46 protein-coding genes and 6 tRNA genes (1 of these 52 running past the window's edge) are annotated in these 57,671 nt (G+C 59.0%); 15 read left to right on the top strand and 37 right to left on the bottom strand.

Annotation, left to right across the window (positions count from 1 at the left end; genetic code table 11):
* Positions 1-141: 141 nt before the first annotated feature.
* Both murA and ramA read right to left on the bottom strand, forming a co-directional pair.
* Positions 142-1,410, bottom strand: a complete 1,269-nt coding sequence (gene murA, locus QP965_RS06125; RefSeq protein WP_239278180.1) for a UDP-N-acetylglucosamine 1-carboxyvinyltransferase — start codon at positions 1,408-1,410, stop codon at positions 142-144.
* Positions 1,411-1,431: 21 nt separating this feature from the next.
* The gene (gene ramA / locus QP965_RS06130) at positions 1,432-2,271 is read right to left on the bottom strand and encodes an acetate metabolism transcriptional regulator RamA (RefSeq protein WP_005325834.1); all 840 of its coding nucleotides are present in this window, start codon (positions 2,269-2,271) and stop codon (positions 1,432-1,434) included.
* A gap of 264 nt (positions 2,272-2,535) precedes the next feature.
* Here ramA and cysK point away from each other — a divergent pair, with 264 nt between their 5' ends.
* Both cysK and epsC read left to right on the top strand, forming a co-directional pair.
* Positions 2,536-3,471: a cysteine synthase A gene (gene cysK, locus QP965_RS06135; RefSeq protein ID WP_239193344.1), complete on the top strand. Its 936-nt coding sequence runs from the start codon at positions 2,536-2,538 to the stop codon at positions 3,469-3,471.
* A gap of 70 nt (positions 3,472-3,541) precedes the next feature.
* Positions 3,542-4,105: a serine O-acetyltransferase EpsC gene (epsC, locus tag QP965_RS06140; RefSeq protein ID WP_034668818.1), complete on the top strand. Its 564-nt coding sequence runs from the start codon at positions 3,542-3,544 to the stop codon at positions 4,103-4,105.
* A gap of 40 nt (positions 4,106-4,145) precedes the next feature.
* On the opposite strand, the gene QP965_RS06145 is transcribed toward epsC, so the two are convergent.
* From QP965_RS06145 to QP965_RS06170, 6 genes are all read right to left on the bottom strand, one after another.
* Positions 4,146-4,436, bottom strand: a complete 291-nt coding sequence (locus tag QP965_RS06145) for a GNAT family N-acetyltransferase (protein ID WP_284814354.1) — start codon at positions 4,434-4,436, stop codon at positions 4,146-4,148.
* Positions 4,437-4,485: 49 nt separating this feature from the next.
* Positions 4,486-4,558, bottom strand: a tRNA-Phe gene (locus tag QP965_RS06150).
* 19 nt (positions 4,559-4,577) lie between these two features.
* Positions 4,578-4,651 (bottom strand) — tRNA-Asp (locus QP965_RS06155).
* 85 nt (positions 4,652-4,736) lie between these two features.
* Positions 4,737-5,051, bottom strand: coding sequence for a DUF4288 domain-containing protein (locus QP965_RS06160; protein WP_284814356.1), 315 nt, complete (start codon positions 5,049-5,051; stop codon positions 4,737-4,739).
* Positions 5,052-5,109: 58 nt separating this feature from the next.
* Positions 5,110-5,183, bottom strand: a tRNA-Asp gene (locus QP965_RS06165).
* 35 nt (positions 5,184-5,218) lie between these two features.
* Positions 5,219-5,294 (bottom strand) — tRNA-Glu (locus QP965_RS06170).
* An 82-nt stretch (positions 5,295-5,376) separates the two neighbouring features.
* Between QP965_RS06170 and QP965_RS06175 the strand changes: the two genes are divergently transcribed.
* Positions 5,377-5,709, top strand: coding sequence for a metal-sensitive transcriptional regulator (locus tag QP965_RS06175; protein ID WP_005325826.1), 333 nt, complete (start codon positions 5,377-5,379; stop codon positions 5,707-5,709).
* Positions 5,710-5,740: 31 nt separating this feature from the next.
* On the opposite strand, the gene QP965_RS06180 is transcribed toward QP965_RS06175, so the two are convergent.
* Positions 5,741-5,813, bottom strand: a tRNA-Lys gene (locus tag QP965_RS06180).
* A 111-nt stretch (positions 5,814-5,924) separates the two neighbouring features.
* Positions 5,925-7,427 (bottom strand): succinyl-CoA:acetate CoA-transferase ScpC, encoded by a 1,503-nt coding sequence (gene scpC, locus QP965_RS06185; RefSeq protein WP_284844402.1) that lies wholly within the window; start codon positions 7,425-7,427, stop codon positions 5,925-5,927.
* A 191-nt stretch (positions 7,428-7,618) separates the two neighbouring features.
* Here scpC and dusB point away from each other — a divergent pair, with 191 nt between their 5' ends.
* Positions 7,619-8,764 carry a tRNA dihydrouridine synthase DusB gene (gene dusB, locus QP965_RS06190; RefSeq protein ID WP_040425422.1) on the top strand — a complete coding sequence of 382 codons (1,146 nt, stop codon included), beginning with the start codon at positions 7,619-7,621 and terminating at the stop codon, positions 8,762-8,764.
* A gap of 101 nt (positions 8,765-8,865) precedes the next feature.
* Positions 8,866-9,594 carry a phosphate signaling complex protein PhoU gene (gene phoU, locus QP965_RS06195; protein ID WP_284844403.1) on the top strand — a complete coding sequence of 243 codons (729 nt, stop codon included), beginning with the start codon at positions 8,866-8,868 and terminating at the stop codon, positions 9,592-9,594.
* A gap of 72 nt (positions 9,595-9,666) precedes the next feature.
* On the opposite strand, the gene pstB is transcribed toward phoU, so the two are convergent.
* From pstB to mshD, 5 genes are all read right to left on the bottom strand, one after another.
* Positions 9,667-10,440 (bottom strand): phosphate ABC transporter ATP-binding protein PstB, encoded by a 774-nt coding sequence (gene pstB / locus QP965_RS06200; protein WP_023019857.1) that lies wholly within the window; start codon positions 10,438-10,440, stop codon positions 9,667-9,669.
* A gap of 51 nt (positions 10,441-10,491) precedes the next feature.
* A complete protein-coding gene (gene pstA / locus QP965_RS06205) occupies positions 10,492-11,406 on the bottom strand; it encodes a phosphate ABC transporter permease PstA (RefSeq protein WP_239273290.1) in 915 nt (304 codons plus the stop codon).
* 14 nt (positions 11,407-11,420) lie between these two features.
* Positions 11,421-12,467, bottom strand: a complete 1,047-nt coding sequence (gene pstC / locus QP965_RS06210) for a phosphate ABC transporter permease subunit PstC (protein WP_049378494.1) — start codon at positions 12,465-12,467, stop codon at positions 11,421-11,423.
* 121 nt (positions 12,468-12,588) lie between these two features.
* Positions 12,589-13,692, bottom strand: coding sequence for a phosphate ABC transporter substrate-binding protein PstS (gene pstS, locus QP965_RS06215; RefSeq protein WP_284769289.1), 1,104 nt, complete (start codon positions 13,690-13,692; stop codon positions 12,589-12,591).
* 214 nt (positions 13,693-13,906) lie between these two features.
* A complete protein-coding gene (gene mshD / locus QP965_RS06220) occupies positions 13,907-14,824 on the bottom strand; it encodes a mycothiol synthase (RefSeq protein WP_284844404.1) in 918 nt (305 codons plus the stop codon).
* Positions 14,825-14,857: 33 nt separating this feature from the next.
* On the opposite strand from mshD, the gene QP965_RS06225 reads away from it, so the two are divergent.
* Entirely contained in the window at positions 14,858-15,685 is an 828-nt protein-coding gene (locus QP965_RS06225) for an LmeA family phospholipid-binding protein (protein WP_284844405.1), read from the top strand.
* Here QP965_RS06225 and QP965_RS06230 read toward each other — a convergent pair.
* Complete coding sequence (locus QP965_RS06230) at positions 15,669-16,706, bottom strand: diacylglycerol/lipid kinase family protein (RefSeq protein WP_284844406.1); 1,038 nt, start codon at positions 16,704-16,706, stop codon at positions 15,669-15,671. The genes QP965_RS06225 and QP965_RS06230 overlap by 17 nt on opposite strands.
* A gap of 53 nt (positions 16,707-16,759) precedes the next feature.
* On the opposite strand from QP965_RS06230, the gene QP965_RS06235 reads away from it, so the two are divergent.
* Positions 16,760-17,455, top strand: coding sequence for a heme-binding beta-barrel domain-containing protein (locus QP965_RS06235; RefSeq protein WP_005325810.1), 696 nt, complete (start codon positions 16,760-16,762; stop codon positions 17,453-17,455).
* Here the strand turns inward: QP965_RS06235 and QP965_RS06240 are convergent.
* Positions 17,452-18,315 carry an aminodeoxychorismate lyase gene (locus QP965_RS06240; protein WP_284844407.1) on the bottom strand — a complete coding sequence of 288 codons (864 nt, stop codon included), beginning with the start codon at positions 18,313-18,315 and terminating at the stop codon, positions 17,452-17,454. The two genes, QP965_RS06235 and QP965_RS06240, sit on opposite strands and share 4 nt — an antisense overlap.
* Positions 18,316-18,345: 30 nt before the next feature.
* On the opposite strand from QP965_RS06240, the gene ygfZ reads away from it, so the two are divergent.
* Together ygfZ and QP965_RS06250 are read left to right on the top strand one after the other, a co-directional pair.
* Positions 18,346-19,410 carry a CAF17-like 4Fe-4S cluster assembly/insertion protein YgfZ gene (gene ygfZ / locus QP965_RS06245; protein WP_284844408.1) on the top strand — a complete coding sequence of 355 codons (1,065 nt, stop codon included), beginning with the start codon at positions 18,346-18,348 and terminating at the stop codon, positions 19,408-19,410.
* Between the two features lie 140 nt (positions 19,411-19,550).
* Positions 19,551-19,748: a DUF3073 domain-containing protein gene (locus QP965_RS06250; RefSeq protein ID WP_193387586.1), complete on the top strand. Its 198-nt coding sequence runs from the start codon at positions 19,551-19,553 to the stop codon at positions 19,746-19,748.
* Between the two features lie 90 nt (positions 19,749-19,838).
* Here QP965_RS06250 and purM read toward each other — a convergent pair whose 3' ends face one another.
* Genes purM through QP965_RS06265 form a run of 3 tightly spaced genes read right to left on the bottom strand, consistent with a single transcriptional unit; the run spans position 19,839 to position 22,821 of the window.
* Entirely contained in the window at positions 19,839-20,891 is a 1,053-nt protein-coding gene (purM, locus tag QP965_RS06255) for a phosphoribosylformylglycinamidine cyclo-ligase (protein WP_239230571.1), read from the bottom strand.
* A gap of 18 nt (positions 20,892-20,909) precedes the next feature.
* Positions 20,910-22,406, bottom strand: a complete 1,497-nt coding sequence (purF, locus tag QP965_RS06260) for an amidophosphoribosyltransferase (RefSeq protein WP_239278196.1) — start codon at positions 22,404-22,406, stop codon at positions 20,910-20,912.
* A 10-nt stretch (positions 22,407-22,416) separates the two neighbouring features.
* On the bottom strand, positions 22,417-22,821 hold the full coding sequence (locus QP965_RS06265) for a sterol carrier family protein (RefSeq protein ID WP_284844409.1): 405 nt from the start codon (positions 22,819-22,821) through the stop codon (positions 22,417-22,419).
* Between the two features lie 33 nt (positions 22,822-22,854).
* Between QP965_RS06265 and QP965_RS06270 the strand changes: the two genes are divergently transcribed.
* A complete protein-coding gene (locus QP965_RS06270) occupies positions 22,855-23,865 on the top strand; it encodes an acyl-CoA thioesterase (protein WP_284844410.1) in 1,011 nt (336 codons plus the stop codon).
* Here QP965_RS06270 and trhA read toward each other — a convergent pair.
* The 8 genes from trhA to purS all read right to left on the bottom strand — a co-directional run bounded on the left by trhA (position 23,862) and on the right by purS (position 40,289).
* Positions 23,862-24,524, bottom strand: a complete 663-nt coding sequence (gene trhA / locus QP965_RS06275; RefSeq protein ID WP_284844493.1) for a PAQR family membrane homeostasis protein TrhA — start codon at positions 24,522-24,524, stop codon at positions 23,862-23,864. The genes QP965_RS06270 and trhA overlap by 4 nt on opposite strands.
* Positions 24,525-24,736: 212 nt before the next feature.
* The gene (locus QP965_RS06280; protein ID WP_284844411.1) at positions 24,737-27,925 is read right to left on the bottom strand and encodes a Z1 domain-containing protein; all 3,189 of its coding nucleotides are present in this window, start codon (positions 27,923-27,925) and stop codon (positions 24,737-24,739) included.
* A gap of 149 nt (positions 27,926-28,074) precedes the next feature.
* Entirely contained in the window at positions 28,075-29,589 is a 1,515-nt protein-coding gene (locus QP965_RS06285; protein ID WP_284844412.1) for an ATP-binding protein, read from the bottom strand.
* Between the two features lie 13 nt (positions 29,590-29,602).
* Positions 29,603-34,564: a DEAD/DEAH box helicase gene (locus QP965_RS06290; RefSeq protein ID WP_284844413.1), complete on the bottom strand. Its 4,962-nt coding sequence runs from the start codon at positions 34,562-34,564 to the stop codon at positions 29,603-29,605.
* A gap of 610 nt (positions 34,565-35,174) precedes the next feature.
* The gene (locus tag QP965_RS06295; RefSeq protein WP_284844414.1) at positions 35,175-36,809 is read right to left on the bottom strand and encodes a histidine-type phosphatase; all 1,635 of its coding nucleotides are present in this window, start codon (positions 36,807-36,809) and stop codon (positions 35,175-35,177) included.
* Between the two features lie 230 nt (positions 36,810-37,039).
* Positions 37,040-39,349: a phosphoribosylformylglycinamidine synthase subunit PurL gene (gene purL, locus QP965_RS06300; protein ID WP_284844415.1), complete on the bottom strand. Its 2,310-nt coding sequence runs from the start codon at positions 39,347-39,349 to the stop codon at positions 37,040-37,042.
* 13 nt (positions 39,350-39,362) lie between these two features.
* The gene (purQ, locus tag QP965_RS06305; protein WP_284844416.1) at positions 39,363-40,046 is read right to left on the bottom strand and encodes a phosphoribosylformylglycinamidine synthase subunit PurQ; all 684 of its coding nucleotides are present in this window, start codon (positions 40,044-40,046) and stop codon (positions 39,363-39,365) included.
* Positions 40,047-40,289: a phosphoribosylformylglycinamidine synthase subunit PurS gene (gene purS, locus QP965_RS06310; RefSeq protein ID WP_150850979.1), complete on the bottom strand. Its 243-nt coding sequence runs from the start codon at positions 40,287-40,289 to the stop codon at positions 40,047-40,049. It lies immediately after the preceding gene.
* Between the two features lie 232 nt (positions 40,290-40,521).
* On the opposite strand from purS, the gene QP965_RS06315 reads away from it, so the two are divergent.
* Positions 40,522-43,305 carry an ExeM/NucH family extracellular endonuclease gene (locus QP965_RS06315; RefSeq protein WP_284844417.1) on the top strand — a complete coding sequence of 928 codons (2,784 nt, stop codon included), beginning with the start codon at positions 40,522-40,524 and terminating at the stop codon, positions 43,303-43,305.
* A 187-nt stretch (positions 43,306-43,492) separates the two neighbouring features.
* On the opposite strand, the gene QP965_RS06320 is transcribed toward QP965_RS06315, so the two are convergent.
* The 5 genes from QP965_RS06320 to purD form a co-directional block, all read right to left on the bottom strand.
* Entirely contained in the window at positions 43,493-44,176 is a 684-nt protein-coding gene (locus tag QP965_RS06320) for a DUF2334 domain-containing protein (protein ID WP_284844418.1), read from the bottom strand.
* A gap of 56 nt (positions 44,177-44,232) precedes the next feature.
* Positions 44,233-46,356 (bottom strand): S9 family peptidase, encoded by a 2,124-nt coding sequence (locus tag QP965_RS06325; RefSeq protein WP_284844419.1) that lies wholly within the window; start codon positions 46,354-46,356, stop codon positions 44,233-44,235.
* 39 nt (positions 46,357-46,395) lie between these two features.
* Positions 46,396-47,289 carry a phosphoribosylaminoimidazolesuccinocarboxamide synthase gene (locus QP965_RS06330; protein WP_005325786.1) on the bottom strand — a complete coding sequence of 298 codons (894 nt, stop codon included), beginning with the start codon at positions 47,287-47,289 and terminating at the stop codon, positions 46,396-46,398.
* 144 nt (positions 47,290-47,433) lie between these two features.
* Positions 47,434-48,864, bottom strand: a complete 1,431-nt coding sequence (gene purB / locus QP965_RS06335) for an adenylosuccinate lyase (RefSeq protein WP_284766981.1) — start codon at positions 48,862-48,864, stop codon at positions 47,434-47,436.
* Between the two features lie 41 nt (positions 48,865-48,905).
* Entirely contained in the window at positions 48,906-50,180 is a 1,275-nt protein-coding gene (purD, locus tag QP965_RS06340) for a phosphoribosylamine--glycine ligase (protein WP_284844420.1), read from the bottom strand.
* 35 nt (positions 50,181-50,215) lie between these two features.
* On the opposite strand from purD, the gene QP965_RS06345 reads away from it, so the two are divergent.
* Positions 50,216-50,644 carry an HIT family protein gene (locus QP965_RS06345; RefSeq protein WP_150850896.1) on the top strand — a complete coding sequence of 143 codons (429 nt, stop codon included), beginning with the start codon at positions 50,216-50,218 and terminating at the stop codon, positions 50,642-50,644.
* Here the strand turns inward: QP965_RS06345 and QP965_RS06350 are convergent.
* The 3 genes from QP965_RS06350 to QP965_RS06360 form a co-directional block, all read right to left on the bottom strand.
* The gene (locus QP965_RS06350; RefSeq protein WP_284844494.1) at positions 50,641-52,146 is read right to left on the bottom strand and encodes a sensor histidine kinase; all 1,506 of its coding nucleotides are present in this window, start codon (positions 52,144-52,146) and stop codon (positions 50,641-50,643) included. The two genes, QP965_RS06345 and QP965_RS06350, sit on opposite strands and share 4 nt — an antisense overlap.
* A gap of 12 nt (positions 52,147-52,158) precedes the next feature.
* Positions 52,159-52,863 (bottom strand): response regulator transcription factor, encoded by a 705-nt coding sequence (locus QP965_RS06355; RefSeq protein WP_005325775.1) that lies wholly within the window; start codon positions 52,861-52,863, stop codon positions 52,159-52,161.
* Between the two features lie 186 nt (positions 52,864-53,049).
* A complete protein-coding gene (locus QP965_RS06360) occupies positions 53,050-54,795 on the bottom strand; it encodes a pyruvate dehydrogenase (protein WP_239278208.1) in 1,746 nt (581 codons plus the stop codon).
* A 172-nt stretch (positions 54,796-54,967) separates the two neighbouring features.
* Between QP965_RS06360 and QP965_RS06365 the strand changes: the two genes are divergently transcribed.
* Entirely contained in the window at positions 54,968-56,479 is a 1,512-nt protein-coding gene (locus QP965_RS06365; protein ID WP_284844421.1) for an MFS transporter, read from the top strand.
* Positions 56,445-56,999, top strand: a complete 555-nt coding sequence (locus QP965_RS06370) for a TetR/AcrR family transcriptional regulator (protein ID WP_284844422.1) — start codon at positions 56,445-56,447, stop codon at positions 56,997-56,999. The genes QP965_RS06365 and QP965_RS06370 overlap by 35 nt, the downstream gene beginning before the upstream one ends.
* A gap of 28 nt (positions 57,000-57,027) precedes the next feature.
* Here the strand turns inward: QP965_RS06370 and QP965_RS06375 are convergent.
* Positions 57,028-57,100: transfer RNA gene (locus tag QP965_RS06375), tRNA-Thr, on the bottom strand.
* A gap of 151 nt (positions 57,101-57,251) precedes the next feature.
* On the opposite strand from QP965_RS06375, the gene thrE reads away from it, so the two are divergent.
* Positions 57,252-57,671: the start of a threonine/serine exporter ThrE gene (gene thrE, locus QP965_RS06380; RefSeq protein WP_284844423.1), read on the top strand. It continues 1,317 nt past the right edge of the window; the window shows 420 of its 1,737 coding nt (coding positions 1-420); it begins with the start codon at positions 57,252-57,254; its stop codon lies off the right edge, out of view.

Below are 57,671 nucleotides of genomic sequence, written 5' to 3' on the forward strand. Positions count from 1 at the left end.
ATCATCGAACCAAGCCCGTACAAAATTCGCAAAGAAGTAACCTCCCGGCTACCTCGCGGCGACTTGGATTAATGTAGTCCACCCGCTTCAACAATGCCAAATCCCCAGCACACAACGGATAAAGGTGTGCTGGGGATGTCGTTAAAAGAGCTCTTCTTCTTGAGTTCTTTCAATTGTGGCACCGAGGCGCTGCAGATTTTCTACAAAGTTGGGATATCCGCGGTCGATGTGGAAAACATCGTGGACCGTAGTGGTCTCATCCGCACATAGTGCAGAAAGTACAAGACCGGCACCCGCACGGATATCGGAACTCCACACGTGAGTAGAAGAGAGTCGTTCTTTACCGCGGACTACTACATGGTGGCCGTCAACCTGGGCGTCGGCACCCAAGCGCAGCATTTCATCCACAAACCGGAAACGGGATTCAAAGACATTCTCCGTAATGACGGTCGTTCCGTCCGCAATAGCAGAGATGCCAATAGCCATCGGCTGCAGGTCGGTGGGAAATCCCGGAAATGGGAGGGTCTGGTAGTCCACAGCCTGTGGTCGCTGGTCCATGCGCACGCGGAAACCATTCTCATAGGTCTCTAGTTCCGCGCCGGCGGACTTCAGCTTTTCTAGCGGCAGGTGCAGGTGGCGCGGGGAAATTCCACCCACGGTGATATCACCCTGGGTCATGGCTGCAGCATACGCCCACGTGCCTGCCACAATTCGGTCACCAATAACCTCATGCTGGGCGGGCTGCAGCTTATCGACGCCGCGGATGGTCACCACTGAGCTTCCCTCACCCTCGATGTCGGCACCCATGGACTTGAGCATGGTGCACAGATCGACGATTTCCGGCTCGCGAGCTGCATTATGGAGGACGGTTTCGCCTTCGGCGAGAACCGCAGCGGTAAGGATATTTTCGGTTGCGCCTACGGACGGGAAGTCTAGGCGGATATTCGCACCACGCAGGTGCGTAGCCTCTGCCACGACGGCACCATGCTCAATACGGGTGGTGGCGCCGAGCTTCTCTAAGCCGGTCTGGTGCATATCGAGCGGACGGGAGCCAATCGCGTCACCACCGGGCAACGCTACTTTTGCGTGGCCACAGCGTGACGTCAAAGGCCCGAGCACGCAGACGGATGCGCGGAATTGGCGGACCGCGTCGAAATCCGCGTTGGATTGCGGCTGTGCAGGGGTAGTAATCCGGACCTCAGAGCCCTCGATGACTACCTCGCAGCCGAGCCCCTCAAGAACCTTCTTCATGAGGGGGACGTCCAGAATTTCTGGGCAGTTGGTCAGCGTCGTAGTGCCCTCCGCCAGCAAGGATGCGGCCATGAGCTTCAAGACGCTATTTTTTGCGCCATCTACTTTAACGGTGCCCTCAAGGCGGGCACCGCCGGAAACAATAAACTGATCTTTCACAACTGCCTACGCTACCGGTTCTTAAGGCAACGCGCCGATGCGACGGGCGGCATTAACCGCCTCGTAGCGGGTATGCGCACCGAGTTTGCGCATTACCGAGCGCAAATAAGACTTCACGGTTTCTGCGCCGATCCCCATTTCCTCAGCTGCTTCTACGTTGGTGTGGCCTAGGGCCACACAAGAGAGCACGTCGAGCTCGCGGGCGGAGAGCTTGGTGGATTGCTTCACGCGCACCGGCGAGACCATCTGGTCACACAGCGTCTCTAGCTCCTTGCGCAGTTCTTCGTCTTCTACGCGGTTGGCCAACATGCGCAGCTTGGAGTGGGTGGAGCGGACCTGTTCCCACTCGGCACCGTTCATGACGTGGCCCCGAGCCGCTCCACCCTTGGACCCATCGGCACGTCGCATGGCGGAATTAACGGCCAGGTCTTGCTCGAGGGTGCGCGCGGTCATCGTCACTTCTTCAATGACCTTATCGCCCAAACGAACTGGGGAGTGCACGCCTACGTAGAGGACGCCGCGAATTTCGCGCTGCACCGTAACGGGCACGGCCACGATAGAGTGCAGGCCTTCGTCTTGGATCACGCGGTCGTTCTCGTGCGAAATGGTGGTGGCACGAGTGTAATCGGATACACCTACCGCGCGGCGAGTGCTGACCACTCGCCCACCTACACCGACGCCAGAGTCAATGATCAGATTCTGCAGCGCTGGGGTGCGTAGCCCCACCCACTGTGTAATCTGCAGGCGATTATCAGGCAGCAGCGTGGCGTACATCGTCACCGGAATACCTGTAGCGGTCTTCAGGGACGACAGGGCCGCGCGTACGGATTCTTCATCATCTTTGAGGCGATGCGACTCCATGAGACTCTTTCCTCGTCGGGGGTAACCAAGCAGGTGTACCCGTCCTCCCCCGGGAATTTGGGGACCAGCGGGCAACTGAGTGGAAGTATAGACAGCATGTGGGGGTAATTCGAAATCGCCCTCGCCTTATCCGGCGCTGCAATCCCACATGAAATGCCCGAATGCCCGGTCTAGAATTTATATACTGACTGGTCTACTTGTGTAGTGTACGCTTGCGTTGTACGCGATTTGAACCCAAATCTGATTCCCAAAGGAGTCCACAAAATGGCTGTCTACAACAACATCATGGAAACCATCGGCGGCACCCCACTGGTCCGCCTGAACCGTCTTACCGAGGGCAAGGGCGCTACCGTGCTTGCCAAGGTGGAGTCTTTTAACCCGGCAAATTCCGTCAAGGACCGTATCGGCAAGGCCATCGTTGAGGCCGCTGAAAAGTCCGGCCAGCTCAAGCCGGGCGGCACCATCGTGGAGGCCACCTCCGGCAATACCGGCATCGCCCTGGCGCTGGCTGGCGCCACCTTGGGCTACAAGGTCATTCTGACCATGCCGGAGACCATGTCCAATGAGCGCAAGGTGCTGCTGCGCGCTTACGGCGCAGAAATCGTACTGACCCCTGGTGCGGCTGGCATGCAGGGAGCCGTCGACAAGGCGAATGAAATCGTCGCCGAGACCGATAACGCCATCCTTGCTGCACAGTTCGCCAACGAGGCAAACCCGAAGATTCACGAGGAAACCACCGGCCCAGAGATTTGGGAAGACGCCGAGGGTAAGGTTGACGCCTTCGTTGCTGGCGTAGGCACCGGCGGCACCGTTACCGGTGTGGGCCGCTTCCTGAAGTCCAAGAACCCAGACCTGCACTTGGCTGCGGTTGAGCCGTCCGATTCCCCTGTCCTGTCTGAAGGCCACGCTGGCCCGCACAAGATTCAGGGCATCGGCGCTAACTTCGTTCCTGAGGTACTTGACCGCGAGCTTCTCGACGAAGTCTTTACCGCCACCACCGAGGAGTCCATCAAGGCATCCCGCGACCTGGCTACCCAGGAAGGCCTGCTGGTTGGCATCTCCGCCGGCGCCAACGTTTCCGCAGCTCTGAAGCTGGCGGAGCGCCCAGAGTTCGAGGGCAAGACCATCGTGGTTGTCCTGCCGGACTTCGGTGAGCGCTACGTCTCCACCATCCTCTTCGAGGACATCCGCGAAGCTTAAATTACTTCGCTTGAATAAAAGCACCCGCCAACCTTGGCGGGTGCCTTTTTTATGCCAGTACTATGTGGGCATGAACATTATGAGCTACATCCGTGAAGACTTAGCAAATGCAAGAGATCACGATCCGGCCGCACGTGGCGACGTCGAAAATGCAGTAGTTTACTCCGGTCTCCACGCGGTGTGGTCTCACCGCATTTCGCACTGGATGTGGAAGCGCGGGCTGCGCGGGCCCGCGCGCATCTTGGCGCAGATTAACCGCTTCTTTACCGGCGTGGAGATCCACCCTGGCGCCACTATCGGCCGCCGGTTCTTTATTGACCATGGCATGGGCATCGTCATTGGTGAAACCGCAGAGATTGGCGATGGCGTCATGCTCTACCATGGCGTCACCCTCGGCGGCCAGGTCCTTACCCAGACCAAGCGCCACCCCACTATCGAAGACAATGTCACTATCGGTGCGGGCGCCAAGGTGCTCGGCCCCATTACGATCGGTGAAGGTTCGGCCATTGGCGCCAATGCCGTGGTGACGAAGGATGTTCCCGCCGAAAATATCGCGGTGGGCATTCCGGCCAAGAACCGTCCACGCAACCCGAATGAGCGCATCAAACTGGTTGACCCCGACTACTACATCTAAATTCTCTCCCAGCGGCTCACAGGCAACTGTGGGCCGCTTTTTATATGCCTTCTGGGCGCAGTAGGTCGCGGTATTCGGGATTCTTTTCTATAAAGTGCGCCACTGCGGAGCAGGAAGCAATGACTTGCTTGCCGACGCCCCGGGCGTCGTCAAGCGCGGCCTTAATCAGCGGCGCGGACAATCCTTGGCCACGGAAAGCATCCTTGATGACCGTGTGGTTGAACTCGCGGGTCGTGTCTGCGTCTACATAGTGGCACGAGCCTGCCTCGACACCGTCCACGGTAAGGACGTAACGGGAATTATCGGTCTGGTGTGCAATAGCGTGTTCCATGTGCCCATACTAAAGCAAAAATGGCCCCTCTTACGAGGAGCCATTATTGTGGCCAGAGCCAGGATCGAACTGGCGACCCCACACTTTTCAGGCGTGTGCTCTACCGACTGAGCTATCTGGCCAGAAACCCGAAGGTTTCCGCGACCCTGACGGGACTTGAACCCGCGACCTCCGCCGTGACAGGGCGGCGCGCTAACCAACTGCGCCACAGGGCCATTTTTAATTATGTGTGTGCTCTTGGGCACGGATAGATACTTTACAGAAGACTCCCAAGACTCACCAAATCTGCACGTCAGAACGCTATTTAGGCGGTGAAAGTGGATCCTTTCCGCCCAAGTTCATCTCGAAGCGCTCGTAGTCTTCCAGCGCGGAAAAATGCCGCGAATAGAGGTCACAATCTCGATCCACATGGCCGTAGAGGGTGGGCGCGACGTCGACAATGTGGCGCAGCCACAGGCCCTCATATTCTTGCTCATGGGCCCGTGCCTCGACCTTCCGGTACGCCTCCTCATCCGAGTCCGCATAGACGAGAAAGAAATCCTCTCGGAAGAAGCTAGAATGCTCCGAGCTTTCGGAGGCAAGTTCAAAGACAGCAATTCCCACGTATGGCTCCATGGCGCCAGCCTAACAAAACCAAAAGCAGCAACCGCCGAAGCGATTGCTGCTCATTCTGCGACCTTGACGGGACTTGAACCCGCGACCTCCGCCGTGACAGGGCGGCGCGCTAACCAACTGCGCCACAAGGCCAATCGAATATTTAATTCGGACCAACACTTTCGTGTTGGTACCCCCAACGGGATTCGAACCCGTGCCGCTGCCGTGAAAGGGCAGTGTCCTAGGCCGCTAGACGATGGGGGCCCGTCGCGCTAAGGCGACTTCTAGAAATATACTGGAGACCTCACCTAGTTACAAAATCGCTCCCCCAGAAAGATTAGGAACCATGTCTGACCAGCATCAAACGTGCTCCTGCCACGAGCCGCACGTACACGGATATAACGCGGATTCTAAGAGCAAGGATCGCTACCTCGCCAGGCTCAAGCGCATTGAGGGGCAGGCGCGCGGCATCCACCGCATGGTCGAAGAAGACCAATACTGCATCGACATCATTACCCAGATTTCGGCGGTGAAGTCGGCGCTGGAGAATGTCTCACTGGCGCTCCTAGAAGACCATATTGAGCACTGTGTGGCCGGTGCCGCCGCCGAGGACGGTGAAGTAGCCACCGAGAAGCTAGAAGAGGCCATGCGCGCCATCAAGAAGATGGTGAAAAACTAAAAGGAGCCACCCGAGAAGGTGGCTCCAGTTGTGGGCCCTGTGGGGATCGAACCCACGACCTGCGGATTAAAAGTCCGTAGCTCTACCAACTGAGCTAAAGGCCCAACGTCGCTCCAGTTTAGCTTGCGGTATTTGCAAAGTCCTAATTAGGGGGGGGCGTCGGCAAGCGAAAGGCGCTCAGCTCGCCACTGAGCGCCTGCCGAAGCGTGGCTACATTAGCCGCGCATATCGCCCTTCTCCATGAAGCGGACCTGGAAGTCAAAGGCAGTCTTCAAATCGTGTGGGGTGTGCTGGAACTTGTTTTCCTTCGCACGGTTGAAGTAGTCCTCGAGCAACGGACGGTAATCCGGGTGTGCCACGGAGATGACCTTCTCCACGCGCTCCTTTGGAGCCAGCCCGCGCAGGTCAGCTACACCGTACTCAGTAATGATGACCATGGTGTCGTGCTCGGTGTGATCCGTGTGGGACACGAACGGAACCAGCGCGGAAATTGCGCCGTCCTTGGCCACGGACGGGGAAACGAAGGTGGAGATATAAGCGTTACGGGTGAAGTCACCCGAGCCGCCGGTGCCGTTCATGATGCGGGAGCCGGATACGTTGGTGGAGTTGATGTTGCCGTAGATATCGGCCTCAATCATGCCATTGGAAGAAACCAGGCCTACGCGACGGATGACCTCTGGATGGTTAGAGACCTGCTGTGGGCGCAGAATAATGTGCTCGCGGTAGCGCTCTGCTTCCGCATTCATCTTCTCCGCGTAGTCTGGGGACAACGCGAAGGAGGTAGCGGAAGCCATGGTCATCTTGCCCGCATCGATGAGATCGAGCATGCCATCCTGAATGACCTCGGTATAGGCCTGAATATTCTCAAACTTGGAATCCAGCAGGCCGGCCATCACGGCGTTGGGGACGTTGCCCACGCCGGATTGCATGATGAACTTGTCATACTCAAGGCGACCCGCAGCGACCTCGCCCTCGAGGAACTCGATGAAGTTGGCGGCAATCTTCTCGGAGATCTCGTCCGGTTCCTTGAATGGGGCGTTGCGGTCCGGGGCATCGGTCTTAACCACTGCAACAACCTTGTCCTCCGGCACCTCCATGTAGGTGGTACCGATGCGGTCGCCCGGCTTAGTGATAGGGATGGGCTGGCGATTAGGCAGCTTTTCAATGCGGTAGATATCGTGCATGCCCTCGAGGTTGATGGACTGCCACTCATTGATCTCGATGATGATCTTATCGGCAGCCTCGATGAACTCGAGGTTATTGCCCACCGCGGAGGACGGCACCACGTGGCCTTCTTCGGTAATGCGCACGGCCTCAATAATGGCCACCTGGAAGTCACCGTAGAAGCCCTCTTCTACCTGCTGGCCCGAGTGAGACAGGTGGATATCCTGGTAAAGCGCGGTGCCATCATTGAACTGCTTACGCAGCGTGGGATCGGAGTTATAAGGAGAGCGGAAGCGAATCGCCTCAGCTTCCGCCAGAACGCCATCGCAGTCCGGGGCGGTGGAAGCGCCGGAGAAGACGTCGATCTTAAATTCCTCGCCCTTTTCATGTAGAGCCTTGGCCTTCTCTGCAATGGCGGTGGGCAGGCCCTTGGGGTAGCCAGCACCGGTGAAGCCGGAAATGCCCACGCGGTCACCGTGGTTAACGTGCTGAGCAGCCTCTTCTGCAGAAACCACGAGCTTCTCAAATGGGGCGTACGCGATTCTCTCGGACAAGGGTAATCCTCCTTCATTAAGGGGCCAGCCAAAATAACGGCCGTTCTAATTAGTTACACAGCCCACATTAGCGAATCTTTGCAAGATTTCCACCACTTTTGTGTGACCCCTACCCCATAAAACAGAAATAGGGAACGGCGCCACTGTGGACCCAGTTGCTATTTTCCCCCGTTAACTAGCACAATTGGGGCGTGAATTTGCGCATTGGACACTACGATCTCTCCTCCCCCGTCATCCTCGCCCCGATGGCGGGGGTAACCAACGTTGCCTTCCGCACGTTGTGCCGAGAGCAGGAGCTGCAGCGCACCGGCACGGTGTCGGGCCTTTACGTCTGCGAGATGGTCACCGCCCGTGCACTGGTAGAGCGCAATGAAAAGACGCTGCACATGACCACCTTTGCGCCGCAGGAAGATCCTCGTTCCTTACAGATCTATACGGTGGATCCGGAATATACCTATAAAGCCGCGAAGATGATCGTCGACGAAAACCTAGCGGACCACATCGATATGAACTTTGGTTGCCCGGTTCCGAAGGTGACCCGCCGCGGTGGCGGTTCCGCGCTGCCTTATAAACGACGCCTCTTTGGCAATATCGTCTCCGCCGCGGTCAAGGCCACAGAGGGCACCAATATCCCGGTCACGGTAAAAATGCGCGTGGGCATTGACGACGAGCACCATACGCATCTCGACGCCGGGCGCATCGCCGTCGAGTCCGGCGCCGCTGCCGTTACCCTGCACGGCCGCACCGCCGCTCAGCGCTACTCTGGCGAAGCACGATGGGACGAAATCGCGCGCCTCAAGGAGCACTTGGCGGATACTGGGGTGCCAGTGCTGGGCAATGGCGATATCTTCCGTGCCGAGGATGCCCGCCGCATGATGGAACAAACCGGCTGCGACGGCGTGCAGGTAGGCCGCGGCTGCCTTGGCCGCCCGTGGCTTTTTGCCGAGCTCGGCGCCGCACTGCGCGGCGAGTCCATTCCGGCAGAGCCCACCCTGGGCGAGGTCACCCAGGTAATCCTCCGCCACGCGGAGCTATTGGCGGAGCACGATGGCGAGGACAATGCTTCCCGCGATATCCGCAAACACATCGGTTGGTACCTGCGTGGTTTCCCAGTTGGCGGCCAGGTCCGCGCGGGCTTAGCCAAGGTCAATTCCCTCGATGCCTTGCGTGAGCTCCTTGCACCTTGGGCAGAGTCCGATGCCCTAGCTGCCGACGCCGACGGAGCCCGCGGCCGCCAGGGCTCGCCATCCAAGGTGGCATTGCCCGATGGTTGGCTCGACGATCCCGAGGATGATTGCGTTCCCGTTGCTGCGGACATTATGAATTCCGGCGGATAGCCTGACAGCAATATAAGAGCAGCTAAATACATACAGGAATCGTGCATTTAACCCCTTCTTAAGTTGCGCAAAGACGAAAAGTTTTCGCTATTATCTTTGGCATGCGTGCCGCCTACAGGGAACACTTAGATAACTTCTCCCATGACCTCATCGTGATGTGCGATACCGTGCGCACCATCTTGGATAAGGCTTCGCAGGCACTACTGCAAGGCGCCTTGGACTCCGCGGAAGATGCCCTCACCATGACTGAGGAGCTAGATGAGATCCGCGTTAGGTGCTCTGAGCGTGCTGTAACACTTTTGGCGCTGGAAAACCCCATGGCGCAGGACCTCCGTCAGGTGGTCTCCTCGATTTATATCGTGGAGGATCTCTACCGCATGGGTCGGCTTTCCCAGCACATCGCGGACTCCGCGCGCCGCCGCCACCCTGACGCCGTGATACCGGCGAATTACATCGGCTACTTCGAGGAGATGTACCGCCTCACTGAAGAAATGGGGTCGGTGCTGCACGATATCCTCGTCACCCCTGATGCGGATTTGTCCGTCAACCTCCGTGCCGACGATGATGCAGTGGATGATATCAACTCCCATATTCTGCGCATCCTGACTCAGCGCGAATGGGAAGGCAGCGTGCGCGAAGCCGTTGAGACCTCACAAATTACGCGCTACTACGAGCGCTATGCGGACCACTGCGTCTCCGTGGCCGGCCACATCATCTATCTGACCACGGGTCTTTTGCCCAATGACTATGCCAAAAAGCTAGAGGAGGACAAAAAGGACGCCGAATTTGAAGCACGGATGGCAGAACTCGAGCGTCAGTTTCGCCGTTAGAAGGATTTAAGCGCCAAAGAAGGGGGCCGGTTCAAACCGGCCCCCTTTCTCTCGGACAATCTCTCTTACTCTTTAGCCAAAGCGGCCAGAGATGTAATCCTCGGTCTCCTTCTGAGAAGGATTCTCGAAGATCTTGGTGGTGTCGTCAAACTCCACCAGGTGGCCCGGCTTACCGGTTGCTTCTAGGGAGAAGAAGCCGGTCTTATCGGACACGCGGGCTGCCTGCTGCATGTTGTGGGTCACGATAACGATGGTGAAGTTTTCCTTCAGCTCATGGATGAGGTCCTCCACGGCGAGGGTGGAAATCGGGTCCAGTGCGGAACAAGGCTCGTCCATGAGCAATACCTCTGGCTCCACGGCGATAGCGCGGGCGATGCACAGGCGCTGCTGCTGACCACCGGAGAGGCCACCGCCTGGCTTGTCCAAGCGATCCTTAACCTCATCCCACAGGTTGGCGCCGCGCAGGGACTTCTCCGCAACTTCCTTGAGCTTCTTCTTGTTCTTTTCACCGGACAGCTTCAGGCCTGCCACCACATTGTCCTCGATGGACATCGTGGGAAATGGGTTTGCCTTCTGGAAGACCATGCCGATGGTGTTGCGTACGGATACCGGGTCAACCTTCGGTCCGTAGATATTGGTGCCATCCAGCAGGATTTCACCCTTCACGGAGGCGCCAGGGATGACCTCGTGCATACGGTTGATGGTGCGCAGCACGGTGGACTTACCACAGCCGGAAGGGCCGATGAATGCGGTCACGGCCTGGGCCGGGATCTGCATATTCACGTTCTGCACGGCGTGGAAGTCGCCGTAAAAAATGTTCACGTCATTGAGCGCGAGCTTAGACATTTGGGAGTTTCTCCTCTAGCAAGTGTATGGCGGAATCGAGTGGTACGGCGTTTACTTCTTAACCGAGAACTTCGCGGAAACGATGCGGGCCGCAATGTTGAGGACGGCGATGAGGATAACCAGCGTCAACGCTGCTCCCCAGAGCTTGTCCAGCACGGCGGGTTGTGCGCCGGCCTTATACATATCCAGCATCATCAGCGGGAGCGAGGACTGAGAGCCCTTGAAGGCATCCCAGTTGATGACGGAGGAGGAACCAACCAAGACCAGCACCGGCGAGGACTCACCCATCACGCGAGCAATCGCCAGCATGATGCCGGTGACGATGCCGGACAGTGCGGTAGGCAGAACGATGCGGGCGATGGTCTTCCACTTCGGAACGCCGAGTGCGTAGGACGCCTCACGCAGATCCATGGGGACCACGCGTAGCATCTCTTCGGTATTGCGCACCACAATTGGAATCATCAGCAGCACCAGGGACAGCGCCACGGCGAAGCCGGAGCGACCAAAGCCGAACAGGGTGATCCACATGGCAAAGATGAACAGGGCCGCAACGATGGAAGGCACACCGGACAGGATGTCCACCATGAAGGTGGTGATGCGGCCGAGCCAGCCGCCCTTGGAGTACTCCACCAAGTAGATGGCGGTAAAGATGCCGATCGGGATAGAGATAATGGAGGCCAGAATGGTCTGGACAAAGGTACCCACGATGGCGTGAGCGGCACCGCCACCAGAAGAGCTATTCATGATGCCGCGCTGGGAAGCGGTCCACCACTCAGGGTTGAGGATGACGCCACTGCCGCGGGCGATGAGTTCCCACAGAACCCATACCAGCGGAACCATGGCCAGAATCATTGCGCCCCAGACCACCGCGGTGGCGATGTTATTGGTCATCTTGCGGGAGCCGGAGATGTCCAGGAAGGTCGCGCCGCCTTGGGAGGCAGGCTTGGCATTAGTAGTCGTAGTCATTGATCCTCCCCTCCTTACTTATTCTTCACGATGGCGCGGGCAATGGCGTTGACCACGAAGGTCAGCAAGAACAGCATGAGGCCGGCGGCGATGTAGGCACCAGCGCGCATCTCGTTACCGAACTCGGCAGATGCCAGGGCGATGGCCGTGGCGAAGGTCGTGCCGCCGTCGAAAAGCGAGAAGCGGAAGTCAATCAGCGGGGAGACAACCATGTACAGCGCCATGGTCTCACCCAGTGCACGGCCCAGGCCGAGCATAGAGCCGGCGATGTAGCCGGACATGCCGAATGGAAGAACGGTCATGCGGATAACTTCCCAGCGGGTAGCGCCCAGAGCCAGGGCGGATTCCACCTGGCCTGGAGGGGTCTGCACGAAGACCTCGCGCGCGGTAGCAGCGATGATCGGCAGAATCATCACGGCAAGCACGATGCCACCGGTAAACAGGTTGCGGCCAGTTGCAAATGACGGCGAGTTATCGAAGACGTGGAACAGGAAGAATCCACCCGCCCAGGATTCCATCCAGGAGTAGAAGCCGGACAGTGCCGGGCCAAGAACCTGCCAACCCCACAGGCCGTAGACGATGGACGGAACTGCAGCGAGCATGTCCACGAGGAAGCCGAGCGGCTTAACCAAGCGGGCAGGCGCGTAGTTGGACAGGAAGATGGCGATGGCTAGGGCCACCGGCATAGCCAGCAGGAGGGCGAAGACGGAGATGAGAACGGTGGTACCGAACATGGTCGGGATACCGAACTTCATCGCAGAGGTATCGGTGGTCTCCCATCGTCCACCATAGGTGAAGAAGCCCATGATGCCGCCGTCGTTAACGCCTAGGGCGGGAACCGCACGCCACAGCAGGAAGGCGGCAATGGCGGCAATCATAACGGTGATGAGGGTTGCCGAAGCAGTGGACAGGAATTCAAAGACACGGTCGCCTGGGCGCTTAACGCCGCTATTGGAGCTGGTGGTAGCTACCTCGTCGTGTCCGCTGTTGGAGACTCGCTCGGCAGAGGTGGCGTTTGCATCCGTCTGCTCTGGAGCCGTGGTGAGATTATTGTCTGCCATGAGACTGTTAATCCTTTTCAGCGTTAAAAATGGAAAATATCGTTACATACCTGCGCCCCCAAAGCGCGAATCGTGTGCGGCAGTGGGGGCGGGAGGTATTAAGCTTTTACAGCTTTAGCGCTTACTGCAGAGCGTCAACAGCAGCCTTCAGCTTGTCCAGGTGAGCACCCTCAACTGGGATGAAGCCCTGCTCAGCCAGCTGGTCATCCTGGTGATCCAGGACGGTGGTGAAGAAGGACTTGACCAGCTTGGAGGTCTCCTCGTCGTAGCCCTTGGAGCACACGATGTTGTAGGTGGTCAGGATGAGCGGGTATGCACCCTCGTTGTCGGAGGAGAACAGTGCCTCGGAGTCAACAACCATGTTGTGCTCGGAGTCGGTCTTCTTGAACTCCAGGTTCTCCAGAGCCTTGTTGACGGACTCGGTGGACAGCTCAACCGGGCCGTGGCCGAAGTCGATCTTGGCCTTCTTGACGCCCTCGCCTTCCTTCTGGTCTGCGAAGCCGGCCTCGACGTAGGTGATAGCACCATCGATGCTTGCAACCTGGTCAGCAACGCCGGAGGAGCCGTTAGCACCCTCACCAACAGCGTCTGGGAACTGCTTGCCCTCGGAGTCCCAGTCACCGGTAGCGGCCTTCAGGAACTTCTGGAAGTTTGCGGAGGTACCGGACTCGTCAGAACGGAAGATGACGGTGATGTCCTTGTCCGGCAGGTCGGTGCCCTCGTTGTCAGCAGCGATGGCCTTGTCGTTCCACTTCTTGATTTCGCCCTTGAAGATCTTGCCCAGGGTTTCGGTGGAGAGGTTGATCTCGGTGTCACCCAGGTTGTAGGCGATGGCAACCGGACCGATGGTGGTTGGCAGGTGCCATGCCTCGTTGCCATCGCAACGCTTAGCGGCAGCCTCGACCTCACCCTCGTCTTCCTTCAGAGCGGAGTCAGAACCAGCGAAGTCAGCCTGGCCGTTGGTGAAGGCCTCAACGCCGGCGCCGGAACCGGAAGCGTTGTAGGACAGGGAAGCGTCTGGGTGATCCTCGGAGAACGCGGTCTGGAAGTAGGACATTGCGTTCTGCTGGGAGGATGCGCCGTCGCCGACGAGCTCGCCGGAGACGTCCTCGCCGCCAGCGGAGTCGGAGGAGGAGCCAGACTCCTCAGAGCAAGCTACGAGAGCGGTGGAGGTTGCGGCTACGATGCCGAAGATTGCGGCAGTGCGCTTGAAGTTGCGAATCACGGGAAAACCCTTTCCGGTGCAGATCAGAGATTGATTGTCCGAGGAAACCGCATCTCCTAGAGAGATATTTCCTGCATCCCGCTCCGCCTTCTGGGGCGAGATGCAGGCGCACAGGTGCGGTTAACTCACAGGGTGTAAAGCTATCCGCAGGATCTGACCAAAAGGGTGCCAAGAGGTAAACACTGGGTGAACAAACACAGCTCAACCCATGACGTTAGTCACACACGCCCCATACGACGTGTTCTTCATCAACCTCAAAGCTTAGGCGCTCGTACGCCTTCAGTGCCGGATCATTATCCGCTTCTACATAAAGAATTACCCGCTGAGCTCCCTTTTCCACCATGCGGCGCAGGCCAATCTGCAGCAGCGGACCGCCCAACTTCTTACCGCGGTAACCTTCCGCCAAGCCCACCACGTAGACCTCACCGAAGCCCGGAGTTTCCTCCGCATGCCACTTAGTCCAGTGGAAGCCGGCCAGAGCCGGCTCATCTGCCGTATCCCACAGGAAAAGCAGGTCTGCGGGGTCGAACCAGTCTGCCTCCATGCCGCGATGCAGGCGATCGAGATCCCAGCCGCCCTGCTCGGGATGCCAGGAAAAGGCCTCGTTATTGACCTTGAGCCACTGCTCTTCCACAAAGTCCTTGCCCCACTTATCCACCGCCTCGGTGTAATTCAAGGCGGTCAGTGGCAAACCTTCGGGGTGGGCGGCCGCTGCGAGCTCTTCTCCCCCGATACCCATGACCACCAGCTTGCGGGTGACCTGTAGGTCGCGGGAGTGCGCGAGCGCCTGTGCCGCGGGCAGGTTCCCGTGGGCCCAAGCGTGGAGGTTGGGGGTCTTAGCGGCGGCGTCGTAAAGCGCGGCACCATAGCCCTGCCCGCGGCGATCGGGGGCGATGAATAGCTCGGCGGTAGAGCCCTCCAGACCGGCTACGCCGCACGGCTCCTCCCCTACCCAGGCCACCAGGTGGCGGTGCTCCAGGCGGGAATCGCTAAGACCGTTGAGGAATTGCTCCGACAGAGGCGCCATCCCATCCTGGCGTTCAGCCTGCTCAGCCAGTGCTTCTACGCGGCGAGCCAGCTCCGGGTCGTCCGGCAGGGTTTCTTCCGTAATCTTAAAGGCATTGCTAGTCATAGGGCCCAGAATACGTAGGGTAAGAATGAAAGGGTGAGTGTTCTAAAGATTGACCGGCGCATCGTGCACGTCCTCCTCGTGGTGTGTGTACTCCTTGCGGCCTGGGTGGCGGACGCCTGCGTGGCAATGCACACGGAACACAAGGTGGCACAAGCCGTGAAAGCCAATTCGCGGCTGGATAATACGCCGGATGTTTTCATCGGCGGTACCCCCTACGTGTGGGCGGCGGCCTCGAAGGAAATCCCTTATCTCGAGGTCAAGGCGCTGGACGTGGAGGTGCCCAAGCTGGGCATGGTCAATGCTTCCACCGTGCTGCGCGATATCACCGTCACCCCAGAACAGGTAATGAATGGAGATATTGAGGGCGCGCCCGTTTCCACCTACTCGCGCGGCATTTCTTTGGATGGTGTGGCGCTGGGCCGCCTGTTGGGGATTACCGATCTCTCGATTGCTAACCCAGACGATATTTCCCCCTCCGGTGGCACGTCTGCTGAAGCAGAGCTAACGGGCACCCTGCCTGGCGACGCCCACAAGTCCACCGCCAAGGTCACCCTCCGCCTGGTTGGTCCGGAGTTTCGAATGCAGGTCTATGGCACGGACGATGAGCGCCTGCAAAAGGCCTTTTCCCTCAACTTCGATACCCGGCAGCTACCGCTTCCGGCCCAAGCGACCGCGGTAAAGATGCAGGGCGGCACCATTTCCTTCGAGGTACAGCGCCGCAATATTAAGGTGCAGCTGGCCCAGCTCTCCCCGCTAGAGATTGAAGGCTCGGAGCAAAAGGCCGTGGAAGAGGCGGAAAAGAAGGCCGCCGATACCAAGCACCGGGTCGGCCCCGCGCCGCAGACTAGCGCAGGCGAATAAAGTCCCGGAGAACTTCCTTCATCGTGCGCTGATGGGCCTCCCGCCTATCCTGCGGGGCGAATACCTCGATGGCGTCCTTCACGGAGGCCAAGGTAACCGCGTCAAAGCGCCCCTCCGATTCTCCATCGGCTTGGAAGCGCTGCGGTTCGCGGCAGACTAGCTCTACCCGCATGGCGTCGTCGAAGGCCACCGTCTTTTCTTTGGTGAGCTTATTGAGCCATCCGCGCTTATCGGCACCGAAGAGGTGCAGCAGGCCGACGACGCCGCCGAGCCCGCTAAACTCCTCCAGCCCAAAGAGGGCAAGGCCCTCATCAAAGGAGTTGCGCGGATTTGTCACCACCGGCAGCGGGCCCAAGAATGTCCACGGGTTGGTATTTGAGGTAAACATCAGCGGCACATCATCCTTCTGCAGCCGCTCACCATCACTGGACTCGGCTGTCACCGCAATATGCGGTGGGTTCTTCCGCGCACGACTCCAGGCCCGAATGGCGACGTTGAGGTAGCGCAGCGGGGTGGCGGCAAAACCTTGCTCGCGGGCACGATCCACTCGCGCCAGCACGTCTGCGTCCAAACCGAAGCCAGCATTGACGGCAAACCACCGCTCGTTCCACGTTCCTAGGTAGATGGTGCGGCGCAGATCCCGGTCGAGCATGCGCGCCAGCACATGGGTAGCCTCCACCGGGGTATTGGGAAAGCCTAAGGCGCGCACAAAGACATTGGCGGAGCCGGTAGGAATTACGGCCAGCGCCGGAATGGAGTGAGGATCGGGGCGCTGCCCATCAGCCGGGCCGAGTAGCCCGTTGACCACCTCGTTGACGGTTCCATCTCCGCCCACAGCAATGATGACGTCGTAGTCGTCCCTGGTCATTCCCTTGACCATCTCTTCTGCATGGCCAGGGTAATGCGTAAATTTCACTTTGAGGTGCAGGCCCTCTACCGCTTGTAGGGAAGGAACGATTTGGCGGAAGAGGGCGTTGGTTTGTGAGGTCGAGTTTGGATTCGAGATCATCAATGCGTGCACGAGGTCCAAGTCTAGTAGTTAAATAGGCGGGTGCACGACTAGGCTGGACGCCCATGAGCGAAAATAATAATGAAACCACCCCTGAAAACATCGAAACCACCGCGGCTTCCCACCCGGAAAACGATCCAGGAAAACTGAATGGCAACGATGCCGTGAACCAGGCTGCCGAGCAGTGGAAGGACGCCGCTAGCCGCAATATCCCCGCCCTCGAGCTGGGCGATACCCCGGTACCGGACGATACCGCGAACCTGCGCCAGGGCCCGTCGCTGCACGACGGCCTGCTGGGTCTACTCCCCCTTGTTGGCGTCTGGCAGGGCGAGGGCCAGGCCCACGATACGAAGGGTCAGGAGTACACCTTTGGCCAGCAGCTGGTCATCGCCCACGATGGCGAAAATTACCTGACCTTTAGCTCCCGTACCTGGAAGATCGATACCGAAGGCAAGCCGGAAGGCCCGTCTGTGCGCGAGACTGGCTTCTGGCGTATCTCGGAAAAGGATGAAATCGAGGTCACCTACACCTCTTCTACCGGCATCGTGGAAATCTTCTACGGCGAACCATTCAATGACCGCGCATGGCAGCTGGAATCCGCCTCCACCATGGTCACGGAAACCGGTCCGAAGAACTTGGGCCCAGGCAAGCGCATGTACGGCCTCATGCCCAATAACAACCTGGGCTGGGTAGACGAGCGCATGGTTGATGGCGAGATGCGCCCTTACATGTCGGCGGAGCTCACCCGCATCGCCGGCTAAGCCCCAAGCGCTGCATCAATGAGGTCTCGGATGACGTCCGCGTTGTCCGGGGCCTTTAATTTTTTGTCATTAAGCCTAGTTACGCGCGCGGCAACGCGCACCGAGGACACCAACCACACCGAGTCCGCTTTTTCCAGATACTCCACGGTCAGCGGCTTGGCCTTGCAGCGATAGCCTTTCTCTTTGGCGTGCGCGAAGAGCGCCGCTTGCGTGGTGCCGGGCAGGATGCCGCGGCCGGCGGCGGTGCGCAGTTTCTCGCCCTTGACGGCCACCACGGTAGAGGTGGCGCCTTCAAGAATTTCTCCGGTGTCCGGATCGGTGAGGATGAGATCCTCAAAGCCCTTCTCCCGCGCCATGCGCAGCATCGCCATGGTGGCCGCGTAATTGAGCGTCTTGGCGGGCAATTCCTCCGCCACGTGCCACAGGCGGGGGCTCGTCATAACGGCGACGCCGTGGGCGCGCTGCTCTAGCACCTTGTCCTCAATCGGCTGCACAACAACCCATGCGCTCGGCCGCCCCGTAGAGGCGCGCCCGCGGGTATAGGTCCACGTGCATTTAGCATCGCCTTGCTCGTCCCCACAGAAGTCCGCGATGGCGAGCCGGGTGGCTTCTTCCCACTTGTCCATGGGCGGCTCCGGCAGGTTCATCGTCCGGGCTGAATCGCAGAAGCGCTGCGCGTGGCGCTGCAGGTTAGCGGCTTTGCCTCCGCGCACGAGCAGGGATTCAAAGATGCCATCGCCGCGGGTGACCGCGGCATCATCGGCGTAGACAAGAGGCAGCGCGGGCATGTGCCTGCGTACCGACCCTCCAAAGGGCTCCACAACGTAGATGACCGGCTCTTTTCGCGGCGAAAACTTCATACTTTTGATTATGCCCTACCATCGGTAGTTGTGAGTTATTCTTCGCCTCTTCTGCAGCGCGCCGGTGCCGCGGAGCACCAGGACGCGACCGTACTCGATGCCCAGGGCGTGGCCTGGCACTATGGCAATCCGCTGGGCGAGCAACGGGCCGCCGATGGCGGCACCGTCGTCATTGACCGCTCCCAGCGCCGCGTCATTCGCGTGAGCGGCAAGGACGCCGCCGAGTTTCTGAATAATCTGCTTTCACAGAAGCTTGACGACGCCCCCGTGGCTTTCACCGCCGGCGCCCTCGACCTGGACATCCAAGGCCACATCCTCCACCACATGGATATCGTGCGGACCGACGATGCCTTTCTTATCGACGTCCCTGCGGCGCAATTCGACTCCCTCTTTAAGTTCCTCACCATGATGGTCTTTTGGTCCGAGGTCACCGTAGAGGAAGCCGATATCGCCATCCTCACTCTTCTGGGTGAGGCCGATGTTTCACTGCCACCCATGGTGGAGTTTTCCCGTCAGGTCCAGTGGCCGGGAATCAAGCGCGTTGACCTGGGCATTCCGCGCGAATCCTTGGTCGAGGCAACGAAACACTTGGAGGAATCCGGTGCCCGGCTAGCGGGGCTCATGGCGTTTACCGCCGAGCGCGTGCGCGCCCGCGAGCCGGAGCTGGCAGCGGATCTGGATAATAAGTCCATCCCCCACGAGGTACCGCAGTGGATCAGCCGCAGCGCCGCCAATCCGGCCCACGTTCACCTCAATAAGGGCTGCTACCGCGGCCAGGAAACGGTGGCGCGCGTAGAAAATCTGGGCCGCTCCCCTCGCCTATTGGTGCAGCTGCACCTCGACGGCTCCGCACCACAACGGCCAAATGTGGGCGATGACATTACTTTCAATGGACGTAAGGTAGGCCGCATCGGCACGATAGTGGATGACTGCGATTTCGGCCCCATCGCCCTAGGCCTAGTGAAGCGCTCTGCGCTGGACGTCGGCGCCCTAGAAGTGGGCGATACCGCGGCGTCTATCGATCCTTCCTCCATCCCCGAGGATGAGGGCCCCAAGGCTGGGCGCGAGGCAGTAAACCGGCTGCGCGGGCGCTAAATCTCCCACTAGCTAGGGGGCGGTGCGGAATTTTTTCGTCACACAGGCTATTGTGTCTTACAGGAAGATACTCAATAGACAAGTCGATGGGGCGCCCAAGAATCCCTGGCGCGCCCTACTAACCCAAGGGGGTCATGCACATGGGACGCGGACGCGCAAAGGCAAAGCAGACCAAAGTTGCACGCCAGCTCAAGTACAACTCACCCGAGATGGATATCGAGTCCCTGCAACGGGAACTCGCCGCACAGCAAGAGGGTGACTCCCGCGATTATGAAGAGGATGACCCATACGCCGACTACGTCGACGAATGGGATGATGCCGACCGCGACGAACGCTAATCTTCCGCTCGCCGCCGGATAGCTCAAGGGCCCTAGGAAATCTCCTAGGGCCCTTCCTCATACCCTCCCCTGACAGGGCGGCAGGCCCTGCTAGAAGTTGGGGTGTTCGCCGTGCATGACCACGCGCGGCTCCTCGCCGGAGGCGGAGCGGACGGTGCCCAGCTCCCACGCATCGATGTGGCGTGCGGTAAGCATTGCCAGGGCACGGTCGCGGTCTTCGGGATTGACTACGGCAATCATGCCGACACCCATGTTGAAGGTCTTCTCCATTTCCGCCAGCTCCACCTTGCCCACAGACGAGATGAGCTTGAAGATCTGGCCCGGGGTCCAGGTGGCGCGGTTAATATCGGCCGCCAGGCCTTCTGGGATGACGCGCTCGAGGTTGCCAGCCAGTCCACCACCGGTGACATGGCAGAAGGTGGATACGGAGCACTCGCTAGCCAGCGCCAGGCAGTCCTTGGCGTAAATGCGGGTGGGCTCCAGCAGCTCCTCGCCGAGGGGGCGGCCAAGCTCTTCCACGTGGCCGTCGAGAGGCATGCCAGCCTGCTCCAGCAGGACGTGGCGGGCCAGGGAGTAGCCATTGGAGTGTAGGCCGGAAGAGCCCATGGCGATGAGTACGTCGCCATCACGGACCTTGTCTGGGCCGAGTACACCATCGGCCTCAACGACGCCGACCGCGGTGGCGGAGACATCGTATTCGTTTTCTTCCATCATGCCGGGGTGCTCGGCGGTCTCGCCGCCCAGCAGCGCGGCGCCGGCCTGCACACAGCCCTCGGCGATGCCCTTGACTACCTCGGCTACCTTTTCCGGCACGACCTTGCCCACGGCGATGTAGTCCTGCAGGAAGAGTGGCTCCGCGCCGCAGACAACGAGGTCATCCACGCACATGGCGACGAGGTCGATGCCGATGGTGTCGTGCTTATCCATGGCCTGGGCCACGGCCAACTTAGTGCCGACGCCGTCGGAACCGGCGGCGAGGATGGGCTCCTTGTAATCGCCGAGCTTGAACAGGCCGGCAAAGCCGCCAAGACCGCCCAGAACCTCAGGGCGGGTGGCGCGCTTGGCGTGCGGGGCGAAAAGTTCCACGGCACGGTCGCCCTCTTCGATGCTGACGCCGGCTGCTGCGTAAGTATTGTCACTCATGGTTTCAGGTGTCCTTTGTTATTCGGTGCCGAGCAGGGTGCGCACGGCGTCTGCATTGGAGTTTCCGGCGGGCAGGCCGAGTGGGTACTCGCCCGAGAAGCAGGCGGTACACAGCTCGGAACGGGGCTGCTCGGTGGCGGCCACCATCTCCTCAATGGAGACAAAGCCCAGGGAATCGGCGCCGATGGTGTCACAGATAGTGGCGCAGACGGTTTCCGGATCGTCGGAGGGGCTGGCGTTAGCGATCAGCTCGCCCGGAGAGGCGAAGTCGATGCCGTAGAAGCACGGCCACTTCACTGGCGGGGAGGCGATGCGCACGTGCACCTCGGCGGCGCCGGCCTCGCGCAGCATGCGGATGAGCGCGCGCTGGGTATTGCCGCGGACGATGGAATCATCCACCACGACGAGCTTCTTGCCGTTAATGACTTCACGCAACGGGTTAAGCTTCAAGCGGATGCCCAGCTGGCGCAGGGTCTGGGTGGGTTGGATGAAGGTGCGGCCCACGTAAGCGTTTTTGACCAAGCCGTGGGCGAAGGTGATGCCGGATTCGCGGGCATAGCCCACGGCAGCCGGGTTGCCGGATTCGGGAACCGGGATGACCAGGTCCGCGCCCTCAGCCGGATACTCACGGGCCAAGCGGCGGCCGATGTCCACGCGGGAGGCGTTGACGGAGCGGCCCTTGATATCGCTATCCGGGCGGGCCAAGTAGACGTACTCGAAGACACAGCCGTGGCGCTTGGCTGGCGCGAAGTTCACGGAACGGATGCCGGCCTCATCGATGGCGACGAGCTCGCCGGGTTCAATCTCGCGGATGAACTGGGCGCCGCAGATATCGAGCGCACAGGTCTCGGAGGCCACCACCCAGCCCTTGGCCAAGCGGCCGAGGACCAGCGGGCGCACGCCGTGCGGGTCGCGCGCGGCGTACATGGTGTGACCATCGGTAAAGGTCAGGCAGAATGCTCCCTTAACGCGAGGGAGCAGGTCGCGGGCGGAGTCGAAGACGGAGGTGTCTTCATCCACGCCGTCGGCAAGCAGCATAGACAAGCACATGGAGTCAGATACGGACTCCTCATGGGGCTTAATCAAACCGCGCTGCACGGCCTCCTCGCGCAGCTCCAGGTAGTTGACCAGGTTGCCGTTGTGACCGAGGGCGATGTCTACCCCGGTGGAGGAGGTAGAAAACATCGGCTGGACATTGGACCATTCCTTGCCGCCGGCGGTGGAATAGCGCGTGTGGCCCACCGCCACGTTTCCTTGGAGGGCAGACAGGGTGGACTCATCAAAGATATTAGCCACGAGGCCCATGTCCTTGAAGACGACGATGCGGTCATCATCGCCTACCGCAATGCCGGCAGCCTCCTGGCCACGGTGCTGCAGGGCGAAGAGACCAAAGTAGGTCAGCTTGGAGACTTCCTCCCCGGGAGCCCAAACGCCATAGACGCCGCACTCTTCGCGGGGCTCCTGCTCATTCTGATCGTCAAGATTGGTGATACTAGGAGTATGTACTTCTACCACGGCGTTTATATTAGCCTGTCGCGCCGCCGGAAACTAACGGAATAAGCGGCAACCACTGCGCAATTTCGCCCGCGCGGGAGCCGGAAGCATCGACGCGACCAGTGTTTACGGCCTCTTCCCAGTCCGCCAATCCGGCGGCAAGGCGCAGCCAGGTTTCCGGGTCGGTCTCCACCACATTGGGTGGGGTGCCGCGGGTATGGCGGGGCCCTTCAATGCATTGCACCGCAACAAATGGGGGTACGCGCAGCTCCACGGAATGGCCCGGCGCGTCGGCCTCGAGGGTGCGGGCGGTGCGGCGGACGGCGTCGGCAAGCAGGGCCCTACCAGGCTTATCGTGCTCCGCCGGGGCGGCAATCCAGTCTTTGATGGCCATGATGGCCGCGCGGGTGGCTGCGGGATCGACGGGCTTTTTCATAGCTACATCATAGCTACTGTTATCTTGTTGTTTATGTCACCTACGCCTTCCGTTGCGGAAAATCAGAAATCGCCGGCGCTGACGCTGCGCTTTATGGCATCGCCAACCGACGTCACCATGGCCGGCGCCACCGGCATCAGCGGTGGCCGCGTCCTGGAATGGATTGATAAGGCCGCCTATGCCTGCGCCGTGCAATGGTCCGGCCAGTACTGCGTGACCGCATACGTGGGCCATATCCACTTCACCCGGCCGATCCCTTCCGGGCACATCGTGGAGGTGCGCTCCCGAATCGCCATGACCGGCCGTTCCTCCATGCACATCGTCAACGAGGTGCTTTCTGCCGACCCGCGCGAAGGCATTTTTACCCGCGCCTGCGATTGCCTGGTTATTTTCGTGGCTAAGGACCCAGCGACCGGTAAATCCACCCCAGTGCCTTCCTTCGTGCCGGAGACTGATGAGCAACGCCGCGTGGAAGAGGCTGCCAAGTCCCGCATTGAGCTGCGCAAGGCCATCGAGGAAGAGATGGAAAAGCAAACCTATGATGGGCCTTCCGACGCCCCGCGCATGGTCAACCGCTTCCTAGCCAAGCCCACCGACGTCAACTGGGGCGGCAAGGTCCACGGCGGCACCGCCATGCAGTGGATCGATGAAGCCGGTGCAGCTTGCACCATGGAGTGGTCCGCCGAGCGCACCGTGGCCGTCTACGCCGGTGGCATCCGCTTCTACAGGCCTATTTCCATCGGTGATCTCATCGAGGTCGACGCTCGCATGATGCGCACCGATACCCGCTCCATGCAGATGTCCATCCACGTCCGCTCCGGCAACCCTCGCGGCGGCCGCGATAACCTGCAGACCGCCATTCATGCCACCGTGGCCTATATCGCCCTGGACCACGATGGCCAGCCGCAGGTAGCCCGCCCCTTCCACCCGCATACCGAGGAAGACAAGCGCCTGGCCGAGCACGCCACCCTCCTGCGCGGACTGCGCGCCAAGTACTCGCCGAAGCCGCTAGTGGTGGCGCCGTCGAATCAGCACATCGACTAAGCAGCCCCCTGAACCACGACCATCCACACCGCTACAAGGTGCACCACCGCCGCCGCGATGGTCGCGGTGTGGAAGTGCTCGTGGTAGCCGTAGTAGCGTGCGTTGCGGCCTGGCCACTTAAAGCCATAGACCAGCGCGCCGAGCGAGTAGACCACGCCGCCGGCGAAGAGCAGCCAGACGACGGCCGCGCCGGCTTGCGTCCACAGCGTGGGTAAAAGCGGCAGCACCAGCCAGCCCAGCGCTAGGTAGACCACCACGTCCAGCCAGCGCGGGTGGTTGATCCACACCAAGTTGAGCACCACGCCCAAGACGGCTCCACCCCAAGCGACGGCCAGCATCCACGCCGCTTGCACCGGCGAAAGCACAATGAGACACAGCGGTGTATACGTCGCCGCAATAAACACCGAGATGGTCGCGTGATCCGCCCGCCGCCACCATTGCACGGCACGCGCGCTCGCCCACGGGTAGCGGTGGTAGAGCGCCGAAACACCAAAGAGCCCCACCAGCCCCACGCCGTAGATGGTTACGCCGAGCCCCTGCCACCATTGCAGTGTCATCCACGCATAGGTAATGAGCACAGTAGAGGCAATTACCGACAACAGCGCCGCAATCGCATGCCCCCAGCCACGGCTTAGCGGCCTGGGCCCGCGATCGGCCATCCAATAGGTGCGCTGCACCAAGCCTTCTTTCAAGGGATACTCCCCCGCCTCTTTTGTTCCTTCAGCATGTATCTGAGCCACAGCGATACTTCTTTCTCTCACCAGGGCTAAGTTACGTTACCGTAAGTCTACTGAGAGGCGTAAAGAGCTTCAAGAGACAGTAGCGAGCATTTTAAGTAATGCACCCCACCGACCCGGCTTTCTGCAACTGATTAGTTCTGAGCATCCATACTTTCGATGACGACGTCCTCTCCATCACCGTCGCCACGCAAGTGCACGCCCCACTCCACAACTTTGCCTGCCCCATTTACAGCCTCATGCGGGGAGTTAAACGCTAGAGCCAACCCTACTTCTCCTTTGTCCCAACGCGGCGGAGTGTAGGCGCCATCACGTTCGCTTTGTGCAACCTCGTCTTGGTTCCGATCGTCAAATAACGTAACGAGAACAGCTCCACGCCTCTTCGCATCAAAAGAGTTTAAATCAAATGGCTCTTCCCCCTTGATCTTTTTAAATTTTCCACGAAGGAATTGTGCGTTTTCTGCCATGTCAATAAACCGCGGGGCAAGAACGGACTCACCGCTAGCCACGCTTTGCATGATGTACGTATTCTTTCGGTCAGTACCGGTAATGTCATGGCGTTCTTCACGGCGACTACGCTTTACAAGCGGCACTGGAAACGGCACACCTGGAACCTCAATGGTTTTGGGATTTTGCGACAAGATTGGCAACATTACTGCTACTTCACGAAAATCAGAACCCGAAACACTTGCGTGTTTGCCGTCCCCCATCAATCCGCGAAGATAACGGACATGCGGTGCAACGATGTTCCCTTTGTAGTTCGATCCTTCGTACCACTGCATGGTCTCCAGAAGATCCACGAAAACATCGGCCGCGATAGTTCCTACATGGAAGTTTTTGTAGCCCGCGTGTGCAAATGGTTTACCACTTCTCAAACCTTCCAAACGGAAATATGCCATTTTCGCGATATCTGAGTCGAGGCTCTGCAACAAAGGTATACCGACTTCTTGGAAATTCCATTTCAAGGCCTTTTTCTCTTGACGGTCAGGAATGGAGTTCAACTCCACTACATTCGGCGCAGCCGCAGTAGAACGAATATAAGCATTAAACATTTTATTCGAACTTGTGGGCTTTAAGTCCGGCAACGATTGACGGACCAAAGGAGCAATACGGCTCGGGGTCAGACGCTTATCAGGGTCTTGAGACTCTTCTGCATAAATCTTGATATTGTCGCGGAAAACCTCCTCATCATGCATCGCCGCCTCAAAAAGTTCCACAAGATCAACAGGCGCATAAAGACGAACTAGATCTTGGTAACCCTTACGGAAGCCAAACCAACGCCCAGTTTGCATCAGCGTATCCGCACTTCCTGCGCGCCGACGGAAATAAGAAATCGTCAGTCCTTCAACTGTATAGCCACGAGAAAGCTTTGCCCCTCCGACAAGAACCTTCCACACACGCCCAGATTCAAAGTTTGGGCTTTGCTTGCCTTCAGTATCTACCTGCAAGATTGGTGACTCTCCAGATTGAACCCCTACCATCATTTCTGCATAGGCTTCATTGATATACGGCAAGAGTTCTTCATAGGTCCGTGGGATCGCGAACCCTTCCCTGTAGCGCTCGATATTCATAACATCGAGAAGATCATCTTCAAATAGTCGCTTCATTTCTGGAATTGGTCGCGCAAGATTATATCCGCGCTCTCGCCAAATTTTCTCCAGTATTTTCTTTCCATCTCCGTGGATCGCAGTACCCGTGCCTTCGTGCACTAGCATGGTGTGATGCTTAAACGTATGACCTGGATGCTTAGCTTCCCGGAATTTCTTAATCGCACCGGTTAAGACAAACATGTCAAGGGCTTCTTTTAGTTCTTCCGCCCGCTCATGCTCAAATACATCATCATCCAGACCCCTAGAATCAACGATGTCCCGAATAAACGCCTTGCTCTGGGAGTTTTCACGAGTCGCTTCCTCTGGGGCATCGGCAAAGTCCATGCGGTCATGGAACCACTTCGCCCCGCGATACGCGGGCGGCTCGCTAAGCATCAAAACAAAATTCTGCGGGTAAAGATCTACCGGATCGGAAGGATCAACAAAGACGTTAGCGAAGGGCGTAGCCGTATAACCGACATACTGCGCGCGAGGACAGTTACTGAGCAGTTCAGTAATCTGCTCATTAACCGCAGTACGCTCACGTTCTTCTTTAGGCTCTTCCTTCTTTTGCTTTTTGGTATTGATAGACGCCTGATCGGACTCGTCATCGATAACCAAGACCGGCAAATGCTTCAAGTCCCCATTAAGACGGGCCGCACGCCGTAAATCAGAATTGAGGTTTTTGAGTACGGAGGAATTCTTCTTGACCACTGCAACCAGACAAGGCATGTTATCGAGGTTGTCTGGATGATGCACGGGCTTCGATTTATCCGGGCGTTCAATTTCAATCGCGCTAGTACCAGTCCTGCGGTAATCACGAACTGAAGTCGTCACGCGCTTAATACGCGGGAATCCCTTGGAGCCATATGCAGGACCATGACTCAGGAACGCGCCACCATTCTCTCCCCAGTCACGATCCCATTCTTCGTCACCATTGAAATAAGTCTCATCTTTGCGTTCTTTTTCAGTGAGGTTTTCTTCATCGAGGCCGCTCAGCACCGACTCTTTGCCGCACAACTCTTTATCCAAACGGCGTTGTGTTTGATCACGCAGATTGTCCATCGTGCCGGCAAGAATGATGATGAACCTGTAACCAGCGTCAATGGCTTTCGCAGTAACTGCGGTAAAGTTTGCAGTCTTGCCGCTTTGGACGTAACCAACCACCAGGCCGCGAGAAGACACATCGTGTGGCTTTTTAGGATCGTCTATGCGTCGAATAACCTCGGTAGCCTGCGTACCCACGGTTTCGATAGATTCAGCGTCCCAACGATTTCTGCTGAGCACCTTCCGATAATCATCCCAGTAGTGAGTATTTTCTTGTTGCCTTTCCGGCGTATACCACTCAGTAAAGACTTCTTGGATAATGACCGCAGGCTCGGGCTCAGGCATACGCTGCTCCAATGCTGGAGCAAAGTCAGACAGCCCTAGCTGCTCAATAACCCATTGCAGCCGCTCGTTACTTTCGGAAGGCGTCTGGGTCTCTGGTTTCAGAACGGCTTCATCAGCATCCTTGGCCGCGACAATGAAGGTTATTAGGGGCTGGATATCGTTATCGTCGGCTTCCTCGATGTATTTAAGTATCGAATCAGCATTCACGTCCATCCCTTCCATCAATTTGAGCCTGTCCTGCAACGAGGCGTAAAGCTTTAAATCCGATGGATTAAGAACGTTGCTTATAGCTTCCTTAAGGGGCTGAAAGCCTACTGTCCGACTATCGTGACTGCTGGTCAAGAGATTTTCTCCTCGGGTTCATGCATCTTTATCAATGCTTGACACAGGAAATAATGTGCCTCACATCAATTGAGCCCTACAGTACAGCATCACACAGGCACGCATTGATAGATTCGACCCAAAAGCAAACATATATTCGATTAGTGGGGTCATTCGAGCCCTAGGCGTAGGTTTTCTTGGCGCTCCTGCTCTCTGGCGGCGGCCGTAAGTAGCTCAGCCCACAAGGAAGCGTTTGCCTTGGATTTTCTTGTCTGCTTTGAAGTAGCAACATCATTGAACAGCAGATATAGAAGCGTTTTTAATAATGGTGCATCGTGGAGCGAGCCTCTACCGGGGTTTACCATCTTTCGATACTTCCGATTGATCTTGATAGTGCTATCCCGCGGAGAAACCTCTACGAACTTATCGCCTTCCAGTTTTGTCCACACAACATTGACTGGGTCACCCTTTTTTAAATTTGCCTCATCCTCGATTAATTCTTTGATGACCGGAGCAATTCCTTGCCCTGCCTCCGCAAGCACGTCCGGGTTGCCAGATTTCTTATTGGAATTTCGGAGGACTGCGATGGAATCGCTACATACCGCATCAAAATTCTTTTCCGACTCTCCACATACTCTTAGCCGATCGATAAATCGGTGAAAGCCCTCGCCCAATCTCACGGACCCTTTTTGCGGACTAATAGTGATGTACTCATTAATCACTCGTGGATCGTCGATGACCACCCGGAGCAATTTATAGTCTTTTCGGGGTTCCTGAAATCCACACCACCCGCCCTGGGTGATCAAGCGGTCTGCGATATATATGTAAAAACCCTGATGCCCTAGCTCATCCTTGCCTTCCAGTATGAATTCATCCGACTTGGACCTGTTATTCCAGATGTGCGCCGTCACCCCAGGACCATCTTCTCGTCCATGTTCAGCTAAATATAGGGGATATAAGCGGTCACCTGATTTCCGGTAGCCGCATGGATCAATGGGTTTGATGGACGGGGCAGGCACGGGATCAAATGCGTCATAAAGCATAAAAATTTTAATGCTTACCCGTTTGTCCTGAAGGAAACGGTGATAGCGGATCCCTAAGTGGCGGCGCAGTTTCTCAATTGTGCCAGACAAGAAGGCATCAGCTTCCCGCGCGTCACTCCCCTCATAAATTCCCGTCAGGTCATTCCAGAGAATAGAGGTACCTCGCTTGAGAACAACGAGCCGGTCTCTTAGGTTCCACGCCGCAGTTGTTGCCTGCTGATTTAATACATCGGCGGTAAAGCTTTCCTTGTGTAACTGAATACCTGCTGGAAATTGCCCTTTCACTCGGGAAAGTACTGTGACGGTATCGGCATTCGCATACGAACCTTCCTTTAGACCCATTCCGTAGATACCGATATTGCTTCGTGACTGAGACTCATGCCCTCCCAGCCGTAAGACACGTTCCATGGTTGCCGCATCCATGCCACGACCATCATCATGCACCGCAATTTGGGTCAGTTTGTTTCCATCAACATGGAAGACAATGGAAATGTTTTCCGCCTGGGCGTCAATGGAATTGTCCACTAGCTCATCGATGCCCGAGCGAATATCGTGATTGGCTCCCAGCGCATGCTGAATAGACTCAGTCGGCGCTAAATGGATAGTCTTTTCGATCTCAAAAGAACTCTTATTCTGTGTCACTTGTCAACCAGACCTATTCCTCAATTTCCAGCCCATCTACGATCCGCACCGTCTCCATCGCCACGCGCGTTACCTTGCCAATTAGGTCCACAATGTAACGCGGGTTTCCCACCTCATCGGCCCAATCGTTCGGGTCGTTGACAATACCGGACGCCTTGTCTTTTTTGACCTGGTAACGGTCGATCAACCACGCCACCGCAGAGCGCGAGCCCAGCATGTACTCATCCCCCTCCGCGGGAATAGCACCGATGGTCACCTGCTTGTTGTAGATCAGCTTGGTCACGTCATTGACGTTCTTGCCCGTCTCCGGATCCTTGCGTTTGGCCCATTTCATCTTCTTTACGCGCCAAGTCTCACGATCAGATTCATTACCCTTGACGTGAATATCTAGCGGCCATGGCTCCACGGATTCATAGTTCACGTGCAGGTCCATTAATTCTTTACCGGCCGCAGCAAACTTATCGAACTCCGCTCGCGAGGATGGCGTTTCAATATGCGGCAGCATCTTCTTCAAATCTGCCGCGTACTTCGTGCGATAGCCAGGATCATGCAGCTTGCCATAGACAAAGTGGAAGATGTCATCACCTGTGACATCAGCGCCCAAAGCATCGCGGTACAAGGCTTTAATCTCATCCGTGATGTTGTCCACGCGAACATACCCGTCAACAACCTCACCGACCTTGCCATAGATGCTGGATTCGCCCTGCTTGACGACGCCTCCCTCACCAAACAAGCCACCATCGTCGGCCTCAGCTGGGCTCCAAGTGAAGCGGGGGAAGTACTGGCCGGTGTAGGTAAAGAAAGACAAATCCGGCATCAAGTCCGTCGCAAGCAGCGCGAAATTGGCTGCATCGCGCGGAGCCATAACAACGAAGCCAATATTTCGGTGTTGCAGAGTTGGAAACATTGATGGGAGTTGGCTGACCCTATGATTTAGCGCATCATCAAAGTAAGCAAAAGTCCTTGTAAAGGGTCGATAACTACCAGTTCTAATCTTAAACTGCGCAAAATCCTCAAGAAGTTTGCGTTGTTTTAGCCGGCTAGTAAGACTAGATGACCACTTAATCCGGGTCGGATCAACAAAGTCCAAATTCTCTGCAAGGAATTCATCAACAAAGTCCGAATCTCGAATTTGTTCCAAAGCATTGTTGTATGTCCGACTATGAGTTTTGATGTTGTCCTCAAGTTTCGAGGAAGAAAAACTATAGACCCACGTATCTCTTCCTGTCTCCAACCCACGGGTGAAAGACTCAAAAATCTTCGTTGATGAGCCCTTCTTTTCACCTAACACTGGCCAGGCCGCGAATTCCCTCGAACGCTGATTCAGCCAGTCCCCCTCTTTGTTTGGAACAATTGACTGCCAATTCAAATTACTGATAGTTGCATTAATCACATCTTCAACCTTCTGCGCCTTGGAGGCATAGTCAGGCGAAGCTGCATAATGCAATGCAAAAGACTTCTTATTTGCGCTCTTCACGCCGATAGCAATAGAAATCCCTACCCGGATATCAAATACATTTCCTCCTTCCCGTTTCGCGAGATCTCCGGCAGTGCGAGAATTACCCCTTAGATTGAATATGTAAAGGTCAGTGAAATCCTCTGCCATGGACAAACGAATACCGGCGCCTGTGTTTCCATCAATCCAACCATTATTCGTAACAAAAATAACTACACCCTGATCTCCAATTCTGTCAGTCGCCCAACGGAAGGCTCGCAGATAGGAATCATAAAGTGAGTTCTTATTTGTTGCGGTGGACCTAGCGGCGTAAGTTTCCGCAATGCGCTTATCCAGGCTCGGATATTTCTGGTTGGCGTTCAGGTCATTCGCAGACTTTTGACCCACTGAGTACGGCGGGTTACCAATCACTACGTTGATGGGTGCTTTCTTTTGGCGTTCAATGGTGGCGTTGTTTTCGCGGAAGACGTTGAGGTCCGGAATGTCGCCGTCTTCGTGGATTTGGAAGGTATCCGCTAGAGCGATGTTGGTGAAAGGTACGTAGTCCGGAACTGGTTCCCCGTTGCGCTGCGCAGCCTCTTCACGCAGGGCGTTGTAGGTGGTCTCAATGTTGACGGCGGAGACGTAGTAGGCCAGCAGCATAATTTCGGTGGCAAAAAGCTCGTTGGCATACTTGCGCGCGAGGTCCTCCGGCTTGATGAGGCCCGATTGCAGCAAGCGGACCATGAACGTCGAAGTGCCCGCGAAGGGATCAAGGATGCTTACGCCTTCATCGCTCAGGCCCCTGCCAAAGTGCTTCTGGGAGACCTCGTCAGCGGCGCGCAGGATGAAGTCCACGATTTCCACTGGCGTATAAACAATGCCGAGCGCCTCAGCTTGTTTCTTGAAGGCCTTGCGGAAAAAGCGCTCGTACAGCTCTTTGATGACCTGCTGCTTGCCTGAAGCGGAGGTCACCTCAGAAGCACGCACTCGCACGGACTCATAGAACTTCTCCAGAGACTCTGTTTCCGTGTCGAGGTTGGCCTTGGACAGAGCGTTAACCATTTTCTCCATCACCTGTGCCACGGGGTTATGGGTGATGAAATCATGGTTTTCAAACAACGCGTTAAATACTGGTGCGGTGATGAGGTGCTGAGAGAGCATCGAGATGGCGTCGTCATCGGTGATGCCATCATTCAAGTTATTGCGCAGGCCTTCAACAAAGTCATCAAATTCCTTGCGTAGGTTGCCATCCGCGCTTTCAAGCAGCGATTTGATGCGGGTGATTTGGTTCTCCGCAATGGTGGCCACGTCATCGGCCCAATCTTCCCAGTAAGTTCGGGTGCCAACCTTATCCACCAGCTTTGTGTAAATTGCCTCTTGCCATTGCTCTAACGAGAACAATGCAATCTGCTGCGTCATGGCGCTAGCATCGTCGAATGCCTCAGCGGAATTGGCGTTATCTGCCCCATCCAGCTTTTCTTTATCGCTTTTCTCTTTGTCACCAGAAACATGGTTGACGTCAATGGGCAGTTCATCTTGCGCATTCGCTCCGTTAAGCGCAATCGAATTCACCTTGGCGTTAAAGCGATCATCGTGGGCGCGCAGCGCGTTGAGAATCTGCCACACCACCTTGAAGCGCTGATTATCGTTAAGCGCTTCCGAAGGCGGAACATTCGGTGGCACCGCCACCGGCAAAATGATGTAACCGTAATCCTTGCCCACAGATTTACGCATCACTCGACCAACGGACTGGACTACGTCCACCATGGAGTTGCGTGGGTTAAAGAATACGACCGCATCCAACGCCGGCACATCCACGCCCTCGGACAGGCAGCGGGCGTTGGTAAGCATGCGGCTTTCGTTTTCATCCGCCGGGGATTCGATCCAGGAAAGTTTGGTGCCACGCTCCATGGCGTTCATACCGCCATCAACGTGCTGTGCAGCAACGCGCAAATCAACGTTAGTCAAGGAGACATCGTTCAACACTGCCTTATCCTTAAGCAGCTCTTGGTGGGTGGCAATGAGCGAAGGATAGGTATCAGCGATGAGCTGTGAGGACTTAATGTCTTTAGCAAAGGCGACAGCGCGCTGCATAGGCTGGGCGTTTTCCTCAAAGCCGCCTTTCTTGCCCTGCAATTCACCAGAGCGCTTGGCCAAGCCATTCCAAGCACCTATCATCGCCGAGGCCGTGGTGAGGTTTATCTGGTTGTCGTCGCTGCGGGCCATCGCTTCCGCAGCCACCGACTCATCGACCGTCATGACAAGAACTTTGTAATCAGTCAATAAGCCCTTATCAACGGCTTCCCCAAAGCCAAGGCGGTAGAACTCGGGGCCATAAATTCCCTCATCATCCATGGAGGTCAACTCGGCGGAGTGCTCGGCTGCCTTGCCCTTTACCGCGTCGTCATAAAGTCTTGGCGTGGCGGTCATATAAAGGCGTTTTGCCGCCCTGATATAGCCAGCATCGTGGATGCGGACAAAATTGCTGGCATCCTCACCGGCCAGGGTAATACCAGTGGTGCGGTGAGCCTCATCGCAGATGACCAAATCAAAATCGTCTAGGCCCTGCTGCTGCGCTTCATGGACCGCCGGCAGGGACTGGTACGTAGAAAACACGATATTGAGGCCCTTAGCGCGCTTGCCAGAAGCAAAGCGCTGCGTAATCTCCTCACCGTCCGTAGATACAGGGACCTCGAGGTCATAGACCGCAATGTCTTCCGCTTTCTTTGAGACCTTGGAATCCGAGCACACCGCGAAGGCACGCATGTCTAGGCGACCTTGAGCGGTCCACTCCTTTAGTGTCTGCGACAACAAGGAGATGGAAGGAACGAGGAACAGAATCCGGGCTTTGCCACCATTTTCTTCTGCTACGCGCTCCGCCAGGCGCAGCGCGGTAAAAGTCTTACCGGTACCGCAGGCCATAATGAGCTTGCCGCGGTCATGGGTCTTAAATCCCTCAATAGCCTTATCAATGGCCGTTTGCTGGTGCGGGCGTGGTTCGAAAGTTTCGCGCTGCGAAAGGTTAATTTGGATACTTTTGTCCCGGACCTCAGAGCCTGGGAACGCCACGTCCCAGTTAATCGGGGACTCGGCAATGGTAGAAATTCCGATGCGGCTGGTGGGAATCATCTGGTTGGCCAACGCCGCTTCCGCATGTGACGACCAATGATCCGTGGTGGAAATAATCATGCGGCTGCCAAAGTATTCGCTGCCGTTTTCGGTCTCAAAGGAATGCCCTGAGGCCTCGAAGAAGGAATCGAGGTGGGATTTCTGGATACGCGCGTTGGAAGCGTAGAACTTGCACTGGATGGCCATCCACGTGCCGTCATCTACGCGGTGGGCGACCAAGTCAATTCCCGTATCCGCCTTGCCGCCGTTATAGCGCCAATCAACCCAGCGGGTGACCTCATCGAACTGTGCTTTCAGCGTGGGATCGGTCTTGAAATAGTTGACCATTAATTTTTCAAAAGCTATGCCATACTTCGCCTTTGGTTGGTTTTCGCGCAGTTGATCCAGTACCTCGGAGAATTTTGACATACCAGCATTATGCCTGACGGGCTAGCCATCCTCTGGATAATTCCGGCTAATTTAACGCCGAGCCGTCAGAGCTACCCCTTATAGGTCTTTTCTGCAGCACGTGGTTGTTCCGTATGCCGTGTGCATTCAAGAAGGGACATACCATTGTCATGGGGCGCACATATTCTGTAGGGTCCACATCTAGTTCCTTTCCCGCTGGCAGAAATTATCGTCGCTGGTCGGGGGACTTTACGGACATGGTTGCGGCGCACGAGAGCGTGGGACTGTCAGGGAAATCGAAACTTTCCCGCCTGCGTGATTAGGCCAACAACCAATCAAAGGGATTATCCGTGTTTCATCTCTTGGTCAAAATCCTAGGCGGTCTTCCCCTGCCCACGCGTTGCGCTGCGGACATACTTCAAGGTCGAAATCCGAAAGGACGACACACACTAGGCCCAGCCGAGCAATAAAGGCTGCAATGGCGCTAGACCTAGAGCTGTAGCGAGCCTGCTTGCGGTTCCATTGAACTGTGGAAACCATATGGGAGGCTGTACCTTTAGGAAGTCGCCACTAAACGGTGATTCGAGGAGAACTTCCCAGTTTGTCGCCCCTCAGTAAAATCTTGCCGCTGCTAAAAGGGAAGTTGGATGCCGAACTTGTGTAGAAGACTTTCTATCTGCTGCCGGTTGAAGTACACCGTTCCCACTGCAATAGTCAGTACGCTGACGAGGGCACCAACTACCGCCCACATCTTCGGCTGTGAAGAGGCAACGCTACTTCCTGATTGTGGCTTGTACCCGCTGTCCGCTGTGGAATCAATATGGGCTTGAGAGTGGTCAGAGATAGAACCAAGCGGCAGACAAGCGGACAGCTCATCGATGGTATAAAACGTCGAGCCCTCACTTATTGGCTCACACCCCTCTTTGAAGGGAATTTCCTTCTCGTTGTACAGCATGCGCACGAGGGTCTCGCCATTGTCATTCTGGAAGGCATCCCACTGGATATTTGCTCCCATCGGGGAGACCTCGTCACCACGCCAATCCGAGTTCTGCCAGGTGTAGAGCTCTCCTGCGGGAACTCCCTTCTCTGAGCCAGGTGTTTTCAGCAATGCGGCGAGCGGAATGATGGTTTCCGCGTGACCAAACCTATATTCCGCAGCTATATCACCACCGGCGGCGCGATCCTGTACGCCCTCAATCATTTCCTCAAGCAGTGGCTCATAATTGTCGTAAGAAACAGTGCGACCCTCGATAGCCGGCCCCTTCTCATAGAAGTCTTCTACATCCAATAGGTATGCAAAGGTAGGCCCGCTCGCATCGTCCATGTACTGATCAAATATCCACCCCTCAGCAGGGGTTTTCTCCTCATGAGCAAGTGCTGGAGCAATGATGTACAGGTTGTAGAACTGCAGCGCGGCGTCCACTATTCCTTCTACTGTCTTGCCATCCTTTTCACGGGCGCTAAAAGAAATGGATCCATCTTTTAGCTCATCGATAAAATCCGAGGTGAAAATCTTGGACAGCAACTCCTGCGAAGCTTCTTGGGAGGCCGGCTTGGAATATGCTTCCTGGATCTTTTCCTGTAGCTGCGGTGAGTCTTTCCACGCCGAATATTTTTCGTACGACGGTGACTTCTTATCTTTATGCGCATACATCAGATCAGTGCGTGGCTCGATGGTGACATGCCCATCGTTGGTTCCGTCCACGAGGTTGTCAGCAAGAGCGGGAGCTTCCTTCAGCCATGCCTCACCGAAACTCCAACCAGAGTCATTAGCGCGGTCCTCACCCGAAGAGATGAATTTCACCTTGGAATCATCCCTGTCGATGCTGTGCATAAGCTCGGCATTGCGTTGCGCATTGCGCTGACCAATCCCCCGCAGTTCTTCCCGCCCAACGGCGGTGAGGTTTCCGTATCCGGCGTCTTGTCCGGCGCCCCCGGGCAATTCCTCATTCACGGAAATCATCGCTTCTACCTGCGGAATGAGCTTTTCTCCTAGATCCGTGAGTTCACCACGCTCCTGAGCATACTCCAGCATCTGCTGCGCGAGGTCGTCATACTTAAAGCTAGACAAGCCACGCGAGCCATGCCGGTCCACCGTGGAGGTATAGATCTGTCGGAATCCTGCGGGAGCTTCGGAGTACTCCCGCCCCTGCGGTTCATAGTGCTGCTTGGTGGAGTAATAGGAACCATTCTCGGCGGCGGTGGCGGGCACTGTTACACCAGCACACGCAACGGCAGCAGTAAGAGCGAGAGTACGAATGCGCATTAGACGTTGGCTTCCATGAGTAGTGGATATTTTGTAGAGGGACACACCCACGGTAGGCCGTTGACGTTAAGAAAAGGTTGCCTGAAAGGGAAATATTTGAAAAGAACTCGTCCCGACGCTGTTCTTTATAAGGCCGAGCCTTGTCCCTGCTCCTAACGAGCTAAAAAGCCCGGCCGAAGCCGGGCTTTCCGCATTGTCGCTTAGTTGCGTTTGTCCAACGCCGGGAGATTTTACTCCACTACGGAGTTAGCGCCCACGGCGTGGTCGAAGAGGTCCGGCAAGGTGGCGGACCAGGCGGCGACCAGCTGGGAGATGGCGACGGACTCGCCGCCGAGGGTGAGGGCACCGGTTTCGGTGGTCTCGCCAACGATGGCGGCTGGGATGCCCAGCTCGCCGGCGCGGGCGAGTACCTGATCGGCGCGGTCGGCGGTGGTGGCCACGAGCACGCGGGAGGCGGACTCGGAGAAGGCGGCGACGAACTCGTCCTCGTGGACCGCGGTGAGGTCCAGGTTGAGGCCGAGGCCGGCGCCGTCGGCAGTAGCACCGGCGCGCTTTGCCATCTCAAAGGCGGTGACGGCAAGGCCACCCTCGGAGATATCGTGTGCGGCGGTGAGCAGCTCATTGCCGTGGAAGAACTCGGCCAGGCGCTTCTCGTTGGCCATGTCTACCTGCGGGGGCAGGCCGTTGAGGGAGGAAGCATCGGAGGTATCGGCGCTGACCTGCTGCCAGATAGAGCCGCCGAACTCATCCTTGGTCTCACCCAGGGCGATGAGCACTTCCTTCTCGCCCACGGTGCCCAGCTCGTTGCCGATGGCCTTGTGTACGTCATCGATAACGCCCAGCACGCCCACAACAGGGGTGGGCAGGATCGGCTCTTCGCCGGTCTGGTTGTAGAAGGAGACGTTGCCGCCGGAGACGGGGATGGAAAGCTCCACGGCGGCGTCGGCAAGCCCATGCACAGACTCGCGGAACTGCCACATCACGTCGGGGTTTTCCGGGGAGCCGTAGTTCAGGCAGTTGGTGATCGCGACGGGCTTGGCGCCGGTGACGGCGACGTTGCGGTAGGCCTCCGCCAGCGCGAGGCGGGCGCCCATATTCGGATCCAGCTTGGTGTAGCGGCCGGAAGCATCGGCGGAAACAGCCACGCCGCGGCCGGTCTCCTCATCGACGCGCAGGACGCCGGCGTCCGCATGGTGGGACTGGACGGTATTGCCGCGCACGTAGCGGTCATACTGGTTCATGATGAAATCGCGCGAGCACAGCGCCGGGGAGGACACGAGCTTCTGCAGGGACTCAACCAGGCCACGCTTGTCGGTGCCCTGGTATTTCTGCAGCTCGTCCTGCCACTCCGGGCGGGCATACGGGCGGTCATACTCCGGAGCCTCGTCCGCAATGGTGCCGGCTGGGGCATCCACGACGACCTCGCCCTGGTGGCAGATGACCAGGTGGTTACCCTCGGTGACCTCGCCAATCTCGGCACAGGTGACGTCCCAGTGCTCGCAGATTTCACGGAACTTCGCCACGTTCTCCGGAGCTACAACGGCGCACATGCGCTCCTGGGACTCGGAGGCGAGGATCTCGGCCGCGGTCATATTCTGCGCGCGCAGCGGCACGTTATCGAGGTTGACCTCCATGCCGCCATCGCCAGAGGCAGCCAGCTCGGAGGTGGCGCAGGCCAGGCCCGCGCCTCCCAAGTCTTGGATGCCTACGACCACGCCGGCGTGGTAGAGGTCCAGGCAGCACTCGATGAGGACCTTCTCCGCGAAGGGGTCGCCCACCTGCACGGCCGGCAGCTTGCGCTCGGCGCCGTCCTCGAAGGTATCGGAGGCCAGCACAGACACGCCGCCGATGCCATCCAGACCGGTGCGGGAGCCGAAGAGCATGACCTTGTTGCCCTTGCCGGACGCAAAGGCCAGCTTGAGATCATCGACCTTGAGGGTGCCCACGCACAGGGCGTTGACCAGCGGGTTACCGGCATAGGTCTCATCAAAGACGGTCTCGCCGCCAATATTGGGCAGGCCCAGGGAGTTGCCGTAGCCACCCACGCCGGAGACCACGCCGGGCAGGACGCGCTTGGTATCGGGGGCGTCGGCAGGGCCAAAGCGCAGCTGGTCCATCACGGCAATCGGGCGAGCGCCCATGGCCATGATGTCGCGGACGATGCCGCCCACGCCGGTAGCCGCACCCTGGTAAGGCTCCACGTAGGAGGGGTGGTTATGGGACTCCACGCGGAAGGTCACCGCGTTGCCGTCTCCGATGTCCACCACGCCAGCGTTCTCACCAATGCCGGCGAGGATCTTCTCCCCCATCTCCTCAGTCATGGTCTCACCAAAGTAACGCAGGTGCGTCTTGGAAGACTTATAGGAGCAGTGCTCGGACCACATGACGGAGTACATGGTCAGCTCCGCGTCGGTGGGGCGGCGGCCCAGGATGTCATGGATGCGCTGGTATTCGTCATCCTTCAGGCCGAGTTCCGCGTAGGGCTGCTGCTCGTCCGGGGTGGACTGCGCCTTTTCTACGGTGTCATTATGAACGGTCATGAAAATGGCCTCCTTAAACCGCCGGCGCCTGGGCGACGGCCTTGATGGCGGATACGAAAAGTCCCAGTCCGTCGGTGGATGGGCCGGTTAGCATGTCAATGGCGTGCTCGGGGTGCGGCATAAGGCCGACGATGCGGCCGGACTCATCGCTGACACCGGCAATGCCGTTGACGGAACCGTTGTAATTATCGGTATAGCGGAAGACCACGCGGCCCTCGCCCTCGATGCGGGCGATATCATCATCGCCGGCCTGGAAGCGGCCCTCGCCGTGCTTGGCCGGCACCAGTATCTTCTGGCCCTGCTCAAACTCGCTGGTCCACGCGGTGGTGGAATTGGCCACCTCGAGGTAGGTATCGGTGCAGTGGAAGTGCAGTCCCTTATTGCGGGTCAGCGCGCCTGGCAGCAGGCCCGCCTCGGTAAGGATCTGGAAGCCATTGCAGATGCCGAGCACCGGCATGCCCTGCTTCGCGCGATCGATAACGGACTGCATCACCGGCGCGAGCGCGGAAATCGCGCCCGAACGCAGGTAGTCACCATAAGAAAAACCGCCCGGCACTACTACCGCATCCACGCCGTGCAGATCGGTATCTGCGTGCCAGAGGCTTTTCACCTCTGCGCCGGCGGTGCGGGCAGCGCGAGCGGCATCCACATCATCCAGGGTTCCGGGGAAAGTGATTACTCCGATTGTGGCGGTCACTTACTTGACCTCCAGCCCAACAACCTCGTAGTCCTCGATGACGGTATTGGCCAGCAGCGTGGCGGCTACCTTCTCCAAGTCCTCTGCGGTGACGGAGTCATCGACCTCGAGCTCGAAGCGCTTTCCCTGGCGCACATCGCTGACACCGGATACCCCGATGCGACCCAGCGCGCGGACGACGGCTTGGCCCTGCGGATCCAGAATCTCCGCCTTGGGCATGACATTGACAACTACACGAGCCATGAAATATTTGCCTTACTGTATGGGGCTTTGGTCTGCGCGGCTTAGTTTAGTTGGCACCCCCGCCTTTTACCTAGACTCACCCCCGCAGTGTGGGTTTCACCCCGGTTGGGCAAACTCTACGTGAACCCCAAACGACGCTCTGGCAAACTTCGGCGTGCGCTCCAGCCTGGCCCGGCGCGGCCCTCTACTAATAAACAACGCACACTGTCGCTCTCTTTTTAAGGTTGAATCTATGTCTTCTCGCCGCCTCGGCGCGCTGGCACTTGCCACCGCCTTGTCCTCCGCCGCCCTTGCCGTTCCTACCGCCACGGCCGCCACCGACGGCTCCGCCACAGTCATCTCCGAGGTCTACGGGGGCGGTGGCAATAAGGGCGCTGCCTTCACCCATGACTTCATCGAGCTCTATAACCCCACCGATGCCCCGATTGACCTGACCGGATACACCGTGGAGTACTTCTCCGCCTCCGGCAATACCGGCGGAAAGGCGGAGCTTTCCGGCACCATCGCGCCGCACGGCTACTTCCTAGTGCAGGGCGCGGCCGGCAATGGCGCGGGCGAAGCCCTGCCTGCCCCAGATGCCGAGGGCAGCCTCAACATGTCCGGCTCCAAAGGCTCCGTGCAGCTTGCCGACGCCACCGGTACCCCCATCGATGCCATCGGCTACGGCGCCGCTTCTATCAAGGAAGGCACCGCCGCCCCGGGCCTGTCCAATGCCACGTCCGCCGCCCGCGACGCCGAGGGCACCGATACCGATGACAACGCCGCCGACTTCACCACCGGCGCCCCTACCCCGACCAACTCCGGTAACGAAGCCCCCGCCCCGCAGCCTGAGGAGCCGGCAGAGCCCGAGCAGCCGACCCCCGAGGGCGTCACCGCCATCGCAGATATCCAAGGCACCGGCGCCGAATCCCCGCTCAAGGACCAGACCGTGGCCACCGAGGGCGTCGTCACCGGCGTGTGGTCCGAAGGCGGACTCAATGGCTTCACCATTCAGACCGGTGGCACCGGCGCCGAGGCCACCGACGCCTCCCAGGCCATCTTCGTCTACATGGGCGATAAGCCGGCCGACCAGTACCCTGCCCTTGAGGACTCCGTCGAGGTAACCGGCAAGGTCTCCGAATTCTATGGCTCCACCCAACTCACCGCCTCCACGGTCACGCAGCTCGATACCCCGCTGGAGAAGGTCACCCCACTCAAGGTGGACCAGCTTCCTGATGGCACCGAGGCCCGCGAGCCCTTCGAGCACATGCTCATCCAGCCAGGCGAGCACACCGTGACCAATAACTATTCGCTCAACCAGTACGGCGAGGTCGGCCTCGCCCCGGGCAAGGAAGCCTTCCGCCAGCCTTCCGATATCTTCTCTCCCTCCACGGATCCCAACTCCGATATCCAGAAGCTCACCAAGGACAACGCCGATAAGCTGGTCACCCTGGACGATGGCCGCACCCGCGACTATCTCAAGACCGACCAGAACACCCCACTGCCGTACATCGCCCAGGATGATGGCCAGACCATCAAGTCCCTGCGCACCACCGATACCGTGTCCTTCCAACACCCGGTCATCGTGGGCTTCTCCCACGACCAGTGGCGCTTCCAGCCCACCACCCCGGTCACCGGCAATACCAAGGGCGCGGACCTGCCCATCTCTTGGGAAGATTCCCGCGCGGCCGAGCTCCACGCCATCGATGACGTCAAGGGCGAGTACACCATCGGCGCCTTCAATGTGCTGAACTACTTCACCTCCTTGGGCGAGGAATTCGGCGGCAGCGCCTACACCGACCGCGAGGGCAATAAGGTCACCGTCAATCGCGGAAAGACCCGCGGCGCCTATACCCAATCCGCGCTGGAAGACCAGGAGCGCAAAATTGTCGCCGCTATCAACGGCCTCGATGCCGATGTCATCGGCCTTTCCGAAATCGAAGATGGCTACGCTGTCACCGGTGACTTCGCCCAGCGCGATAAAGCTCTGAAGCACCTGACGGAAAAGCTCAACGAGGCCGCCGGCTCTGACAAGTGGGCCTTCGTCCCCTCCCCTTCCGAGGACGCCGTACCGGACTCCCCGGATGTTATCCGCACCGCGTTCATCTACCACAAGGATGTGGTCAAGCCCGTTGGCGAATCCCGCATCTTCCAGGATGATCGCTTCACCGGCACCGCCCGCGAACCGCTTGCCCAAGAATTCCAGCCGCTGAAGGAGGGCGAGGAATCCTTCGTTGCCGTGGCCAACCACTTCAAATCCAAGGGCTCGGTAGCCAAGGGCGACGCCGATTCTGGCGACGGCCAGGGAAATAACCCAAACGTCCGCAATGCACAGGCCCAGGCCGTGCTCGATGCGCTGCACAAGCAGGAGGACTGGAAGGACAAGCCGCTATTCGCCCTGGGTGATTTCAATACCTACACCCACGAGACCGCGCTCGATGTCTTCCGCAACGATGGCTTTACCGTCCCTGCCGAAAAGTACGAGGCTGACCCTTCCTACCAGTTCTCCGGCCTGCTCGGCACCCTCGATCACGTGCTGGCCAATAAGGTTGCCACCGGCACGCTTGACGACGCCCAAGTGTGGAACATCAATGCCGATGAACCCGTCGCCTTCGAATACTCCCGCCGCAACTACAACATCGTGGACTTTTACGATGACTCCCCATTCCGCGCCTCCGACCACGACCCAGTCAAAGTCGGCTTCACCCTCGGCACGGACGACTCCGCCAGCCAGCCGGATGATCCTGCGGACAATCCTGCAGACAAGCCTTCCGATGAACCAGGTAAGCCAGAGGACAAGCCCTCCGAGAACCCTTCTGAAAAGCCGAGTAAGCCTGCCTCCGGCTCTAGCTCCAGCACCAGCTCCGTGGGAGCAGGCATCGCCGCCGCCATCGCGGCCATCGCGGCCATCGCCGGCCTTGTCGCCATCCCTGGTTTCCTTGCCGTGACCGGCAATCTCCAGAAGGCCATCCCGGCCCCCATCTGGGTCATGCTGCCAAAGGAAGTAAAGAACTTCATCACTAGCCTGCAGCGCTAATTACCCGTTAGCCCTAGCCCCGCATGCTTCGGAGGAAGACTCCCTAGCGGCGGGGCCCTTTTGTCATTTCACGACTTTCGTCCATATAAACCACCGCAACCGTCGACGGAAATAGGCGTTTATATGGACGAAAATCGCGAAGCTGTGCTTGTTGCTCCGCGGAGCCTCTGACGAGGGAATGCGCGGGCTATTTTGAAAGGTAAGCGCCGTAGTCGGCAGGGGTCGCGCCGGCGTTGATGGCCCGATCGGCGGCTTTGACAAAATCATTGATTACCTTGCGGTCATCCAGGTTGCGTCCGGAAACCGAAAGGCGGACCGTATTGCCACGTTGGGCGGAGCGCTCAGCAGCGCGAATAATGTTCTTTCGCCACCACTTGGCGGAACCAAAGCCTTCACCAAAAGAAAGGTTGCGGGCCTGGTGGAACTTACCAGAATTTATCTGGAGAATACCGCGGGTGGAGGCGGCTACCTCAAACTTGAACTGCGGCAAGACCTGCAAGGTACCGGGCGACATGCGCCAGCGAGGGGGAGCAAAGATGGTGGGCTCGAAGCCGATCTTGGCCATCTGGCGGGTAGCTCCGGCGAGGCGCAGCTTCGCCTCGTGCGAATCGAGGTTAGCGAATTCCGCGCGGCGGCCCTGCACTGAACGATCGAAACCGTTCAGGATAAGAACGCGGCCGGCATCGGCTTGGTCTTGGAGCCACTTCTTGGTGTCTTTGTCTTTGGCGAGGTGCCAGTTGCCGTCGATATGCGGGGCAATCAGCAGGGAAACAGGAATCTCCTCCCGATCAAGGATCGAGAGGAGCCGGCTAGCCTGCTTCCGTGTGTCATCAAAGATGCTGGAGATAGATACCAGAAGGTGGCCATTCATAAGGAAAATTATCGCACAGGAATTCAGGATTCGCGCGTTGGCCCCCTATCCGGGTTTTACTTCTCCAAGCCGGTGGCCTTGTTGATGGTCCACGCATACTCGAAGGCGTTCTGACGCCACTTTTCATAGCGGCCAGACACGCCGCCATGGCCTGCTGCCATTTCGGTCTTGAGCAAGAACTCGCCGCCGGTGGCCGTCGTTCGCAGCTGGGCGATCCACTTGGCCGGCTCAACGTAGAGCACGCGAGTGTCATTGAGCGAGGTGATAGCCAGGATGTCCGGGTAGTCCTTAGCCTCGATATTTTCGTACGGCGAGTAGGACTTCATGTAGTCATAGACCTCTGGATCATGGTACGGGTCGCCCCACTCTTCCCATTCAGGCACCGTGAGTGGAAGCTCCGGCATGAGGATGGAGGTCAGCGGGTCCACGAACGGCACGACGGCCTGGATAGCGGTGAAGCGATCCGGGGCCATATTGGCAATCGCGCCCATGAGCATGCCACCAGCTGAGCCACCCTCGGCCACCATCTGGTCAGCGGTGGTCACGCCGCGGGCGATGAGGTCATCAGCAACATCGATGAAGTCAGTGAAGGTGTTTTTCTTCTTGAGCATCTTGCCATCGTCGTACCAGGTACGACCCATCTCGCCGCCACCGCGGACATGGGCCACGGCGAAGATCATGCCGCGGTCCATGAGGGAAAGGCGGGTAACGGAGAAAGCAGGATCCACGCTGACCTCATAGGAACCGTAACCGTAGAGCAGGGTCGGGTTCGGCTGGGTGCGGTCGAGGTCGGCCCGGTGGACAATGGAGACGGGGATATCGGTGCCGTCGGCAGCCGTGGTCCACAGACGGTAGGCCACGTAGTCATCCGGGTTATAACCGCCGGGGACCTCCTGCTCCTTGAGCAGGGTAAATTCGCCGGTATCCACGCGGTAATCAAAGAGCTGGGAGGGCTGGGTGAAAGACACGTAGCTCACGCGCAGCACCGGTGCGTCCCACTCGGGGTTGCCGGATACGGACACGGTGAAGAGTTCTTCGTCGAAGTTGAGCTCTTCGAATTCGCTAAAGCCATCGTTCACGCGCATGATGGCGGCGCGGCCGATGCCGCCGCGGCGGTAGCCCACCACAATCTGATCGCGGTAGGTGTCCACGCCCTCGATGCGAGTGGTCTCCTCGTGCGGCAAAAGCGCCGGCAGCTCGCGTAGGGTGGGCAACTCTTCCCCGGCCTTGGTATAGCCGACCTCGAAATTGGGGCCGGTAGCGTTGTGGGTGACGATCCAGTAATCCTCGCCCTTAACGACGGCGTGGTCGACGTCGTAGTCCACGCCAGATTCGCGCTCCCACAGCAGGCGGAATTCACCCTCGGGGTTGTCTTCTTCGAGAACCCATACCTCAGAAGTCACCTTGGAGCTCACGCCAAGGAAAAGGTACTTATCAGAGCGAGCGCTGCCGATGCCGACGTTGAAGTGTTCGTCTTCTTCCTTAAACACCTGCACGTCCTCGGACTGCGCGGTGCCGACCTTGTGGCGCCAGATCGCATCGGGGCGCCATGCCTCGTCGACGGTCGTATAAAAGATATAGCCGTCGCCAGCCCAAGTGGCGCCGTAGAAGATGCCCTTAAGGTGGTCGTCGAGAAGCTCGCCGGTGTCCAGGTCCTTAATGTAGAGCTCGAAGCGCTCGTCGCCGGCGAAGTCCACGGAATAGGCCAGGTAGCGGCCGGAATCAGAGATGGAGGCAGCACCGAGGGCAAAGAAGTCCTTGCCCTCGGCCAGCGCGTTGGCGTCGAGGATGATCTCCTCGCCTTCCGGGGTGCCCTCCTCTGGGATAACCGGGGCAGTCCATGGGTCAGCCCCCTCCTCTACCGGGAGGCGGCAGGAGTAGCCGTAGCTCTTGCCCTCCTCAGTACGGCCGTAATACCAGTAATCGCCGCGGCGAGAAGGCACGGACATATCGGTTTGCTTGATGCGGGACTTAATCTCCTGGAAGATATTCTCCGTCATCTCATCCAAGTGCGCGGTCTTCGCCTTGGTGTAATCATTTTCTGCGTTGAGGTAATCCAGGGTTTCCTGGGATTCCTTATCGCGCAGCCACTCGTAGTTATCCACGAACTCGCGTCCGTGGAAGGAACGGGTCACGGGGTGGACGGCGGCCACGGGGGCGGAAAGATTCTCGTTGCTCATGCCGCCCCACTGTACGCGTGGCGCCCCGTAGAGCGAGAGCTAGGCCTCGGGCGAAAGGAAGTCCGCGAAGCGCTCGCCGGAAAGCCGCTCATAGGCCTCGATATAGCGCAGGCGGGTGGCGGAAACGACGTCATCGGGAAGCTGGGGCGGGGTACCGTCGGCGGCTTGATCCCATCCGGAGGCGTCAGAAGTCAGCCAATTGCGCACGTATTGCTTGTCGAAGGACGGCTGGACCTCGCCTTCCACGTAGGAATCGGCCGGCCAGTAGCGGGAGGAATCTGGGGTCAGGACCTCATCGGCCAGCACGAGGGTGCCGTCTTGGTCTAGGCCGAACTCGAACTTGGTATCGGCGAGGATGATGCCCTTCTCCTCCGCGAGCGCGGCGGCCTCGGAGTAGATGCGGAGGGTGGCCGCGCGCAGCTCCTCGGCGCGCTCGGCGCCCAGCTTGTCCACCACGAAGTCGAAGGAGACGTTCTCATCGTGTTCGCCCTGTTCCGCCTTGGTGGCCGGGGTGAAGATGGGCTCGGGCAGGCGGGAAGCCTCAACCAGGCCCTCCGGCAGCTCGATACCGCACACAGTGCCGTTGGCCTTGTACTCCTTCAGGCCGGAACCGGTGAGGAAGCCGCGGGCCACGCACTCGAAGGGCAGCATATCCAGCTTCTTGACCACCATCGCGCGGCCAAGGCACTCGGCGGGGATGCGCTCATCATCGAGCGGGCCGGCCAGGTGGTTGGGGAAATCGATGGAGTCGAAGAAGAACTTCGAGGTGGCGGTCAGCACGCGGCCCTTGTCCGGGATGGCCGGTTCGAGGGCGTGGTCGTAAGCCGAGATGCGGTCCGAGACCACCATCAGAAGAGTGTTCTCGTCTACATCGTAGATATCGCGGACCTTGCCGGAGGCAAGATGGGTATAAGAAGAAAGCTCAGGTCGCATGACCTTCATTCTAGCGCCCAGGGGTAGCGAGCACGTTTCGATCAAATAAGCCCCGAAATCCGCGTGGGATTCGGGGACTATTTGATCGAAATGCGAAAAAGGAAGACGCACTGCGAAAGGAAAGCGCGCCCAGCGAGGCTCGCTTTAGAGGATCTCGCCCGGGGTATAGGCCGCGGCCTTGGGGTGCTCGCCTACCAGAGCGTTGATGCGGTTAAGCACCTGGCTGACCTGGGACTCGGCGGCGCCGATGAAGGCGTGCTTATCAGCCAGGGCGGCCTCGAGGTCGGACTCGTCCATGGGCAGGCGGTCATCGGCGGCGAGGCGTTGGACTAGGTCCTGCTCGCCGCCGTTTTCGCGCATATTGAGCGCGACGGCCACGGCGTTTTCCTTGATGACCTCGTGGGCGGTCTCGCGGCCCACGCCGGCGCGCACGGCCGCCATGAGGATGCGGGTGGTGGCCAGGAAGGGCAGGTAGCGCTCCAGTTCGCGGTCGATCATGGCGGGGAAGGCGCCGAACTCGTCGAGGACGGTGAGGAAGGTTTCGAATTGGCCGTCGAGGGCAAAGAAGGCGTCGGGAAGCGCGACGCGGCGGACGACGGAGCAGAAGACATCGCCCTCGTTCCACTGCTGGCCAGCGAGGTCCGCGGCCATGGTGAGGTAGCCGCGGAGGATGACCTGCAGGCCGCCGACGCGCTCGCAGGAGCGGGCGTTCATCTTGTGCGGCATGGCAGAGGAGCCAACCTGGCCCTCCTTGAAGCCCTCGGTGACGGTCTCGTTGCCGGCCATCAAGCGGATGGTGGTGGCCAGCGAGGACGGGGCGGCGCCGAGCTCCACGAGGGCGGAGATGGCGTCGAAGTCGAGGGAGCGCGGGTAGACCTGGCCCACGGAATTGAAGATGCGGTGGAAGCCTAGGTAATCCGCGATGGCCGTCTCTAGGGAGGCGAGCTTGTCCTCGGAGCCGCCCATGAGATCGAGCATGTCCTGGGAGGTGCCCATCGGACCCTTGATGCCGCGCAGCGGGTAGCGGCCGAGGAGGTCTTCGACGCGCTCGATGGCCAGCAGCATCTCATCGCCGGCCGTGGCGAAGCGCTTGCCCAGGGTGGTGGCCTGCGCGGCCACGTTGTGGGAGCGGCCCGCCATGACCAGGGACTGGTACTCGGCGGCGTGGCGGCCGATGCGGGAGACCACGGCGATGGCCTTATCGCGGATGATCTCCAGCGAGGTGTGGATCTGCAGCTGCTCCACGTTCTCGGTGAGATCGCGGCTGGTCATGCCCTTGTGAATGTGCTCGTAGCCGGCCAGCGCATTGAATTCTTCGATGCGGGCCTTCACATCGTGGCGGGTGACGCGCTCGCGCTCCGCGATGGACTCGAGGTTCACGTCCTCTACCACGGCCTCGTAGGCATCGATGGCCTTGGCGGGGATGTCTACGCCTAGATCCTTCTGGGCGCGCATGACCGCGATCCAGAGCTTGCGCTCCAAGATGATTTTATGCTCCGGGCTCCAGATATTGGACAGCTCCGCGGAGGCATAGCGGGAGGACAGGACGTTGGAAATCTTCTTCTTTTCAGCCACGTGGCTATTATTCCATGCCTGCCCCGCCGCGGGGTGAAGGGTTAGAGAGAAATCTCACCGTCTTCTGCTCGCTTGCCGATGTCCCGGCGCACAAAGCCACCCGCAAACTTGATGCCGTCGACGGTGGCGTAGGCGTCTGTGCGGGCGTCGGCAAGCGTGGAACCCTTGCCCAGCACGCTGAGCACGCGGCCGCCCGCGGTGCGGTAGGCGCCATCGGTATGCACGGTGCCGGCATGGAGGACGCGCTGCGGATCGTCCAGGGCGGCGCCGGAGATGGCATCGCCCTTGCGCGGGGAAGCCGGGTAGCCCTCGGCCGCCATGACGATGATGACGGCGAAGCCATCCTCCCACTCCAGCGGCGGAAGCTCGGAGAGGGTGCCGGTGGCCGTGGCGTTAAGGGCCTCAGCCAGCGGGGACTTGAGCAGGGAGAGCACTGCCTGGGTCTCTGGGTCGCCGAAGCGGCAGTTGAACTCGACGACGGCCGGGCCTTCTTCGCCCCAGGCCAGGCCGGCGTAGAGCAGGCCGGAATAAGGGGTGCCGCGGCGCGCCATCTCCTTGGCCACAGGGGTGCAGACCTCGTCCACGATGCGCTGCACGCCGTCCTCCGGCAGCCACGGCAGCGGGGTGTAGGCTCCCATGCCACCGGTATTGGGGCCTTCGTCGTTGTCATAGGCGCGCTTGTGATCCTGGGCCGGCAGCAGTGGGACAACGGTCTCGCCATCGACTAAGCAGAAGAGCGAGACTTCGGGGCCGTCGAGGAAGGATTCCAACAGCACCGGGTTGCCGGCTGCGAGGACGGCATCGACGTGGGCGCGGGCGGCGTCGCGGTCCGGGGTGACTACGACACCCTTGCCGCCGGCCAGGCCATCGTCTTTGACCACGAACTGCGGGCCAAAGCGGTCGAGGGCAGCTTCAATGTCGTCCTCGGTGGAGCCCGGGCGCAGCTGTTCCGCGCGGGCGGTCTTGACGCCGGCGGACTCCATGACGTCCTTGGCAAATGCCTTGGATCCCTCGATCTGGGCTGCGTCTTTGCTGGGTCCGAAGACAGCGATGCCGGCCGCGCGCAGGGCATCGGCCACGCCGGCGACGAGGGGAACCTCAGGGCCGATGACAACGAGGTCCGCGGCGATGCTCTGGGCGAGCTCCACCATGCGATCAGCGTCATCTACCTGGGAGTAATCCGGGTGGACGGTAGCGAGGGCGGACATGGCCGCGCTGCCCGGCGCGGCGTGAATTTCGGTGCTCTTAGGGTCGGCGGACAGGCCCTTGACTAGGGCGTGTTCACGGCCGCCCGAACCAATTACGAGAATGCGCATGCCCACCATCATAACCAGCGGGTAGCCTGGCACACATGGCTTCTGTATTTACAAAGATCATTAATGGTGAACTACCCGCTCGCTTTGTCTACCGCGATGAGACCTGCGTGGCTTTCCTCTCCATCGAGCCGCTGCGCTACGGCCACACCTTGGTCGTGCCCATCGAGGAAGTAGATAAGTGGACCGACCTGGATCCACAGACCTGGGCCCACCTCAACGAGGTCGCCCTGGAAATCGGCGGCGCTATCAAGACCGCGTTTGATACCCCGCGCACCGGCTACATCATCGCTGGATTCGATGTCCCGCATACCCATATCCACCTCTTCCCCACCGAGAAGATGGAAGAGTATGACTTTGCCAAGGCCTTCGACGCTGATAACACCGACGATGCCGCGATGGATGAGGCGGCCGCCCGCATCCGTCAGCACCTCGGCTGCAACGAGGAAGGCATTCGGGAGGACTAGGGCTCAGAGGGGGCGTCGGCAAGCGCGGGCAGGCGCACCGTAAAGGTGGTGCCGCGGCCGAGCTCAGAGTCGACGCTAATGCTGCCACCGTGCTGCTCCACCAGGGAGTGGACGATGGCCAAGCCCAGGCCGGAGCCGCCCGTATCGCGGGTGCGCGAGGTATCCGCGCGGTAAAAGCGCTCAAAGATGTGTGCCGCATCTTCCTGGGACATACCCTTGCCGTCATCGCTGACATCGACTAGCACGTCATTGGCCTCGCGGCGCAGGCGCAGCGTCACGGTCGCATCCTCGCCGCCGTGACGGATGCCGTTGGTCACTAGGTTGAGCAGCACCTGGTGCAGGCGGCTGGCATCGCCATTGACCACCGGGATGGACTTGGCGTCATTGGCCACCTCAATCTCGCGGCCGGGGAAGGCCGCGCGCGCGGAAGAGCCCACGGACAGGGCCAGTTCCAGTAGGTCCACCGGGCGCAGGTCTAGGCGCGTGCCTTCAGCGCGGGTGAGGGCCAGCAGGTCCTCCACCAGCAAGGACATGCGCTTGGACTCATCGTCTATCTTGGAAAAGACTAGGTCCACGTCCTTGGTGGCACCGGAGCGATAGAGCTCGGTATAGCCGCGCAGGCTGGTCAGCGGCGTGCGCAGCTCATGCGAAGCATCGCCGACGAAGCGACGCATCTGTTCCTCTTTCTCCTGCGCGCGCACGACGGAGCGCTGCAGCTGACCCAACATGATATTGAGCGCGGCAGCCAACTGGCCCACCTCCGTGTGCAGCGGCCACTTGGGCACGCGTTTGTCTAGGTCGCCTGCCGCGATTTGCGACGCCGTCTTTTCCACCACCCGCAGCGGCCGCAACGCCCTGCGGATAAACCAGAAACCCACGGCCGCAATGGCGGCCAGGGCGATGGCGGCAATGGTCACTTGGACCATGGCTAGGCCGTGCAGGATTTCCTTCTCATGGGTCATGTCCTTAGCAATGACCGTGATGACGCCCTTGGAGTCCGCGAAGGCGAGCGCGCGCCACTTGGTGTTGTTCTCGATGGAACCCACGGTGGTGGGGTAGCCGCCGAGCGGGATATTCTCCGCATTCGGGGTGGTTGACGATGGTCCCGAATAGCGGATGGTGCCATCGGGCAGGTAGTTCAACACCACGTATTCGGTAGGCGGGCGCTTGGTGTGATCGCCGATGAAAAAGTCATTGCTGATATCGCGCGCCCATGTGGTCGACGCGGCGCGCAGCTCATCATCGACGTTATTGAAGAGCACGTTGCGCATGATGGAATTCACTGCAAAGGACGAGCCCGTAATGCCGAGACCGGAGACCACGACGAGGAGGATGACCAGCCACGTCCGCAGCGGCATGGCCTGCGGAATTTGGGAAAACATCCGCCGCTTGGAGGACTTTCCTTCCCCTTCGCCTTGCCCTAGGCCCTCATGCCACATGGACTGCGGGCGGGCCGCCGCCGGTGCAGGCGCCTGGTCCTGGGTCTCCTGTGAATCTTCCATCACTTAAGCACTTTAGGAGCGCGGGGTGCGCAGTACATAACCCACGCCGCGCACAGTGTGGATCAGCTGCGTCTCGCCGGTATCGATCTTGCGGCGCAGGTAAGAGATATAGGACTCGACCACGTTGCCATCGCCGCCGAAATCGTAGTGCCACACATTGTCCAAAATCTTGGACTTGGACAGCACCACTTCCTTGTTTTGCATGAGGTAGCGCAGGAGGTTGAACTCGGTGGGCGAAAGCTCAATGAGCTCACCGGCCTTGGTGACCTCATGGGTGTCATCATTGAGCGTCAGATCCGCATAGCTCATGGTGGCATCGTTGGTGGATTCTTCCGCCGCGCCGCCACGGCGCATGATAACGCGCAGGCGGGTGATCACTTCTTCCAGGCTAAATGGCTTCGTCACGTAATCATCCGCACCGATGGTCAAGCCGTGGATGCGCTGGTCCACACCGTCCTTAGCGGTGAGGTAGAGCACCGGGCCGTCCAAGCCTTCTTGGCGCAGCTTGCCCAGCAGCTCAAAGCCATCCATGCCCGGCATCATGACGTCCAGGATGTAGGCATCAGGGTTTACTTCGCGGGCAATGCGCAGCGCCTCGTTGCCGGAATTGGCGCTGTACACCTCGAAGTTCTGGAACTTCAGCGATACGGTGAGTAGCTCCACAATATTGGGTTCGTCATCGACGACAAGAACCTTGGCGAGTTTAGTGTCTTCCATGTTCTCCTCAGATCCCCTTAAAGGTTGTGATTTTCTAACACGTCATCATGGCACGCTTGCTTTCCAGCCTACTGAAGAGTTTCTGTCTGAATCCTGTGAACGTGGATGCTCGGCATGGTCGGGGCAAAAGAAAACCACGCCCCTCCCCAGGCGAGGAAGGGCGTGGCAGCTAGCGCAGCGCGCTATTTAGAAGTCCTGCGGGCGCGGGATGTTGCGCAGGTTGGACTTTGCCATGGTGATCATCTGGCCAACGCCACCGTCCAGAACGGTGCGGGTGGCAGCCTTGGAGAAGCCCATGAGCTGCTCGATGGTCAGCGTTGGTGGCAGGGAGAGGGCGTTGGGGTCAGTAACGACGTCGATAAGAGCCGGGCCGTTATAAGCCAGCGCCTTCTTGATCTGCTCCGGTGCATCCTTCGGATCCTCGATGCGGAAGTGCTTGATGCCGGAAGCTTCTGCAATCTTGGCAAAGTTGACGGACTCGTGGTCGGTCTCGTGCTCCGGCAGACCCTGCACCAGCATCTCCAGCTTGACCATGCCCAAAGAAGAATTGTTGAACACGAACATCTTGATAGGCAGGTTGTGCAGCTTCACGGTGAGCAGCTCACCCATCAGCATGGACAGTCCGCCATCACCGGAGAAGGTGATGACCTGGCGGCCCGGGTTAGCGGCCTGTGCACCCAGTGCCTGTGGCAAGGCGTTAGCCATGGTGCCGTGGCGGAAGGAGCCGATCTGCTCGCGCTTGCCGTTAGCGGTGATGTAGCGAGCGCCCCACACGTTGCACATGCCGGTATCGACGGTGAAGATGGCATCCTCATCGGCGTTCTTGTCAATGAGGTCAGCAACGTACTCCGGGTGGATCGGGGTGTGCTTGTCCACGTTGGAGGTATAAGCCTCAACGACGTGCTCCAGCTTGCCGTAGTGCTTCTTGAGCATCTTGTCCAGGAAGGAGCGGTCCTTCTTCTCATCCACGTGCGGCAAGATGTTCTCGATGGTGGCGGCTACGTCACCGGTGACCGGGTAGGAAATCTTGGTGCGGCGGCCGATGTGGGAGCCGTTGATGTCTACCTGCGCCACGTTGGCATCTGGCAGGAAGTCGTTGTACGGGAAGTCGGTACCCAACAGGATGAGCAGGTCAGCCTCGTGGGTGGCCTCGTGTGCCGCACCGTAGCCCAGCAGGCCGTTCATGCCTACGTCAAACGGGTTCTCGTACTGGATGTACATCTTGCCGCCCAGGGCGTGGCCGATGGGAGCCTTGATCTTCTCCGCCAGCTTGAGCACCTGCTCACGGGCGTCCTTGACGCCGGCACCAACGAAGAGGGTGACGGACTTAGCCTCGTTGATGGCCTGGGTCAGGGCAGCGGCCTCGGCGGGATCCGGGAAGACGACCGGGCGGCCAGTAGAGATCTTGGACTCGACGAAGGAGTCATCCTCGGCGTCCTGCATGGAGACGTCACCCGGGATAACGAGGACGGAAACGCCATTGCCGGCCATGGTGGACTGGATGGCGTGGTGCAGGACAACGCCGCCCTGCTCAGCGGAGTTGACCATCTCGCAGTAGCCAGAGCACTCCTGGAAGATTGCCTCTGGGTGGGTCTCCTGGAAGAACTTGGAGCCGATCTGGCGGGATGGGATGTGGGAAGCCAGTGCCAGCACCTTGGCGCCGTTGCGGTGGGCGTCGTACAGGCCCTGGATCAGGTGGGTGTTGCCCGGGCCGCAGGATGCGGCACATACGGCCAGCTTGCCGGTGGTCAGGGAATCTGCCTCAGCAGCGAAGGCTGCTGCTTCCTCGTTGCGGACGTGAATCCACTCGATGGAGGAGCGACGAACGGCATCAACGATCGGGTTCAGGGAGTCACCGACGAGGCCATAAATGCGCTCGACACCCTGCTTTTCCAGGGTGTCAACTAGCTGTTCTGCATAATTACGTGCCATTAAAAATCATCCTTAACTCTTAATTGGTGTTAATACCACTGTGCTACTTAGACCGCAGGAAAGTCCACTCATCTCCTATACACTCACACACTGCGCCCAGCTGTGAGGAAGGCAATACTAACCTATCTTCGGCTGCAAACTGTAACGACCGTTCGGTACTGTTTACTGCGCTATGAGTATCCACCCGCCCCGCGCACAAGACCACACCGCTGCGGCCTCCACGGCCGCCCAGCGGTGGTCTTTCTGCGCCGTCATCTCTCTGGGGTTACTCATGGTTGGGCTGGATAATTCCATCCTCTACACCGCATTGCCGCAGCTGTCGCAGCAATTGCACACGACCGATACCCAGCAGCTCTGGATTATCAACGCCTACGCGTTGGTGCTCTCCGGCCTCCTTCTTGGCGCCGGCACACTGGGCGATCGCACCGGCCACCGGCGGATGTTCCTCATCGGCTTGGCCGTCTTCGGCGGCGCTTCCCTGCTCGCCGCTTATTCCCCCAGCGCTTGGACGCTGGTTTTAGGCCGCGCCTTCTTGGGCTGCGGCGCCGCCATTATGATGCCGTCGAGCCTGGCGCTCATCCGTCTGACCTTTCCCGATGAGGTGGAGCGCAACACGGCCATTGGCATCTGGGGTTCTGTCGCCGTCATCGGCGCGGCGGCTGGCCCCACCGTGGGCGGCTTCTTTTTGGAGCATTTCTGGTGGGGCTCGGTCTTTTTGCTCAATGTCCCGGTTGTGGTCGTGACCATTGTGCTGACCTTGTTCCTTGCCCCACCAAACGCTCCGAACCCCCTAAAACACTGGGACTTCCCTTCGTCCCTGTACTCCCTTATCACTCTCGCCAGCCTGGTGCTGGCCATTAAATCCCTGGCACACCATTGGCCGGTAAGTGCCGCCGCAGGCATCGTCTTCATCTGCGGCGCGCTCGCCTTTGGCCGCCGCCAGGCTCGCTTGTCAGATCCCCTGCTGACCTTCGATATCTTTGGCTCCCGCATCTTTAGCGGCGGGGCCCTAACTGCCGGCGGCGCCATGTTCGGCCTCGCCGGCCTGGAACTGCTGAGTACTCAAAAGCTGCAGCTTGTCGACGCCCTCTCACCCCTCCACGCCGGCCTCATCATCTCCGCCATGGCGCTCTCTGCCATCCCTACCTCCATCCTGGGTGGTGCCACCTTGCATCGCGTGGGGTTTCTCCCACTCATTAGCGGCGGATTCTTGCTCATGGCCGCCGGCATGGCCCTGGTGGTGGTGAGCCGGGGTGAGACGCTTCCCCTACTCGTCTCCGCCTTAGTGCTCACCGGCCTAGGCGCGGGCCTGGCCATGTCCGTGTCCTCCACCGCCATCATCAATGCCGCGCCTCTTCATCGCACGGGCATGGCCTCGGGTGTAGAAGCGGTCTCCTATGAATTCGGCACCCTAATCTCCATTGCACTGACCGGCACCCTCGTGCCGCTGCTCATGGCCCGTGAACTGCCGCCACACCTCGCGGAACTGGGTACCGACGCGCTGCATCGCCCCGCTTCCCACGCGGCCGCCGCTAGCGCCTACAATGCCGGATATCTTTCCACCATCGGCGGCCTAGCTTGCTTCGCCTTGCTCCTAGCCGCGATAACCGCCTGGTGTTTCCGCGATAACCCCAAATCAGGAGTTCCCTATGCCGCGACTCAACAAAAAGACCACAGCCCTTGAAGCTGCGCTCGATATCATCGCCGCCGAGGACGTCTCTGGCCTTACCTACGACTCCCTGGCGCAAGCGACCGGCATGTCCAAGTCTGGACTCATTTATCACTTCCCTACCCGCCACGACTTGCTCGTAGACTGCCATCGGTTTTGCGCCGCACGCTGGGAAACAGAACTCGAGCGCCTGGCCGGCGGCCACCCGGCAAGCGAGCTCAGCTGGGCCGAGCGCTCCCGAGCGCTCGTATTGTCGATGGGCAAGAACGACCCGCTCATCCAACTTTTGATGTGCATACATTCCCAGACCCATCCGGATTTTTCCGCCCAGTGGGCCGAGGTGGATGCGCGCTGGATGGTCGATCCTTCCGCCGCCGAGACGGACGAGGATGATCTGCTGGTCATGCTTCTTAGTACCGGCCTGTGGGTGCACGATCACCTCAACCAGCGCAAGCTCTCCCCCGCTAATCGCCAGCGCATGGTCGACCGGCTTTTTCGGCTTATTGACGCCCCCTCAAAAACCACCGAAGGCTAGGCCCACCCCTGGGCCTAGCCTCCTTTTGAGCTGGAGACGAGACTTGAACTCGCAACCTACGCATTACAAGTGCGTTGCGCTACCAATTGCGCCACTCCAGCACCGCGGGAGAAATCCCGCTCGTTGCATAGTACCCGAGCACCGCCGCCGAGGGGAAAGCCGGTCCCCCATCTATGCATTGTCAGGGTGCAGGGGCTAAAGTTCAGGCAGAATCTTTCCCACATTCCCAGCGCTTTTTCGAGGGTTATTTCCGTGTCATTTTTGTCCGCTATGCGGGAGCGCTTGCGCGCTTCCTCGGGCCAGGTAGCCATCATCGACGCGGCTAAAGCCGCACCGCCGCCATCACCACTCGCCCCGGTCGATCTGACCGACGCTGCTCAAGTCACCGGCGTTATGGAGATCGCCGCTCGCATTGGTGAAATCCTCATCGGAGCCGGCACCGCCAACTCGGATGCGCGCGCCCAGGTGCACCTAGCAGCATCGTCGTATGGCTTGCACTACTGCCACGTGGACATCTTGATGAATACCATCACCATCCACACCACCATCGGCACCGGTGAGCGGCGCCAGAACCTGCACGTCTTCCGCGTGGTGCCGAGCATTGGCGTGGATTTTTCCAAGCTCGCGGCCGTCGATAAGCTCATTCGCTCCATCCATTCCGGCCAGATGCCG

The organism is Corynebacterium sp. MSK074 (assembly GCF_030229735.1).
Lineage (GTDB): Bacteria > Actinomycetota > Actinomycetes > Mycobacteriales > Mycobacteriaceae > Corynebacterium.

What these genes read in the sequence shown, in the direction of transcription:
- ramA (WP_005325834.1), bottom strand. Translation starts at nt 2,271, where the DNA reads ATGGAGTCGCATCGCCTCAAAGATGATGAAGAATCCGTACGCGCGGCC.
- cysK (WP_239193344.1), top strand. Translation starts at nt 2,536, where the DNA reads ATGGCTGTCTACAACAACATCATGGAAACCATCGGCGGCACCCCACTG.
- epsC (WP_034668818.1), top strand. Translation starts at nt 3,542, where the DNA reads ATGAACATTATGAGCTACATCCGTGAAGACTTAGCAAATGCAAGAGAT.
- QP965_RS06145 (WP_284814354.1), bottom strand. Translation starts at nt 4,436, where the DNA reads ATGGAACACGCTATTGCACACCAGACCGATAATTCCCGTTACGTCCTT.
- QP965_RS06160 (WP_284814356.1), bottom strand. Translation starts at nt 5,051, where the DNA reads ATGGAGCCATACGTGGGAATTGCTGTCTTTGAACTTGCCTCCGAAAGC.
- QP965_RS06175 (WP_005325826.1), top strand. Translation starts at nt 5,377, where the DNA reads ATGTCTGACCAGCATCAAACGTGCTCCTGCCACGAGCCGCACGTACAC.
- phoU (WP_284844403.1), top strand. Translation starts at nt 8,866, where the DNA reads ATGCGTGCCGCCTACAGGGAACACTTAGATAACTTCTCCCATGACCTC.
- pstB (WP_023019857.1), bottom strand. Translation starts at nt 10,440, where the DNA reads ATGTCTAAGCTCGCGCTCAATGACGTGAACATTTTTTACGGCGACTTC.
- pstA (WP_239273290.1), bottom strand. Translation starts at nt 11,406, where the DNA reads ATGACTACGACTACTAATGCCAAGCCTGCCTCCCAAGGCGGCGCGACC.
- pstC (WP_049378494.1), bottom strand. Translation starts at nt 12,467, where the DNA reads ATGGCAGACAATAATCTCACCACGGCTCCAGAGCAGACGGATGCAAAC.
- mshD (WP_284844404.1), bottom strand. Translation starts at nt 14,824, where the DNA reads ATGACTAGCAATGCCTTTAAGATTACGGAAGAAACCCTGCCGGACGAC.
- QP965_RS06235 (WP_005325810.1), top strand. Translation starts at nt 16,760, where the DNA reads ATGAGCGAAAATAATAATGAAACCACCCCTGAAAACATCGAAACCACC.
- QP965_RS06240 (WP_284844407.1), bottom strand. Translation starts at nt 18,315, where the DNA reads ATGAAGTTTTCGCCGCGAAAAGAGCCGGTCATCTACGTTGTGGAGCCC.
- QP965_RS06250 (WP_193387586.1), top strand. Translation starts at nt 19,551, where the DNA reads ATGGGACGCGGACGCGCAAAGGCAAAGCAGACCAAAGTTGCACGCCAG.
- purM (WP_239230571.1), bottom strand. Translation starts at nt 20,891, where the DNA reads ATGAGTGACAATACTTACGCAGCAGCCGGCGTCAGCATCGAAGAGGGC.
- QP965_RS06265 (WP_284844409.1), bottom strand. Translation starts at nt 22,821, where the DNA reads ATGAAAAAGCCCGTCGATCCCGCAGCCACCCGCGCGGCCATCATGGCC.
- QP965_RS06270 (WP_284844410.1), top strand. Translation starts at nt 22,855, where the DNA reads ATGTCACCTACGCCTTCCGTTGCGGAAAATCAGAAATCGCCGGCGCTG.
- trhA (WP_284844493.1), bottom strand. Translation starts at nt 24,524, where the DNA reads ATGGCCGATCGCGGGCCCAGGCCGCTAAGCCGTGGCTGGGGGCATGCG.
- QP965_RS06290 (WP_284844413.1), bottom strand. Translation starts at nt 34,564, where the DNA reads ATGTCAAAATTCTCCGAGGTACTGGATCAACTGCGCGAAAACCAACCA.
- QP965_RS06295 (WP_284844414.1), bottom strand. Translation starts at nt 36,809, where the DNA reads ATGCGCATTCGTACTCTCGCTCTTACTGCTGCCGTTGCGTGTGCTGGT.
- purL (WP_284844415.1), bottom strand. Translation starts at nt 39,349, where the DNA reads ATGACCGTTCATAATGACACCGTAGAAAAGGCGCAGTCCACCCCGGAC.
- purS (WP_150850979.1), bottom strand. Translation starts at nt 40,289, where the DNA reads ATGGCTCGTGTAGTTGTCAATGTCATGCCCAAGGCGGAGATTCTGGAT.
- QP965_RS06315 (WP_284844417.1), top strand. Translation starts at nt 40,522, where the DNA reads ATGTCTTCTCGCCGCCTCGGCGCGCTGGCACTTGCCACCGCCTTGTCC.
- QP965_RS06320 (WP_284844418.1), bottom strand. Translation starts at nt 44,176, where the DNA reads ATGAATGGCCACCTTCTGGTATCTATCTCCAGCATCTTTGATGACACA.
- QP965_RS06325 (WP_284844419.1), bottom strand. Translation starts at nt 46,356, where the DNA reads ATGAGCAACGAGAATCTTTCCGCCCCCGTGGCCGCCGTCCACCCCGTG.
- QP965_RS06330 (WP_005325786.1), bottom strand. Translation starts at nt 47,289, where the DNA reads ATGCGACCTGAGCTTTCTTCTTATACCCATCTTGCCTCCGGCAAGGTC.
- purD (WP_284844420.1), bottom strand. Translation starts at nt 50,180, where the DNA reads ATGCGCATTCTCGTAATTGGTTCGGGCGGCCGTGAACACGCCCTAGTC.
- QP965_RS06345 (WP_150850896.1), top strand. Translation starts at nt 50,216, where the DNA reads ATGGCTTCTGTATTTACAAAGATCATTAATGGTGAACTACCCGCTCGC.
- QP965_RS06350 (WP_284844494.1), bottom strand. Translation starts at nt 52,146, where the DNA reads ATGGAAGATTCACAGGAGACCCAGGACCAGGCGCCTGCACCGGCGGCG.
- QP965_RS06355 (WP_005325775.1), bottom strand. Translation starts at nt 52,863, where the DNA reads ATGGAAGACACTAAACTCGCCAAGGTTCTTGTCGTCGATGACGAACCC.
- QP965_RS06360 (WP_239278208.1), bottom strand. Translation starts at nt 54,795, where the DNA reads ATGGCACGTAATTATGCAGAACAGCTAGTTGACACCCTGGAAAAGCAG.
- QP965_RS06365 (WP_284844421.1), top strand. Translation starts at nt 54,968, where the DNA reads ATGAGTATCCACCCGCCCCGCGCACAAGACCACACCGCTGCGGCCTCC.
- QP965_RS06370 (WP_284844422.1), top strand. Translation starts at nt 56,445, where the DNA reads ATGCCGCGACTCAACAAAAAGACCACAGCCCTTGAAGCTGCGCTCGAT.